This window comes from Streptomyces sp. NPDC005866 (assembly GCF_040629895.1).
Classification (GTDB): Bacteria; Actinomycetota; Actinomycetes; order Streptomycetales; family Streptomycetaceae; genus Streptomyces.
Genome location: NZ_JBEXWP010000018.1, coordinates 56,561 through 111,986 on the forward strand (window position 1 = coordinate 56,561; position 55,426 = coordinate 111,986).

The window sequence follows — 55,426 nt, forward strand, 5'->3', positions numbered from 1 at the left end:
ACTCAGGTATCGACCACATCGTGGTCGTCATGATGGAGAACCGTTCCTTCGACCACTACCTGGGCTGGCTGCCGGGCGCCGACGGCAAGCAGGCCGGGCTGACGTACACCGACCGCGACGGGGTCGCCCACTCCACCCACCACCTGGACACTGCCCAGGGCTGCCAGTACAACGACCCGGACCACAGCTACGAAGGCGGCCGGATCGAGTACAACGACGGCCGCTGCGACGGCTGGCTGCGCGCCGGTACGAACGACGACTTCTCCGTCGGCTACTACCTGCCCGAGGACCTCGACTTCTACGGCAAGGCCGCCCCGGCCTGGACGGTCTGCGACCGCTACTTCTCGGCGATCATGGCCGAGACGTACCCCAACCGCTTCTACCAGCATGCCGCGCAGACCGACCGCATCCACAACTCCACGGACACCTCGGCGCTCACCACCATCTGGGACCGCCTCGCCGATGCGGGCACGCACGGCAAGTACTACTTCTACGACGTACCGTTCACCGCCCTGTGGGGCACCAAGCACCTCGACATCTCGCACCCGTACCCGGAGTTCCTCGCCGACTGCGCCGCCGGCACCCTGCCCCAGGTCTCCTTCGTCGACCCCAAGTTCCTGGACGAGGGCAGCGGCACCTCAGCCGACGACCACCCGCACGCCGACATCCGCGCCGGGCAGCACTTCCTCAACGAGGTCTACCACGCCGTCACCACCGGCCCCGCCTGGGAACGGACCCTCCTGGTCATCAACTACGACGAGTGGGGCGGCTTCTTCGACCACGTGGCGCCCACCACCGCCCCCGACGCCCGCCCCGAGTGGGGCCTGCGCGGCTTCCGGACGCCGTGCCTGGTGATCTCCCCGCGCGCGAAGCGGGGCCATGTCGCGCACGGCGTCTACGACCACACCTCGGTCCTCAAGGCGATCGAGTGGCGCTGGAACCTCCCTGCCCTCACTCCCCGGGACGCCGCGGCGAACAACATCGTCGAAGTGCTCGACTTCACCAACGCGCCCAGCCTCGACGCCCCGCAGTGGTCCGTACCCGCCGTCGCCGGCCTGCCCTGCCTGCCAGCCGTGCTGCCCGACTACGAGCAGTGGCACGCGCTGCGCGACCTCGCCCTGTCCCTCGGATGGAAGCTCCCGACAACATGAAGCACCGTCTCATCCGCGGCAGGCGCCGCCTGATGATTCTCGCCGCCGCGTTCACCGCCTTCGTGGCCGGCGGCGGCGGCACGCTGCTGGCGATGCAGGCCGAGGCCGCGCCCGCCGCAGGACCGGGCCACGTGTTCGTGGTCAATCTCGAGAACAAGGGGTACGACGAGACCTGGGGCCCGGGCTCCAAGGCGCCGTACCTCAGCCAGACGCTTCGGCAGAAGGGCGTGCTGCTGTCGCAGTACTACGGCATCGGCCACAACAGCCTGGACAACTACATCGCGCAAGTGTCCGGCCAAGCCCCGAACCTGGACACCCAGTCCGACTGCCAGGCCTTCGCGCCGTTCGTCCAGACCGGCACAGTCGAGCCGGGCCAGGCGGTCGGCCGGGGCTGCGTCTACCCCTCCGGCGTGAAGACGCTGGCCGACCAGATGGATGCCGCGGGGCACACCTGGAAGGGCTACATGGAGGACATGGGCACCCCGTGCCGCCACCCCGCCAGCGGCGCGGTGGACGACACTCAGCAGGCGAAGGCCGGTGACCAGTACGCCACCCGGCACAACCCGTTCATGTACTTCCACTCGATCATCGACCAGCAGGACAGCTGCGCCGAGCACGTCGTCGACCTCTCCGCGCTCACGTCGGACCTGTACAGCAGCACGACGACCCCTGAGCTGGGCTACATCACGCCCAACCTGTGCGACGACGGCCACGACGCCCCGTGCGTGGACGGCCGTCCGGGCGGGCTGGTCTCCGCCGATGCGTGGCTGAAGAAGTGGGTTCCGGTCATCACCTCGTCCCCGGCCTTCAAGAAGGACGGCATGCTGGTGATCACCTTCGACGAGTCGGACGGCCCGCAGGAGGACGCCAGCGCCTGCTGCGGCGAGGGCCCGGCCCCGAACGCCCCGCTGCCCGGCATCACCGGCCTCGGCGGCGGCCGTACGGGTGCGCTCGTGCTCTCCCCCTTCACCAAGGGCGGCACTTGGAGCACCACGCCGTACAACCACTACTCGCTGCTCGCCAGCATCGAGGACCGGTTCTCACTGCCCTACCTGGGCTACGCCGGGCAGACGGGCCTCAGGCGCTTCGGCACCGACGTGTTCAACGCCGGGACCTGACGGCATGGTCCGCACCGGCCGTGCAGTGCACGGCCGTGGGCGGGGAACTCGAGGATGAGCGGGGAGCCGGTGCCGTGAACCGGTTGCCTGTCCGTGCGCGCCGCAGGTCCTCAGCCGCCGCCGACGGTCCCTGCCCGGGGACGCCATCCGTCGGATCACCGGGCGCCGGGCGTCCCTCCCTCTACGTAAACAGCTTGCTCTCTGATGGGGCGGGGGAGGGGGTTGAGGGTGTGGAGACGACGTTGCTGGCCGACCGGTACAGCCTGGCCGAGCGGCTCGGCAGCGGGGGCATGGGGCAGGTGTGGGCGGGCTGGGACACCGCCCTGGGCCGACACGTGGTCATCACGCTGCTGACCGCGCCGACAAACGATCCGGCCGTCGGGCAGCCCTTCATGGACGAGGCACAAGCAGCGGCACGGACACGGGCCCGTGGCGCCGGTCGACCGGCTCATGCACCACGCTCACATCGTCGTCACCCAGGGTGACCACTACTCGCTCACCCAGGCCACCAGCGGACAGGGAGTGAAGCCCTTCAGCTGACCCACACCGACCCGAGGGCGGGGAATTATCCGGCCGCCGGCGGGGACGACTCGACGGCCGCCGGCGGGGCGAACTCCTGGCCGCCCAGGGGGAGAACTTGACGGCCGTTGACAGCCGACCGGCCGGGGTCGGCGACATTTAGCCCCTGGCCCTGACGCCTACGCTCCAGGCACCCGGGCGGGAGAGTGACGGCCCCGGCCTGGGTGCCTCCCGACGTCAGACCCATATACGTGATCACGGACAACCTCTGTGCCTGTACCGTCTGCAAGTTCTGTCGGCGTACGCGGGACCCCGCAACGTTGAAGGCCTGGGCGCCCTGCCACGTGTTGGGCGCCCAGGCCGGCCTTTCGACAGGGGCAGACCCGTCACGGGGGGAACTGAGCCTGCCCCTGCACGCCGGCGCCCGCGAGACTCCCCCCGGAGTGCAGGCGCCCTGACCCCGCACGGGGGTCACTCTCCTCAGCGGCCGGTGCGACTGGAGTGTCACGGGTGACGACAGATGCCTACAGGGGCAACACCTCTATGAAGTCGTCCACTTGTGTACGTCGCAACATGGCCACATCTCCTCCATGTCAGCCCCGCGTGGCGGCACAACGCGCCGGGTGCGTTTCTTTCTGAGTGACCAGCCCGACGGCCTCTACCAACGGCCGCTCAACGCTCGCAAGCCCGTACCGTGTGGAGGCAGGCGTCCCCATCACGGCTCGACCGGACGAAAGAGAGACCTGCCAGAGTCGCCACTCTGGATCCGAACCGGTCAACTCGGGTCAGTTGAGGGAAGTTGAGAGGTCGATACCTCTGACTGCCTCTGAGCGACCCGGTTCGAACCGGGTCGCTCAGAGCGATTTCCGGGGCGGCTGGCGCCGTTCGACGAGCTGACGCTCGACGACTTCCGCTGGGTGTTCGACATCAATGTCCACGGTGTCCTGCACGGCATGAAGGCGTTCCTCCCCGCGCTCAGTGAAGTTCGTCGTCCATGGGCACGTGACCTCCCGGACGCTCCGCCGGTCACGACGGCGACGCGCCCGCTGAAATCCCTGATCCCGGGCGTACGGCTAACTCCTTTGCGTGAGATGTCTCGTGGGGGCCGAGGGCCGAGGGGCGGCAACGTCCCGACCGCGCCGCCGGACGGCGGCGCAGGCCGGTAGCCAGAGCACAGGACCCGTCCGCCCACGGCGGGACACCCCGATCAGGCAGGCCGGAGCAGACGCTTGAGCTTGGCCGGTGGTGTGGGGTGGTTGACGGCCATGACCGTGTGGCGCACGTCGGAGCCGGGCCAGAAGGGCGAGACCGGTCCTCAGGTCACGAGGGCCTCCGTGCGGTGAGGATTCGACACCTCCACCACACACGGAGGCCCTCGCCATGATCAAGCCCAGCAAGCGTTAACAACGCTCGTGATCAATACAGCTAGGACCAGGCGAGACGTGCCTGGTCAGCCGGGCTTTGTCATCCCGCCCAAGGGAGTACGGCGTGGCGACACCTTGCGACGGCTGATCCGCCAGCCGTCAGCCGTGTGCACGACGGTGTCGTCGTAGGAGACGGAACCACAGGAGCCGTCCGCCTTGATGCCCAGCCCTTTGGATCGGACCTGTACCCCTCCGTCTGCCGACGCCGTTATGACGACGTTGGTGACGTGATGCGCGACGGGGTTGGCGGTCCCCAGCGCCCATGCCGCCTCTCGGATGGCCGCCACCCCGGAGAGCGGCTCCTGGCCGAAGTCGGTGAGGTCGTAGACAACATCGGAGGTGAACAACTCCTCCAACCGGTGCAGGCTTCCTTCGTCGACAAGATGACCATGCAACGAGACCAGTTCGGTGATGGCCAAGCGATCTTCAAGAGCGAGTGACACACGCGTCCTCTCCGGCCCGGCGAGGAAAGGCCAGGCCGAGCGTCGATCCATCGTCAGCACAACACCACACCGCTGAACACCGCAACCAGTTCAGGTGTGTTCGGCGAGACAAACGCCATGCTCTCTCGATCGTCCACTACCCCCGTTCAGCCTGCCACCGACTTGCACACATGCGTCCTGCCACCGGCAGCCGAAGCACGTCTTACGGGACAGCCCTCAGACGGTGTCCTATGTGGTGAGGCGGAGCAGTCGCTTGTAGCGGCAGATGGCTGCGGCGAGGCCGAGAAAGGCAAGGTAGATGATCGCTGCGAACAGCGTCTGATCAGGCGTGTCCTGCGTTCCGCCGCCCTGTGGCCGCACCTTCGACGGTGGAATCAGCGGCTCGGCGATCTCCCGCAAGCCGTCCGGAACAATCCAACTCCACGTACCCCGCCGCGTAGACAGCCCAACGAGCGACCACCACATAGGGCACCGTCTAAGCGTGACAGTGACTGAACTGATCTGTCCCGGAAATCTCTGCCGGGCACCGCCGCCCGCCGCCGAATCCGAAAGGCGGCGGAGCCTCGGTTCCGTCCCCGGTGCGGTATGGCACAGCTGACGCCTGTCGGCATCCTGGCGTGGTCCACAGGAGGTCTGCACGGCCGCGCAGTTGACCGTCGTTCGAGACGGGCCATCCGAGTGAAATCCTCCAGTCGAGGTGATAGTGTCCAAAATGTCTGCTAGGTCCCTTGATGACTCGACGCCGATTCAGGCGACCGGCGGCCATCGGTCACGTGTCGGGAATGCGGGTTTACGTTCGGAGGCGGTGACCGCGGCGCCGCGATGACAGGCGCCGCTCTCGGCAGCGGCCTTTGGTGAACGCAGCGACCAGCCCCTGCCGCAACCTCTCGCGCCACGCGGCACAGACCCCACAAGCCAAGCCCGGCGGCAGCTTTCGACGCGGGTAATCCGGGGCCGGCGATGTGACCACAAGGAAAGGAGTGGTCATGCCTACGAAGCCCAACTTGGCCCTGGCGACCGTGGCCGCGCTCGTGTGCGCGTCGATCGCTGGTGGGACGACGAGCAGAACGCAGGAACCTTCTCCCCCAGGACATGGCGGGCTGATCCAAGCCCCGGCGCTGCCCGGGGCGCAGTCGATCTCCGGGAACGACCGGGTGTACACCGCCGACCAGGTTTCCAACACGGTCAGTGTCATCAACCCGGCGACGAACACGGTGCTGGGCACGATTGCTTTTGGCCAGCCGCGGTTGAGCCCCAGCAAGGACGTGCTGGGGGCGATGTATAACGGGCAGATCGACGTGCACGGCCTGGGCTTTTCCCGGGACGGAAAGTGGCTCGACGTGATCGACGTGACCACCAACGCCGTCCATGTCATTGACACCGCAACCAACAAAGTAGTGAGCACCGTGTACCTCGGCCGGGCGCCGCACGAGGGATTCTTCTCGCCGGACGGCACCCGGCTGTGGGTGGCCGTGCGCGGCCAGGATTACGTATCGGTGATCGACTGGCGGGCCGGTAAAGAGGTCGACCGGATCCACACCGAGGACGGGCCTTCCAAGGTGTTCTTCAGCCCCGACGGCAAACTCGCCTACGTCAACCACCTGCGCGCCCAGGTGCTGGACGTGATCGATGTGGCCTCCCACCAGGTCATCAGGCGTGTGCCGATCCCCGCCGAGGCGGGTGGGTCCTCCGACGAGGCCGTCTCACCCGACGGCAGGGAGATCTGGCTCGGCATGCCCACCAACGGCCGGACTACCGCTGTGCTCAATGCACGCACCTACCGTGTGGAGGCGGTACTGCGCACGGGGCCGCGCACCAACCACCCCAACTTCGTCACGGTCGGCGGCGTCGACTACGCCTACCAGACCGTGGGCGGAACGAACGAGACCTTGGTGTACCGCCGGTCGCACGACGGTAAGCCGCCGGTCTTGGTCAAGACCATCCACAACCACGGCCACGGTTCCCACGGCATCTGGCCGAGCCCCGACAACACCAGGATCTACGTCGCCCTGCAGAACTCCGACGCGGTCGACGTCATCGACACGCGCACGATGTCGGTGATCAAGACCCTTCGCATCGGCCAGTCGCCGATGGCGCTGGTGTACGTCGCGCGCAGCACTTCGGCGGCCAGCACGCAGAACCTGGGCCGGCAAGGTCTGGGCATGCCCACGAAGAACCTTCCCCTGCGCGTCCTCGATAGCTCCGGCCAGGGCGCGGTCCTGGTCCGGGCACTCCCAGGCATCGACGAAGTCACCGTCGGAGCCACTGGGCTGCCACCCAACAAGCAATTCACCGCCTATGCCAGCGACGGCAAACGCACTACCGCACTGATGACCACGATGAGCAACCAGTTCGGCAACATCGACGAAGACCTGTCCTACTCGTACTTCTTCGCCAACCACTACACCTCCGTCATCCTCAAGCCTGGAACTCCGCCCGGCGAGCAGCCGCCGGCCCCGGCAACTCCCATGGCATGACCGACCAAGGGGCAGCGCCTCACCGGTGGGCCTCGGGGCTTGGACGACCCCACCCTGTGCCATGTCGACGCCTATGGCCACCCGGTCCTCGACCCCATCGAGCAGGTGCGCCGCTACTGCGAATACCTCGTTTCAACGGGGCGGTGGCCGAACGTGCGGCTGTGCTCAGTCGGCGACCCGCAGCAGCAGCTTGCCCGTGGAGGTACGGCCGCCCATCAGCCGGTGGGCCTCGGCCGCTTCGGACAGGGGGAACTCCGCGGTGACCGGAAGGCTCACGGTGCCGTCGGTGACCGTACGGAAGGCGCGCTCGACGAGTTCGCGCAGCGCCTCGGGCGCCGACCGGGCGAGCAGAAGAATCGCGAAGCCGGCGACGGAGCGGCCCTGCGCGTAGAGCTCGGGCTGTCCGACGTGCCACGGCTCCGCGCCGCTCGCGTTGCCGAAGGAGACGAGACGTCCGAAGGGTGCCAGCGTGTCGAGTCCGCGGCGGAGGGTGTCGCCGCCCACCGGATCGAGGATCAGGTCGACGCCCCTGCCGCCGGTGGCGTGGCGGACCCCGTCGGCGAAGGAGTCGGCGGTGAACACCTCGTCGTAGCCGTACTTGAGGGCGTGCTCGGACTTGGTGGGGGAGGAGACCACGCCGTACACAGTGCCCGCGCCCGCCGCACGGGCCAGCTGTCCGGTCACCGTGCCGACGCCGCCCGCGGCGCCGTGCACCAGCACGTTCTCTCCGGCGCGCAGGCGTCCCACCTCGTGCAGGAGGGCGTGTGCGGTCGGCAGCACGACGGGCAGGGCGGCGGCGGTCCGCAGGTCCAGGCCCTCGGGGAGCGGGAAGACCGTGACGGCTTCGGCGACGACCACCTCCGCGTAGGCGCCGTGGAGGACCATCGCGGCGACTTCCTGCCCTGGCTGCAGCCCTTCGACGCCCTCGCCGACGGCCCGGATCCGCCCGGAGACCTCCAGACCCGGGCGGAACGGCAGCGACGCCACCCGGTACCCCTCCGCACGCGACTTGAGGTCGGCGAAGTTCACGCCCGCGTAAGCGGCGTCGATGGTCACCTGGCCGGGCCCGGGTTCGGGGGTCTCGGCCTGTACGACCTTCAGCACCTCGGGGTCGCCGTACTCCTGAAACTCGACTGCACGCATCCGCGGACAGCCCCCTTCGATCGAGTGTTCAATGAAAAGCGAACAGTGGAACTGTAAGATGCTCATCGAACACTAGGCAAGTGGCCGAGGCGCTCCACAGCGGTTCCGGCGCGGATGTGCGGCTGGGAGAGGGGCATGGCGAAGCGGGGCGAGAGCGGCGGGCACCGGGCGGCGCCAGTGCACACGGATCCTGAGGACGTCTCCGTCCTGACCGCGCTGTCCGCGGTGGCCGACCCCGTACGCGTTCAGCTGATCCGTGAGCTGGCCGGTTCGGCCGAGTGGACGCGCAGCTGCGGCAGCTTCGACGTGCCTGTCGGCAAGGCCGCGCTCAGCCACCACTTCTCGGTGCTGCGCGGCGCAGGTCTGGTCGAGCAGCGCGACGTGGGGCCCAAGCGGGTCAACAGACTGCGGCGCGAGGAGTTCGACGCGCGCTTCCCCGGGCTGCTCGATCTGCTGCTGCGCGGTGACGGGGGCGACTGACCGGAAGGAACGGATGGGCGTGCTCCCGGTGGTCGGTTGTGAAGTGTGGTGCCTGTCGGTCGAGTGGTGCTTCGTTCAATTCCCGCCCCTTCCGGCCGTGGCCGAGCATCGTCCGGCCTCGGCCACTCACGGATGCCCCGGCCCGGGCCTGCGGACGACCCTGCCCGACCCCAGTCAGGACCGGCCGGTCTGCCCCGCCACCCACCGCTCGTACGCCGCCACCAGCTCAGCCGCCCCCAGCACCGCCCCCTCCGGGTCCTTCGCCGTGTCGTCCCAGCGGCGCAAGGCCACCGCGTCCTCGGCCATCGGGTGGGCGGCGAAGGCAGCGGCCTCCTCCTCGTTCATGGGGCCGCCCTGGACCTTCAGGGACGCGATGGACGCCGGGCTGAGCAGGGCGTGGTAGGCGGGGTCCGTGGCCACGAGGTAGCGCTTGGCCGGGACGTGCTGGGCGATGATCCAGGCCGCTCGCTCGCTCAGGTGCCGGCGGGCCCACTCCGCGCCCGCCAACTCGTGGGGCAGGCCCGGGTGTTCGGCTCGTACCGGCTTCGCCCTGCCGATGTCGTGCAGCGCGGCGGCGACCACCAGTTCGTCGTCGGCGCCGGCCGTCACCGCCAGGTGGGCGGTCTGGAGTGCGTGCGTGCGCTGGTCGACCGGTTCTCCGCCGTAGGGGAGGCCCGCGAGGCCGTCGATGAGTTCGGCCAGTCGGTCAGTCGTGAGCATGCCTGTCAGCCCTCTGTCTTTGAATGGTCACCGCGGATCGCCTCCGCCAGTTCCTCCGCCAGTCGGGGCGTCGCCGCCACCACCCCCGACCAGCGGCGGCTGAGGTCGGTGTCCAGTTCCAGGGGCCGCCCGTGTACGTCGATCACCGCGCCGCCCGCCGCCGGAACCGTCAGCATGGCCGCCGCCAGGTCCATGATCCGGTGGGTGTCGGAGCCGGCGTCGGCGAACGCGTCCGTGGAGCCCTCGGCGACCAGGACCGCCTCCAGGCAGCTGGTCGACAGGATCCGGATCCGGGCCGCCCGCTCGGCCACCCGCCACCAGGCGTCGGCGATGTGCCGCTGGGGTCGGAGCAGGCTGATGGCCGCGCCGTCGAGGTGCTCGCGTCCGTTCGTGCGGTACGCCGACGGCTGCCCGGCCACCGTGTGCCAGCAGCGGCCGGTCTCCAGCCAGCAGGTGAGTGCCTCGACGGGCGTGCCGTCGACGGCGATGACACCGGCGAACGCCGACAGCGGGACGCCCGCCGTCGCGTTCGCCGTTCCGTCCACCGGGTCCGTCACCAGCGTGACCGCCGAGCCGTTGTCGATGCTGCCCAGTTCCTCGCTGAGCAGGTTGATCCGGTGCGAGGACACGACCTCCGCTATGGCGGTGTCGACCAGGATGTCCAGCCGTGTCGTCGGCGTTCCGTCCGCGCCCATCTGGACCTTCTCGGCCAGCTGGGCGCGGTCGTAGCGCTCGCGGGCGGTGCGGAAGGCGGTGACGGCGGCCTCCGTCGCCTGCGCGAGGGCCGGGTGGACGCCCGGCGGCAACTGGGGTGCGGGGACCGGCCAGTTGATCTTCTCGCTCATACCGACTCCTCCGATACGACAATGGTGCGGTCCCGGAGTACCGCGGCGACGACCGGCCAGGGGCGGCCGGGCGTGGCGAGGACGAGGTCCGCGCGCTGCCCCGGAGCCAGCCTGCCCCGGTCCGGCAGCCCGGCCACCTCGGCCGCCCCGGCGGTCACCAGTGCGACCGCGGCGGGCAGGGTGGCCAGGCCTTCCGCGGCGAGCAGCATGGCCGCCGCCAGCAGGCCCGACGGCAGGTAGTCCGAGGCGAGGGCGGTGACCAGGCCGCGGGCTACCAGGTCCCGGCCGGACGCGTTGCCGTTGTGGGAGTTGCCGCGCAGGACGTTGGGGGCGCCCATCACGGTGGGCATGCCCAGGTCGCGGGCCGCCTCGGCGGCGGCGAGCGTGGTGGGGAACTCGGCCACCGCGCCGCCGCGTTCGCGCAGTGCCGCGATCTCCCGCGCCGAGCTGGGGTCGTGGCCGAGGAGGCGGACGCTGCCCGCCGTCGCCCGTTCGCCGAGGTAGGCGAGCGCCTCCTCCCGGATGTCCAGGCGGCCGTCCCGGTCCTCGATCAGCTGGTCCACGTGGTCGCGGGCCTCGTCCTCCGGCATGCCCCGCGTGCCCATCAGGTACCGCTCGTAGTAGCGGCGGTCGGCGTACTGGCCCTGTCCCGGCGTGTGGTCCTCGTGGGAGACGAGGGCGACGCCGTCGACCGAGTCGAGGCGGCTGCGCAGCGCGGCCAGACCCTCGGGGCAGCGCACGTCGAGGCGGTGCAGGATGCGGTGGTCCACCATGCCGTCCGTACGGCCCTCCACCACGCGGCAGATCTGCTGCGCGGTCTCGACGCTGCGGGACAGCCCACGGCCGTGGCTCTGCTCGTAGGCCGCGCCGTGGAACGCCGTGGTGACACCGGCCGCGCGCAGCTTGCCCTCGAAGGACAACAGGGCGAATTCCAGGGGGAGTTCGGCACCGGGGCGGGGCAGCCGTTCCTTTTCCAGGCCGTCGCTGTGGACGTCCACCAGGCCGGGGAGGCAGAGCAGGCCCTGGCCGTCGACGTCCGCCTCCACACCGGCCGGGTGTGGTTCCACGGCGGCGATACGGCCGTCCCTGACCGCGATCAGCGCGTTGTCCATGACGCGGTCCGCGAGGACGGCCCGGACGTGGCCCAGCACGTAGTCGGCGGGCGGGGCGCCCAACGTCCAGCCCTGAGCGAGGGGTTCGGCGAGGCCCGTACTCATGCTGCTTCCTCCAGTGTCTCGGCGGGGGTGCCCTGGCGGGTGATCCGGCCGTCCCGGACGAACACCACGCGGGAGGCGAGCCGCCGGATGGCGTCCATGTCGTGGAAGACGGCGAGGACGGCGACACCCTGTCCGGCCAGGGAGTCGACGAGTTCGAGGGCGGCCTCGCGGTTGGCCGGGTCCAGGGCCGAGACCGGTTCGTCCAGGAGCAGCAGCCGCGGCGGTTCCACGGTGCCGGCGGCCAGGTTCACCCGCTGGCGTTCGCCGCCGGACAGGACACCGCAGTCGACGTCCCACAGCGTCTCGTCCAGCTTCAGCCGCCGCAGTGCCGCCGCGGCCGCCTCGCGCGCCTCGCCCCGGTCGAGTCCGCGCCGCCGGGCCACGGCGGCGACCACCTCCAACGGCCCCGTACGCGGCGGCGCGGCCAGGAACTGCGAGACATAGCCGAACTCCCGGCCGCGCAGCCGCACCATCTCCCGGTCGGGCAGCTCGGTCAGTTCGACGGGACCCGCTTCGGTGCGCAGTCGTACCGAGCCGGAGTCCGGCAGATACGTGCGGTAGACGCAGCGCAGGAGCGACGACTTCCCCGCGCCGCTGGGGCCCGCCAGCGCCACGTGCTCACCTGCGCGGACGTCCAGGTCCACGCCGCGCAGTGAGGGGACCGTACGGCCGTCGATGCTGTGCAGCGTGAAGGACTTGCGCAGCGCGCGCACCGACAGGACGAGATCGTTCACCTGGCTCACCTCCGGGCCGCGGCGACCAGCCGCTGGGTGTAGGGGTGGTGCGGGTCGTGGAAGAGCTGGTCGGTCAGGCCCTGTTCGACCACCCGGCCTGTCTGCATGACGAGTGTGCGGTCGGTCAGCGCCTCGATGACGGAGAAGTCGTGGCTGACCACCACGGCCGCGACATCGCGCTCGGCGAGCAGACTCCGCAGCAGGTCGAGCACGCCCGCGGCGACCGACGCGTCGAGACCCGTGGTCGGCTCGTCGAGCAGCAGCACGGGCGGCTCGGTGGCCAGCGCCTTGGCGATCTGGACGCGCTGCCGCATACCGCCGGAGAAGGTGCGCACCGGGTCGTCCATCCGGCCCAGCGGCACCTCGACCCGGTCGAGGAGTTCGGCGGCCCGGCGCCGGATGGCGTGGTAGCCGCGCCAGCCCGCCGCCGTGAGACGCTCGGCGATGTTGCCGCCGGCCGAGACGCGCAGGTCGAGTCCGGCGGCCGGGTCCTGGTAGACGACGCCCATGGTGTCGATCCGCAGTTCCCGCCGTACGGCGGCGGGCAGTTCGAGCACGTCGGACGCGCCACCGGCGACGGAGGCCAGCTGGACCCGGCCCGCTGTCGCCGGCTCGTCGCCGACCACACAGCGCAGCACGGTCGACTTGCCGGAGCCGGACTCGCCGATCACGCCGAGTGCCTCGCCCGGGGCCACGTCGAAGGTGACGTCCCAGGCCGCGACCACCGCACCGGTGACCGGGCTGATCGCGGTGCCGTGCTCAGGGCCGGTGCCGGGGACCGCCGCCGCGCCGCCCGCGCCGTGCACCTTGCCGATGCCCTCGACGCGCAGCGCCCACTCGGGGCCGCCCGCCACCGGCATCCGGCGCGGCGCCGCTTCGGGGCTTTCCTCGGATGGTGGCGTGGCGTGGCGGGCCCGCGTTCGCGAGTCGGGCAGCAGGGCCAGGGGAGCCCGGCGCCGATGGGCCGCCGTGTCGGCGTCGCCGTCCTGCACCCGCGCGCACCACTCGGTGTCGCTGCACGCGAAGTCGCCCTCGGTGCCGGCGTCCACCAGGAAGACGTCGTCGCTGCCGCAGAACCTGCAGCGCGCGCCGGGCGTGTGCTCGACCTCGAAGGGGACGTCGTCGAAGGTGAGCGGCCGGACGTCGGTGTGCGGGGGCACGGCGTAGATCCGCTTCTCGCGGCCCGCGCCGAAGAGGTTGAGGTGCTCGGCCTGGTGCAGCCGGGGCACGTCCCAGCGGGGGATGGGGCTGGTGGCCATGACGTAGCGGCCGCCGACCAGGACCGGGTAGCCGGTGCTCGCGGTGATCATGCCGTTGCGGACGATGTCCTCGTACAGGCTGACCCACATCGCGGAGTAGTCGTGCTCGGCGTGCATCCGCGCGCATTCGGCGACCGACTTCTGCACCCCGCGCAGCGGTTCGGGCACCGGCACCTGGTAGACGAGTACGTGCCCGGCTCCGAGGGCGTCCTCGGGGACGCGGTGGCGGGTCTGTACGACGGTGGCCTCGCGGGTGTCGGCCGACTCGCCGGAGCCGGTGGTCTGCGCGATGAGCCGGCGCAGGTTGGTGGCGTTCACCCCGGCGTCGTCGCCCTGGTCGATCACCTTGACGGTGTCGTCGGCGCCGATCACCGCGAGGGTGACCTGGAGGCCGCCCGAGCCCCAGCCGCGGGCCACCGGCATCTCCCGGGAGCCGAACGGGACTTGATAGCCGGGCACGCAGACCGCGGTGAGGCAGGCGCGGCGGATCTCACGCTTGGCGTTCTCGTCGAGCAGCCCGGGAGGCGGGGTGTCCGCGTCGGCCTCGGCGACCAGGGCGCCGATCGCGGAGGTCGCGGAGGTCGCGGAGGTCGGGGCCGTCGTCATCGGCAGTCCTTTCCGGTGGGCCCGGCGATCCGCGCGGGCGGTTCGTCGCCCGCCTCGGCGGCGGTCCGCATGGCTTGCTTGCGCTCGACCATCGAGCGGAACGTGACGTAGTGGGGGAGCTTCAGATGCTCCAGGAAGCCGCCGGAGTCGAGGCCGTCGACCGTCATCAGCAGCAGCTGCTCCAGCGGGCCGCTGCGGCCGAACCGGCGGTTGGCGATGTCCAGGTTGGCCATGGCGATCGCCTTGCGCTCGTTGTGCCCGAAGCACAGCCCGTAGCCGACGTCGAAGCGGGTACGGTCCTCCTCGGCGCCGTCCAGGTCCTCGATGGCCTCGGCCTCGGTGACCCTGAACTCGCCGACGGCGACGGGGTTTCCGGTGTGCGGGTGTCGGACGCGCAGTGGCAGGCGGCCGTGGCGCAGCTCGCCCAGAGTGATCTCGTGGACGTCCCCGTCCGGGCCGAGGATCGAGCGGTACCAGAGCGCCACCAGGGCGCCGGTCTCGGAGCGGGCCATGGCCGCGAGCACGGCTGAGCGCGCGGCGGGCGGCCGGGCGGGCTTGCGGGTGATGTCGTGCGGCTCCGGGTCGTCGTGGGCCGGCTGCTCCTCGACCAGCTCCAGCTTGCGCAGCAGATCGAGGAAACGGCGCGGTCGGCGCTGCTCCTTGGTGCGCTCGACGGCCTCCCCGGAGGGCTCCGACGACGGCTCCCCCGAAGGGCCGTCCGGCTGCTCAAGCAACCGGCCCGTGTAGTCGGACGTACGGCCGAGCAGTTGCGGCCCGTCCGGGGTGCGGAACGCAGGCACGATCCGGCGCAGGATCGTCATCTCGTCCGGGTCGACCGGCTCGCTGACCGCCAGCCGGGGCAGCGTGGACCGCTTGGCCCGCAGCAGATGCGAGGCCTCCAGCGTGTCCCCCTCGGCTTGCCGGAAGGCGGCGGCCGCGGTCGGCTCGTCGTAGAGCCCGGCCTCGCCCATCACCCGGTCGACGGCCAGCCGGAACCGGGCGGTGATCTGCCCGGTCGACGCCCATGGCGCGGGCGCGTGGTCGCGCTTGCGGCGGACCAGGTCCTCGGCGGCGAGGATCGCCTCAAGGCCGCCGCGTGCTCCCGAGTACCCCATCAGTTGTCCTCCTCTACGACGGCCGTACTGCGTGGCAGGCCGAGCAGCCGCCCGTCCGGTGCGGCCATCAGCAGGTCGATGCCGGCCGGGAAACCCGCGACCGCTTCCGCCCGTGCCTCGACGAACCCGTCCGGCAGCCCGTCCGGCGCGACCACGAGGTCCCCCGGCACTCCGGGGCCCGACAGCCGCCACTTCCGGGGCCCGCCGTCCAGCGCGGACACCGGCACGCACAGCAGGGCACCGTCCTCGGGCGCCTCGGCACTGCCCCGGCGCAGCCGCCGTATCTCGTCCGCTGCGACCGGGCGGACGGCGGCGACCAGCCGGGCGTCCGGCAGCGGTACGGCGGGCGCGTTCGTCGCCACGGCCACCACCTCCGACCAGCGCCCCGAGCCGTCCTCCAGGACGCAGAACCCGGTACCGAGGTCGGCGAGCGCCAGCAGCGGCAGCAGGGCGGCGGGCACCGGGCCCGTCAGTTCGGCCGGCAGGCGGGTGGTCGAGCCGGGCCGGGCCAGTGCGTCGAGTACGGCGCGGAACACACGCTGGGCCTGGGCCGGTGCGGGCTTCGCGGCGGTCACCAGTTCCGCGGTCCGTACGGCCGGGGGCATCCGTTCTGCTTCTGCCACGGTCACGTCAGCTCCTCGAACTCGACGACGGTCGGGGCGAGTTCCGCCCACTCCTGGCCCTCGCGCTCCGCCCGGCGGTGGGCGACCCGCTCGCACAGCCGGTCGATCTCGGCGGCCCGGGGCCTGCCGGACTGCACCTCGGCGTCGAGCACGGCGGCGGCCAGTACGGCCGCGCGGTCGTCGCCGAGCCGCATGGCCCAGCCCCGGTGACCGGCGAGTTCCACCTCGGCGCGGCAGGCCAGCACATCGCCGAGCAGGAACCGCTCGGCGAGGACCGGCTCACGCACCTGGGCGGTCACACAGCCGACCTCGGGCGCCACCAGGACACGGACACCCGTGCCGTCCTCCAGACAGGCGTCGGCCAGGGCGATGAGCTCCTCCCGTTCCGCCTCCGCCAGCAGGGCGCACCGCTGCTCCCTACTCACCACGTCTGTCACCGTCGGTTTCTCCTTGTCGTCTCCGGTGTCGCCCCCACGAAGGGCTGTTCGTCGAGTTCGACCACGACGCGCACCGCGTCCGCGCGGGTCCAGGCGCGGCTGCACATCAGGACGGTGCCGGTGTCCTCGTCCCGGCTGACGCTCTCCACCAGCCACGCGGGCAGGCTGCTGTCCATCCGCAGGGCGCGCAGCACCTCGGCCGGCGGGACGTCGATGCTCACCCGGCACCAGGCCCGCACCGGCCGCACCCGCAACATCTGGCGGAGCACGGTGTCCACCGACTCGACGGCGTGCAGGGCCAGATCCAGGTCCGGCACCTCGTCGACCGGGATCCACTCGTGCACCCAGGAGGCGAGAAGGTCGTCGATGTAGAACTCCCTGACCACCTCGTGCACCGGCACCCCCGCGGGGCGTTCGAACCGGTCCACCAGATCGGCGGGAAGGGTCGTCCGGCACACCGACTTCACCAGGGCGCGGGGTGTGGCGCCGGCCGCGGCAATCGTCGTCGACCAGGACGGCGGGGCGCTGCGCGAGATGACGTAGTCGATCCGGCGGTTGACGAAGGTGCCCGAACCCTGGGTCCGGCGCACCACGAATCGGCGTTCCAGTTCCTGTACGGCGGCCCGGGCGGCCGCCCTCCCGACACCGAACCTGCGCGCTATGTCGGCCTCGCTGGCCACCCGCGTGCCGCGGGCGCAGCCGTCGAGTTCGGCCGCCAGCTTGTCCGCGATCTCCAGATACCTGGTCGCACTCACACCACGAAGGATGGTCCACCGACTCGTCCGGACAAGTTGCCGCCGGCCAACGGCCCCGACCCGGAAAGTGAACACTCCGGGCAGTTGTATCGCGCCTTTTGCGTCCCCTTGACCTTCGATGCGGCCGTCAGCGGACGACCCGGCGCAGCCACACCGCCAGCAGTTCCACGAGCAGCACCGTGCCGAAGACCAGCAGCAGCACCGTCGTGACGACCCCGAACTCCAGCACCCTGGAGGCGTTGAGCAGGTCGAATCCGATGCCACCGGCGCCGACGATGCCGAGCAGGGTCGCCGAGCGGATGTTGACGTCGAGCTGGTAGAGGACGTGCCCGACCAGGGCGGACGCGGCCTGCGGCAGGGTCGCCGACCAGAAGACCTGCCCGCGGGCGGCTCCCGTCGCGCGTACGGCGGCCTCCACGCCCGGGTCCACCTCCTCCAGTGAGTCGGCGACCAGCTTGCCGAGCAGGCCGACGGCACCGACCCCGAGGGCGAGTGCGCCCGCCACCGCGCCGAGGCCGGTGATGACGACGAAGACAATGGCGAGGACGAGCTCGGGGACACCGCGCACCAAGACCACGACCGTCCGGAACGCGGCGGCCGTCGCGGGGGAGGGCGACACATTGCGGGCGGCCAGCGCGCCGATGGGCAGCGCCAGCACCGCGCCGATCAGCGTCGCGGCGAGGGCGATCTTGACGGTCTCCAACAGGTCGGCCAGCAGAGTGGGGAGGATACCGCCGGTCCCGGGCGGCCAGAACAGGCCGAGCGTGTGGCCGAGGTTGCCCAGCGCCCCGAGGAACTGTGCCGGTGCGAGATCGGCGCCCCAGATAGAGACGGCCAGCGTCAGCAGGCTCGCCGCCGCGTAGGTGGTGCGCCGCACCCGCCGGGCGGTCCAGGGCGGGCTGATCCGGGCGGCAGCATCGGGGGCCGTCACCGGGGGTGCCGTGACCGTGCGCACCGGAGCCGCCGCGCCGGCGCGGACCGCGGGATGCCACCGGGACAGGCGCTGCTTCCTCCCCGAACCGGCATCCCGGAGCAACGCCCGCCGGATCGCCCCGGACAGCAGCTCGACGAGCGCGGTGCGCCGCGCCCGCCGGGCGGTCGACGGCGGGCTGATCCGGGCGGCAGGACCGGGGACCGTCACCGGGGGTGCCGTGACCGTGCGCACCGGAGCCGCCGCGCCGGCGCGGACCGCGGGATGCCACCGGGACAGGCGCTGCTTCCTCCCCGAACCGGCATCCCGGAGCAACGCCCGCCGGATCGCCCCGGACAGCAGCTCGACGAGCACACACAGCACCAGCACCACCAGCGCGAGGGCCATACCCCGCCGGTAGTCCAGCGACCCGAGCGCCCCCGCGATCGCGTACCCGAGCCCGTTGACGCCGACGAACCCGAGCACCACCGAGACCCGGAGGTTGATGTCGAGCCGGTGCAGGGCGTTCGCCACCAGGGCGGGCAGCACCTGCGGGAGGACACCCGAGACCAGCTGCTGTACGCGGCCGGCGCCGGTGGCGCGTACGGCGGTGCGCGGCCCCTCGTCGATCTGCTCGATGGCGTCGGCGTACATCTTGCCGACCATGCCCACCGAGTGCAGGCCCATGGCCAGGACGCCGGTGAGCCCGCCCAGGCCGAAGATCCGGAAGAACACGATCGCCAGCACCACGTCCGGCACGGCCCTGGCCAGCACGATGGCACCGCGCGCCGTGAACCGGGCGGCCGGGTGCGGGGTGGTGTTGCCGGCCGCGAGGACCGCCACCGGGAGGCTGAGCAGGACCGACAGCAGGGTCGCGGACACCACGACGGCCAGCGTCTGCGCGCACAGCGTCAGCAGTTCGCCGGGCGGCGGGAAGTCCAGCGGGACCATGCGCCGGCCGAAGTCGACCGCGTTCGAGGCGCTGTCCGTCAGGGTGGCCACATTGATGCGCAGGTCGCCGAAGGCCCAGCAGGCCAGGCCGAGCAGTGCGACCAGCACGAGCAGGGCGGCGGCCCCGCCGGCGCGGGGCCGCGCGAGGGTCCGCGCCACCGGACGCACCGGAGCGGGCCGGGGCGGCGACTTCGGTGCGTCCGTGGTCCGTACGGTCATGGCGTCATCCCGCCCCGCCCACGAGAACGGCCGGGGCCGCGGCGCCCAGCCGCTCGTACACGGACATGACCTCCTCGCGGGTCAGCCCGGCGGTCGGACTGTCCATCAGCACCCGCCCGCCCCGCAGCCCGATCACCCGGTGGCCCCAGGAGAGGGCGAGGTCCACCTGGTGCAGGCTGCACAGCACGGTGAGCTGCTCCTCCTCGCCGATCTCCTTGATGAGCCGCATGATCTGCGCGGAGGACTCGGGGTCGAGCGAGGCGACGGGTTCGTCGGCGAGCAGGATCTCCGGGCGCTGCATCAGCGCGCGGGCGACGGCGACGCGCTGCTGCTGGCCACCGGAGAGGGTGTCGGCCCGCTGGAACGCCTGGCCGAGCAGACCGACCCGCTCCAGATGCCGCAGGGCCTCCTGCCGTACCGACTTCGGGTAGCTGATCAGGCCGAGCCGGGGTCCGCGCAGCCGGCCGAGCGCCCCGGTGCAGACGTTCTCCAGCACGGTGAGGCTGCCGACGAGATGGAACTGCTGGAAGACGAAGCCGATACGGCGGCGCAGCCCGCGCAGTGCGGTGCCGCCGGCCCGGCCGACGTCGGTGCCCAGCACGGTGACCGTGCCGGCGGTGGCCCGCTGGAGCCCGTCGACGTGCCGCAGCAGCGTCGACTTGCCGGACCCGGACAGACCCAGGAGGACGACCAGTTCACCGGCCCGCACGCTCAGCGAGACGTCGTCGAGCGCGCGTATGTCGGGATCGAACCGCTTGCTGACCCCTTCGAACCGGACCACCGTGCCGGTCGGGGTCAGGACGCCACGCACTGCTTGTCCTTGGTGACGTCGCAGACCTTGCGGACGCCGTCGTAGAGCGAGTCGGTCACCGGGGCGAAGCCCCAGTCGCCGGCGTCGTCCACCTCGCACTTGCTGCCGGTGCAGTAGCCGTGGGCCTTGAGGTAGTCGGCGTTGGCCTTGTTCTGGAAGACGTCGGTGAGCTTCTTCTTCAGGTCCGCGTCGAGGCTGTCGCTGATCGCCACCGGGGAGCCCGGGATTACCTCGGACTTCCACACCGTGGTGATCTCGCCCTTCTTGATCTGGCCCTTCTCGATCAGCTGCTTGTCGACCATGGTGTCGTAGGCGAAACCGGCCTCGCACTGCCCGCTCTTGACCGCGAGCACCGAGGCGTCGTGGCCGCCCGCCATCACCGAGGTGATGTCCTTGTCCGGGTTGATCCCGGCGTCGAGCAGCCCGGCGCGCGGGTAGAGGTAGCCGGAGGTGGAGTTGGGGTCGACGAAGCAGACCTTCTTGCCCTTGAAGCCCTTGAGGTCCTTGATGGACGAGCCGGTTTTCACGATGCCGTAGGACTGGTAGCCGGGCTTGGCGCCCTTCGCCGCGACACCGGCCGCGATCGGGGTGGTCTTGACGCCGGAGCTGCGTGCCTGCACATAGGAGAACGGTCCGTACATGGCGATCTGGACCTTGCCGGAACGCTGTGCCTCGATGACGGCCGCGTAGTTGGTGGCGTTCTGGAACGCGATCTTCTTGCCGGTCTCCTTCTCCAGCAGCTTGATCACGGCCTGGTAGGACGCCTTGAGATCGGCCGAGTTCTCGGACGGTACGGCGGCCATGACCAGGGTGTCCCCGCCCCCGCCGTGCGCCGCCGTGGAGGAAGCCGAATCGGCGCTCTTGCCGCAGCCGGCCAGAGCGAGAACGGAGGCGGCGCCGACCGCGAGAGCACTGAGCATGCGCCGGTTCAGGTGGAACATCGGTGACTTCTCCTCAACGCCCGGGGGCGGTGTACGTCGTCGGACGACGCAAGGCTGTGGGCGGGTCGTGCCGGTGCGACGAAGCCACGGTTTCGTTCTGTCGAACGCGACGGGTCTCTTACCGCCACCCGACCGGACGACTGGCGGGTCGCACGAAGACACCGCGGCCGGTGGGCAGACGCCGCCCCGCACGGCGAGGGCGATCGGCGTTCCCGTCACGCACGGTACGCAGCCGGCTCAGCCAGGCACGCAGCCGGCTCGGCCAGGCACGCGCCGAACCCGCCGCCGCGCCCACCGGATGGTCGATGTCCCCTAGGACGCGGACGGCCCCAGCGAGCGTTCCGTCACGCGGGCGAGATGCCGCTCGAACACCCCCCGCGCGTCCGGGGTCAGCGTCCGCAACGCCACCAGCGCCGTGATCACCACATCACACAGCTCGCCCTGCACGTCGTCCCAGGTGTGGGTGACGCCCTTGCGGGGGTTCTGGCCGGTCGCGCCGATCACCGCCTGGGCGACCTCGCCGACCTCCTCGGTGAGCTTGAGCATGCGCAGTACGAGGCCGGTGTCGCCGTCGTGCGTGCGGTGGGCGTCCAGCCAGGTCCAGAGGTCGTCGATGGCGGCCCATACGTCGATGGGCGGGGTCCGCTGTTCCGTCATGAGCCCGTAGCCTGCCATGCCCGACCCGGCGGTCACTCCTCGAACAACGCCTCCTTCTCGCCCTCCCGCTGCCGCTGCAGCCGCCGGTTCCGTGCGCCGATCACCGCCGCCGTGACCGCCGCCGACACCCCCAGCGCCGCCGGGACCATCCAGCCCTGGTCGAAGACATGCCCGAACGCGTGGTCCAGGGAGAGCCGGCCCGGGCCCGCCACCGCCAGGCCCGCCGCGGCCAGGCCCAGGGTCGCCGCATGCTCGTAGCCGCCCTCCGCCGCGAAGAAGCCGTTCGGCATGTGCAGCGCGGTCGCGCCCGCCATCACGCCGGCCGCCGCGGCCCCCGCCGCCGGGGTCGCCAGGCCCAGGGCCAGCAGCGTTCCACCGCCCGCCTCCGCCAGCCCCGCCGCGATCGCGCTCTGTCTGCCGGGCGCGTACCCGACGGACTCGAAGTACTGGCCCGTGCCCTCGATCCCGCCGCCGCCGAACCAGCCGAACAGCTTCTGCGTACCGTGCGCCGCCAGCACCCCGCCGGTCCCCAGCCGAAGCAGGAGCAGGCCCACATCACGTCGTTCGTAGCAGGTCACGGTGGCTCCCATCGGCGGCAACGGATCACGGTCTCCACCGTCGCATCCGTCACACCCGAACGGCCTGTCGTCGCCGCCGTTCGGGTGGCGGCCCCGCGGCCACGGTGTGACGCTGACTCGCATGACGATCAAGACAGCCAAGCTCCGCGACCCGGCCGTCCGGGCCTTCGTCACCGCCGTCAACGCCAACGACCGCGAGCGCCTCCTGGACCTCCTCACCCCGGACGCGACCATGGCGGACGACGGCTCCGACCGGAACCTGGACGAGTGGATCGACCGGGAGATCTTCTCCTCCAACGGCCACCTCGACGTCGACAACGAGTCCAACGGCGGCCGTTCCCTGCTCGCGCACTACCGCAACGACGCCTGGGGCGAGATGCGGACCCGCTGGAACTTCACCGTGGAGGAGGACGGCCGTATCTCCCGCTTCGAGACCGGGCAGGCCTGACCACCCCCTTGCCCTCGCGTGCACTCCAACTCCTAGCGTCCTGGCCATGAACGCCATGAACGCCATGAACAGCGACAGCACCACCAGGACTCTGGGTCGTTCCGGCATCCGCGTCAGCGCGCTCGGCTTCGGCTGCTGGGCCATCGGCGGTGAGTGGCAGGACAGCTCCGGGCAGCCGCTCGGCTGGGGCAGGGTCGACGACGAGGAGTCCGTACGGGCGATCCACCGCGCCCTCGACCTCGGCGTCACCTTCTTCGACACCGCCGACACCTACGGCACCGGGCACAGCGAGCGCGTCCTCGGCCGCGCCCTCGGCAAGCGCCGGGGCGAGGTGGTCGTGGCCACCAAGTGGGGCAACGTCTTCGACGAGGAGACCCGCACCCTCACCGGCGCCGACGACTCCCCGGCCTACGTCCGCCGCGCCCTCACCGCCTCCCTGCGCCGCCTCGGCACCGACCACGTCGACCTCTACCAGCTCCACCTCTCGGACGCAGACCCGGTGCGCGCCGCCGAACTGCGCGATGTCTGCGAGGAGTTGGTCGGCGAGGGGCTCATCCGCGCCTACGGGTGGAGCACCGACGACCCGGACCGCGCCGCCGTCTTCGCCGAGGGACCGCACTGTACGGCCGTACAGAACACCCTCAACGTGCTCCAGGACGCGCCGCGACTCATCCGCGCCTGCGAGGAGGCGGACCTCGCCAGCGTCAACCGCAGCCCGCTCGCGATGGGGCTGCTCGGCGGACGGCGCGGCGGGACCTCGGCCGGGGACATCCGCAGCAGGCCGCCGGCCTGGCTGCCCGGGTTCGGGGACGGGTCCGGCGCCGATCCCGAGTGGGTCGCGCGGATCGACGCGCTGCGAGCCGTCCTCACCAGCGACGGGCGGACCCTCGCGCAGGGCGCCCTCGCCTGGATCTGGGCGCGCAGCCCGCGCACGGTCCCCATCCCCGGCTTCCGGTCCGTCGCCCAGGCCGAGGAGAACGCCGGCGCGATCGCGAAAGGGCCGCTCACCGCGGAGCAGCTGGCCGAGACCGACCGGCTGCTCGGGCGGTGAGCGGTCCGACGGCGATCAGCGTCAGTAGCCCTGGCCGCCTTCGTACCGCTGCTGCGCATACGGCTGCTGGCCGTACCCCTGGGGCTGCCGGTCGCGCTTGGTGACTCCGGTGAGTCTGTACATGGGTTCTCCACTGGGTGGTGAGTGGGGTCCCGGGGGAATCGGAAGCGGCGCCCCGGTCCAAGGGGGCCGGGTGGACTACGAGACGCTGCGCAGGGCGTCGGCCGGGCGCATCCGGGAGGTGCGCCAGCCGCCCATCCGCTGTTCGACGCGGTGTACCGTCCCGGGGTGCGCGATTCCTCCCCACTGACCAGGCGTGCCGTCCTCGGACTGACGGCCGCCGCTCTCCCCTTTTCCACGGCGACCCCTGCCTCCGCCGCCACCGTCGTGGGCGGCGAGCGCCTGGCCCGCGGTGGCATCCAGGTGCGCGGTGCCACCGGCCTCCCCAGGAAGATCACCGCCCGCGCCTGGCTGCTCGCCGACTGCGAGAGCGGGGAGGTACTGGCCTCCTTCGACGCGCACCGGCGCCTGGCGCCCGCCTCCACCCTGAAGATGCTGTTCGCGGACACCGTGCTGAAGAAGTTCGACCGGACCGAGCGCTACCGGGTCAAGGACACCGACATCTCCGACGTCCCGGCCGGCTCCAGCCTGGTCGGCGTCAAGCCCGGCATCACCTACACGGTCGAGCAGTTGTGGCAGGGCGTCTTCCTGCGCTCCGGCAACGACGCCGTGCACGTCCTCGCCCACATGAACGGCGGAATCGCGAAGACCGTCGCCGAGATGCAGGCCAAGGCGGCCGGCCTGCAGGCACTCGACACCCATGTGGTCAGCCCGGACGGCTTCGACCACAAGGGGCAGCTGTCGTCGGCGTACGACCTGACCCTCTTCGCCCGGCACGGGCTCAAGGACGACGAATTCCGGGGCTACTGCGGGACCAGGACCGCGGACTTCCCGGCGGGCGGCAAGAACACCTTCCAGATCCAGAACACCGACCGACTGCTCACCGGCTCCTGGGGACTCGGCACCTACAAGGGCCTGTTCGGCGTCAAGAACGGCTACACCAGCAACGCCGGCAACACCTTCACCGGCGCCGCCACCCGGGGCGGCCGCACCCTGCTGGTCACCGTGATGCACCCGGACAGCGGCGGCAACGGCGTGTACGAGGAGACCGCCGCGCTGCTCGACTGGGGCTTCGGCAGGGGGAGTTCGGCCCAGGCGGTGGGCACGCTGGTCGATCCGCTGAGCGAGGGTGCGGTGAGCGAGAGCCCGTCGCCGGCGACGGCCAAGGGCGCCGCGGGAGCGGCCGGGACGGGTGCGGCGGCCGGTTCGGGCGCGTCCGGACCGTCGCCGTGGCGGATCGCGGGGGGCGGGGCGGGGACGCTCGCGCTGCTGGGCGCGGGGGCGTGGACGCTGCGCCGGCGCCGGGCGGCCGCCGCCGACCCGGGTGACACACCGGCGAGTTGACGTCACGCGGCAGCCGTTCCACCCACCGGTTCGTACCCGTGGTCCCGCACCGGTCCGCCCCCACCCGGTCCGGTGGAACGGCTGCCGCCTCCCCCTCGTTGTGGTCGGCGGAACACCAGAGCCCCAACTGTGAAGTTCTGGTGGAGGAAAGTCGAGCATAGGCGCGTTACCGGCCGGAGTACCGCGGACGTTTGAATTCCGCTTGTGCAAGTTGCGAAGGTCCGGGCTGAACGGCGGTTCAGCCCCGCCCGACGTACGGCATCGCCGTCGCCAGCACCGTCACGAACTGCACGTTCGCCTCCAGCGGCAGCTCGGCCATGTGCCGCACGGTACGCGCCACATCGGCCACGTCCATCACGGGTTCCGGGGCGATCTCCCCGTTCGCCTGCAGGGCGCCGGTCTGCATCCGGGCCGTCATGTCCGTGGCCGCGTTGCCGATGTCGATCTGCCCGACCGCGATGCCGTACGGCCGCCCGTCCAGGGACAGCGACTTGGTGAGGCCGGTCAGCGCGTGCTTGGTCGCGGTGTAGGGGGCGGAGTGCGGGCGGGGCGTGTGCGCCGAGATGGACCCGTTGTTGATGATCCGCCCGCCCCGCGGCTCCTGCTCCTTCATCTGCCGGAACGCCGCCTGCGCGCACAGGAACGCCCCGTTGAGGTTGGTGTCCACGACGTGCCGCCACGCCTCGTAGGCGAGATCCTCCACGGGCACCCCGCCGGGCCCGAACGTCCCCGCGTTGTTGAACAGCAGGTCCACCCGCTCGAACCGCGCGACGGCCGCCGCGAACAGCCCGGCCACGTCCTCCGGCAGCGCCACGTCCGTGCGTACGGCGACGGAGGCGCCCTCGGGCACCAGCGCCGCCGTCTCCTCCAGCGTCTGAGGGCGCCGCCCGGCCAGCGCCACCGACCAGCCGGCCCGCAGCAGCTCCACGGCCACGGCCCGCCCGACCCCGGAGCCGGCGCCGGTGACCACCGCGATCTTCGATTGCTTGGCATTCATGGGGTCGCAGCCTAGACAGCGCGGCCCCTCAGATCACGCCCGGCAGGCGCGCCCCTGAGGTCACGCCGCGCACCCCGCAGGAGCGCCCCGGCCGGGTCACGCCTCCCCGGGGTAGCGGACGCCGATCAGCTCGCGGAGGGAGTCCAGGGTGCGCATGACCGCGAGGGTGCCGTCGAGCGGGACGAGCAGGGACTCCTTCTCGCCGGCCCGCAGGGCGCGCATGGCCTCCCTGGCCTCGTGGCGGAAGCTGCCTCGCGGGCCGTCGGCCGGGTCCGGGGCGAACTCCACCGGGTCGCGGCCGTCGCGGTGCAGCACAAAACGCTCGGGGTTGAAGAAGCCGTCCGGGATGTCGATCCGGCCGAGCGACCCGGTGACCGAGGCGGTGGTGCCGGTGCCGCCGACTATGGAGCAGTGCACCGTCGCGAGAGCACCGCTCTCCCAGGAGAGCAGGGCACCCGTCTGGAGATCAACGCCCTCCTCCGAGAGCACCGCTCGCGCCGACAGCCCGTCCGGCTCACCGAGCAGCAACTGCGCGAACGACACCGGGTACACCCCCAGGTCCAGCAGCGCGCCCCCGCCCAGCGCCGGGTCCCGCAGCCGGTGCGCCGCCGGGAACGGCCCAGCCAGCCCGAAGTCCGCCTGTATGGTCCGCACCTCGCCGATCGCCCCGTCCCCGACCAGCGTCTTCAGCCGCCGCACCAGCGGGTTGCAGTACATCCACATCGCCTCCATCAGGAAGCGGTCGTGCTCCTTCGCCAGCGCGACCAGTTCCTCGGCCTCGCGGACGTTGACCGTGAACGCCTTCTCGCACAGCACGTTCCGCCCCGCCTCCAGGCACAGCCCGGCGGCCGCCCGGTGCGCCGAGTGCGGAGTGGCGACGTAGACGATGTCGATGTCCTCGTCCCGGGTCAGCGACTCCCAGTCGCCGTACGCCCGCCCGATCCCGAACCGTTCCGCGAACGCCTCCGCCGACTCCGGGGACCGCGAGGCCACCGCCGCGATCTCCGCGTCGGGCAGATCGACCAGGTCAGCCGCGAACGCGGCCGCGATCCCGCCCGTCGCCAGGATCCCCCACCGCACACTCTGCTGCTCAGCCATCCCGGCCGCCCCACCCTCGCTCATGTGTTTCCAGGCAGTCTGTACGAGCTGAGAGCATAGGCGCCGGACATCGGCGTTCAGCAAGACGTTCGGTAAGACGTCCAGCAAGTCGCTCACCAAGGCAGGGACCAGCGAGCCCGCGACTTCACGAGAGAGCGAGGGGGGACATGCCCGAGCAGCCGGCACCGCCGACATCGGACACCCAGGACACCGCCGTTCCCACAGCCCGGGGGCCCGCCACCCCCACCCCCACCGCCCGCCGCGCCGGGCTGCTGCTGGTCCTGCTCCTCGGCGGCCTCACCGCGACGCCCCCGCTGGCGATGGACATGTACCTCCCGTCCCTGCCGGAGGTCACCCGCTCCCTGCACGCCCCCGCCGCGACCGTCCAGCTCACCCTCACCGCGTGCCTCGCCGGCATGGCCCTCGGCCAGCTGGTCGTCGGCCCGATGAGCGACCGCTGGGGCCGCCGCCGCCCGCTGCTGACCGGCCTCGCCTTCTACGTCGCCGCCACCGCCCTGTGCGCCGTCGCGCCCAACGTCGAGACCCTGGTCGCCCTCCGTCTCGTCCAGGGCCTCGCGGGCGCGGCCGGCATAGTCATCGCCCGAGCCGTCGTACGCGACCTCCACGACGGTGTCGCGATGGCCCGTTTCTTCTCCACCCTGATGCTGGTCTCCGGGGTGGCCCCGATCATCGCCCCGCTGATCGGCGGGCAGATCCTGCGGGTGACGGACTGGCGGGGCGTGTTCGCCGTCCTGACCGTCGTCGGCGCCGTCCTCACCGCGGTGGTGTGGGCGAAGCTCCCGGAGACCTTGCCGGCCGCCGACCGGCACGCCGGGGGAGCGGCCGCCGCCGTACGCGCCATGCGCACCCTGCTCGCCGACCTCCCCTTCACCGGCTACATGCTCGCGGGCGGCTTCGCCTTCGCCGCGCTCTTCGCCTACATTTCGGCCTCGCCCTTCGTCATCCAGGAGATCTACGGCGCATCCCCGCAGACCTTCAGCCTGCTCTTCGGGCTCAACTCGGTCGGGCTGGTGATCGCCGGGCAGATCAACGGCAGGGTGCTGGTCGGCCGTGTCGGCCTGGACAAGGTGCTGGGCGCGGGTCTGGTCGTGACCGTCCTCGCCGCGACCGCCCTGCTCCTCATGTCCACCGGCGTCTTCGGCCCGGTCGGCCTCGCTCCCGTCGCCACCGCCCTCTTCGTGCTGATGTCCGCGATGGGCTTCACCCTCCCCAACGCCCAGTCCCTCGCCCTGCTGCGCACCCGGCACACCGCAGGCTCCGCGTCCGCGCTGCTCGGGACCTCCTCGTTCCTGGTGGGCGCGGTCGCCTCGCCGCTGGTCGGCATCGCCGGGGAGAGAACCGCGGTCCCCATGGCGATCGTCCAACTGGCGGGGACACTGGTGGCGCTGGCCTGCTTCGTGGGAATGTGCCGTCCCCGGACGGCGCGCGGGAACACACGTGCGGGGACGGAGGATGGGGGTGCCCTCATTCGAGCGAAGTCGAGAAAGGGAGAAGAGAGCTGAGCGTACCGAGACTGCGCGTCGAGACACCGGAACGGGCCGGGCTCGACCCCGCGGAACTCAGCCACCTCGTGCGCGAAGTGCACGACCTCACCGCCGGTGAGCGGCCCTGGGCGGCCGGGACCGTGGTGGTCGCCGGGCGTGGGCCCGTGATCGCCGTGCAGCAGGCGGCCGGCTGGGCGGTGCGCTGGTCCGGGTACGACCCCGAGGCCGACGCCGGTGTCGAACTGCCGCCCGCCGCCCGGGTCCCGATGACCGTCGGCACCCGCTTCGACCTGGCCTCCCTCACCAAGCTCTTCACCGCGGTCGCCGCCGTGCAGCAACTCGAACGCGGCACCCTCGGCATCGACGCCCGCGTCGGCGCCTACCTCCCCGACTTCCGGGCGGCCGCCGTCCACGGCATCACCGTCCGCCAGCTCCTCACCCACACCTCGGGCCTGCGCCCCGAACTCCCCCTCTACGACTGCCCCGACGACGCGGCCCGCCTCGACCTGCTCCGCGCCGAGGCGCCGAGCAGCGCACCCGGCACGTACCGCTACTCGGACCTCAACATGCTCCTCCTCCAGTACGTCCTGGAGCGGATCACCGGCCGCACCCTCGACGTCCTCGTCCACGAGGGCATCACCCGCCCGCTCGGGATGACCGCCACCGACTTCGGCCCCTGCCCGGGCGCGGCGGCCACCGAGGACCAGCGACGGCCGTGGGCCAAGGCGGACCGGGGCATGCTGCGCGGTGTCGTGCACGACGAGACCGCCTGGGCGCTGGGCGGGGTCGCCGGGCACGCGGGCCTGTTCTCCACGGCCCGGGACCTGGCCGTCTTCTGCCGGGCGCTGCTGACGGGCGGCGCGTACGGCCCGGCGCGCATCCTCGGCCCCGACTTCGTGGACCTGCTGCTGAGCCCGCCCGGCCTGGGGTTCCTGCTGGACCAGCCGTGGTTCATGGGCGAACTGGCGGGCCGGGGCGCGGCCGGGCACACCGGGTTCACGGGGACGAGCCTGGTGCTGGACCGGGCGACGGACACCTTCCTCGTACTGCTGGCCAACACCGTGCATCCGCGGCGGCGGCCGGGTGACAGTGCACCCCGGGCGGCCGCGGCGACACGGCTGGCCAGGGCTGTCCATACAATCGCCGGGTGAACCACCCCCAATCCCCGGCCGACCAGCTCCGAGCCACCCTCTCCGCACTCCTCGACGGCCTTCCCCCGAAGCAGGCCGCCGGAGCCGTCGAGCGGCTGATCGCCAGCTACCGGGGGGCCACCCCGACCGACGCGCCGATCCTGCGGGACCGGGCGGACGTGGTGGCCTACGCGGCGTACCGGATGCCGGCGACCTTCGAGGCGGTACGGGCGGCGCTGGCGGCGTTCGCCGCCGCGGTGCCGGAGGGCTGGGTGCCGGGGAGCCATGTGGACGTCGGCGGCGGGACGGGCGCGGCGACCTGGGCGGTGACCGACACCTGGGCCGGGGTGCGGCCGGTGACGGTGCTGGACTGGGCCGAGCCGGCGCTGGCCCTCGGCCGGGAGATGGCCGCGGCGAACCCGGCACTGCGGGAGGCATCATGGCGGCGCTCTCGGATCGGAGCGTCGCTCACCATTGAGAGCACTGATCTCGTCACGGTGTCGTACGTTCTCAACGAACTCGACCAGGCAGACCGTGCCGCCCTCGTTGACGCCGCCGCAGCCGCCGCGCAGGCCGTCGTCATCGTCGAGGCCGGCACCCCTGCGGGCTACGCCCGGGTCATCGAGGCCCGCGACCGCCTGATCGCCGGCGGCTTCCGGGTCGCCGCGCCCTGCCCGCACAGCGCCGCCTGCCCGATCGTCCCCGGCACGGACTGGTGCCACTTCTCGGCCCGGGTCAGCCGCTCCTCCCTGCACCGCCAGGTCAAGGGCGGATCACTGGCCTACGAGGACGAGAAGTTCAGCTATGTGGCAGCCACCCGCTTCCCGGCCGCCCCGGCGCCGGCCCGGGTGGTCCGGCGACCGCAGATCCGCAAGGGCCAGGTCCTCCTCGACCTGTGCGAGGCCGAGGAGCAACTGCGACGGACCACGGTCACGAAACGGCACGGCGACCTGTACAGGGCGGCGCGGGACGCGGACTGGGGCGACGGATGGCCGCCGCCGGGCGCGGAGGCGTAAGGACGCAAGCGCCCTCACCCCTGCCTCGCGTACCCCCCTTCACGCCCAGATGGGACCATAAGGCATGCTGTCCGCACCACAGCGAGGCGAGGCGATACATGAGCGCGACGTTCGGCGGCCGGAGTGGCCGGCACGGCAAACTCTCCCAGTGGCTGCTCGGACGGCGGCCGAAGGAAGCCGCCGGCACCGACGACGACAGCCGTGCGGCCCTGCTGCTCGCCGCCGCCGAGGCGGGCCTCCCGCTGGCCCCCGCCGCGTATCCCGCCCCCGGCTACCGCTGCTCCTGCGACCGCGTCGGCTGCCCCACCCCGGCCCGCCACCCGGTGTCGTTCGCGTGGCAGACGCAGTCCACCACCGACCGCGCCCAGATCGAGCGCTGGGCCCGGCACCAGCCCCAGGCCAACTTCATCACCGCGACCGGGATGACGCATGACGTCCTGGACGTCCCCCTGGAGGCCGGCCGGCAGGCGCTGGAACGGCTGCTCGCGAAGGGCGTCGAGGTCGGTCCGGTCGCCGAGAGCGACGACGGCCGCATGCTGTTCTTCACCCTCACCCGCGGCACCCCCGAGGACGAGGACGAGTGGTGGCCGTGCGAGCTGGACTGCCACCCCGAGACCATGGACGAGCACCCGGGCCTGCGCTGGCACTGCCGGGGGTCGTACGTCCTCGTACCGCCCGCCCGGCTGCCCGGTGACGACGACCGGGGGGTGCACTGGGTGCGCGGCCCCGAGCACGCGCTGCCCGACCCGCTGACCCTCCTGGAGATCCTCACCGACGTCGGCGCCCGGCATGCCGGTGCCGAGTCCGACCAGGTGGGCGCGGCCTGGCCGCCGCGGCGGTAGCTCAGGAGCCCTCCGCGGAGGTCAGCCCCTGGATACGTCCCAGGACCGAGACCTTTCCGGTGCCGGCGGGGTCCAGGGCGGCCTGGTTGGAGACGAACTCCATGGTCAGCGACTGCTTGATCTCACCCTTGGTGAGGGCCTTGACGTCCTGGTTCGGCGTCGGCACGGAAGTGCCCGCGGCCGCGGTCTGCTTGGCGTAGTAGCGGGTGGCGAAGAACACCATCGCGCCGCCGTCGGTGGTGCGCAGGGCGAGCGGCGCGTAGTCGCCGTTGGTCAGCGGCTCGTCGATGTACTGGGTCGCGAGGCCCGGCTTGGTCGACTTCTTGCGGTCCGTGCGCCAGCCGCTGGTGTGTGGGCCGGCCGCGAAGACGGTGCCGCCGCTCTTCAGGTACGTGGTGTAGTCCTGGCCCAAGGCGGCCGGGGGGGCGGCCAGTTGGGTGCTGTTCGCGGCCACGGCCTCGGCCCAGCCGTCCTTGTCGGTCTTGAACTTCGGTACGTTGTCCGGCGCGACCAGCGTCAGATACGCCACCTGGAACGGCTCGGAGAGGCTGTCGCGGGTGAAGACGAGCAGCCAGCGGTCGTCGCCGCCCTTGTTGCCGTGTGCGTCGGCGAGGAACCAGCGCGGCCAGCCGGCCTTCTTGGGGATGGTGTACGTGACGTCGTCGAACTCCAGCGCCGAGTGGCCGGAGTTGCCGCTCGGGCTGTTCACGTGCCCGGCCTTCAGGCGCGCGGAGTCGATGTCGGCGAGGGCGCCGGTCGTGTAGTCGGCATCCAGGGAGGCGTCGTAGGCCTGGTCGGCCTTGTTGTACGCGTCCGTGAACCGCTTCAGCGCCTTGGCGGCCTCGGCGCGGGTGGTGGCGGGGAGCACCTCGCGCTCCCCGTGCACCACCACGCATCCGCTCGCCGACAGCGACATGGCGGTCAGCGAGACCGCTATGAGCGCGTTCCGGTCACGCCTGCGGAGCCGTCGAGGACCGCGATCCCTGGTCGTCAGGTGCGTCATCAGGTGCCTTCACCTTCCCCTTCCCGGAGGCGAACCCTACCGGGGCGAGGAAGAGTACGAGCGTCGGGACCAGGTACAGCAGCCACACCGTGACCTGGAACACCGTCGGGTCGGGCTGGAAGTTGAAGACGCCCTTGAGGAGGGTGCCGTACCAGCTGTCCGGCGGGATGGTGCCGCTGATGTCGAAGGCCAGGTCGGTCAGGCCCGGGACCCAGCCGGCCTCCTGGAGGTCGTGGAAGCCGTACGCCAGCACGCCCGCCGCGACCACCACCAGCATGCCGCCGGTCCAGGTGAAGAACCTGGCGAGGTTGATCCGCAGGGCGCCGCGGTAGAAGAGCCAGCCCAGGAGGACCGCGGTGGCGAGGCCCAGGGCGACGCCGATCAGGGGGCGCGGGGTGCCGTCGCTGGCCGCGTGCACGGACGCCCACACGAACAGGGCGGTCTCGAGGCCCTCGCGGCCCACGGCGAGGAACGCGGTGGCGACCAGCGCGCCGGTGCCCATCGCGAGGGCCGCGTCCAGCCTGCCGTGCAGCTCCGACCTGAGGTGCCGGGCGGTGCGCCGCATCCAGAACACCATCCAGGTCACCAGGACCACCGCCACGATGGACAGGGACCCGCCGAGCGCCTCCTGCGCCTGGAACGTCAGCTCCTGGGAGCCGAATTCGAGCGCGCAGCCGAAGCCCATGGCGATCAGCACCGCCACCGCGATGCCGATCCAGATCGGCCTCAGGGCGTCCCTGCGCCCGGTCTTGACCAGATAGGCGATGAGGATGCAGACGACGAGCGAGGCCTCAAGGCCCTCGCGCAGCCCGATCAGATAGTTGGAGAACACGGATCACGCCTCCTCGGAGAACAGCGTCCGGCCCCACCAGTCGTCCGTGTCCCGGACGCCGGGCGGGACCGCGAAGACCGCCGAACCCACGTGCTGGATGTACTCGTTGAGTGAGTCGGACGCCGCCAGCCTGCGTTGCAGCGGGATGAACCCCCCCGCGCACGTCACGCTGGTAGGCCAGGAAGAACAGTCCGGCGTCGAGCCGCCCGAGCCCGTCCGTCCCGTCGGTGAAGGAGTAGCCCCGGCGCAGGATGGTGACCCCGCCGTTGGAGTCGGGGTGCGCGAGCCGCACATGGGCGTCCGGCTTCATCGCCTTCAGGAACGGCTCGTCGTGCTCCTTGGCCTTGCCGACGGGGGCGCCCTCGCCCTTGTCCCGCCCGAAGACGTCCTCCTGCTCCTGGAGCGAAGTCCGGTCCCAGGTCTCGATGTTCATCCGGATGCGCCGGGCGACGAGATACGACCCACCGCTCATCCACGCGGGACCGTCGGAGGATCCGACCCAGACGAACTTCTTCAGCCGGTCGGTCTCGGTCCCCGCGATGTTGCGGGTGCCGTCCTTGAACCCCATGAGGTTGCGGGGCGTCTGGGCGTCCGGGGTCGTGGACGAGGTCTTCCCGAAGCCGAGCTGGGACCAGCGGATGGCGACCTTGCCGAAGCCGATCCGGGCGAGGTTGCGGATGGCGTGCACGGCGACCTGCGGATCGTCGGCGCAGGCCTGGATGCACAGATCACCGCCGGTACGGGAGGTGTCGAGATTGTCCCCGGGGAACTTGGGCAGCTCGACGAGCGCGGCGGGGCGTCGGTCCGTCAGCCCGAACTTCCCGAAGAAGGACGGCCCGAAGCCGATCGTCAGCGTCAGCCGGGACGGCCTGAGCCCGAGGGCCTCGCCGGTGTCGTCCGGGGGCGCCTCGGCGAGCCCGCCGTACGCGCCCTCGCCGACCGCCTTCCCCGCGGTCATCCGCCGGGCCGCGGCCGTCCAGTCCTTCAGCAGCTGGACGAACCCGGCCCGGTCGTCGGTCTTCACGTCGAACGCGGCGAAGTGCAGCCGGTCCTGAACAGGGGTGGCGATGCCGGCCTGGTGGGCGCCGTGGAACTCCACCGCCCCACCGGCGTCGGCGGCGGCCGGGTCCATGTCGTCGCCGGCCTCGGTCATCGCCACCGCGCCGCCCGCCACGGCGGCGCCGAGCGCGAGCCCGGCCCCTCCCCAGCCGATGAGCGCGCGACGTGACGGACTGGTCTTCTCGGCCATGTCCCGCCCCTTACTTGACGACGGCCGCGGCGAGCTTGGACAGCGGCTCCGCGAGGGCGTTGACCGCGTCGGACAGCTCCTTGCGCTGGTCGTCGGCGACCTTGTCGTAGGACATGAAGTCGTACGACGCCTTGTCCGGGCGGTACTTGTCGAGCAGCGTGTTCAGCGCGGCGAACTGCTTGTCGAGTTCGGTGGTCAGGGCCTGGTCGTTCTTCCGGGCGACCGGCTTGAGCAGTTCGTACGCCTTCTGGGCGCCCTCGACGTTGGCCTTGAAGTCGACCAGGTCGGTGTGGGAGTAGAGCTCCTCCTCACCGGTGACCTTGCCGGTGGCGACCTCGTCGAGGAGTTCCTTGGCGCCGTTGGCCATGGAGGTCGGGGTGATCTCGGCCTTGCCGACCCGCTTCTGCCAGTCCGTCAGGTCGGTGACGAGCTGATCGGCGAGCGTCTTCTCGGACGCGCCGATCTTCTTGTCCGCCCAGAGGGACTTCTCCAGCCGGTGCCAGCCGGTCCACTTCTGGCCCGCCTCCAGGCCGTCGGCGCGGGTGTCGGTCTTGGGGTCGATGTCGCCGAACGACTCGGCGATCGGCTCGGTGCGCTCCCAGCCGAGCCGGGAGGGCGCGTACGCCTTCCTGGCGGCCTCCAGGTCACCGGCCTTGACGGCGTCGGCGAAGGTCTGGGCGAGCGGGACGGTGGCGTCGGCCTGCTCCTGGGCGTACTCGCGGTAGTCGGCGACGGCCTTGTCGAGCCGGGGGTTGCGTTTGGCGGTGGCGCCGGAGCCGGTGACGGTCAGCTTCTGCCGGACGCCGTGCCCCTTCATGCCGGGCCGGCAGGCTATCTCGTACGATCCCGCCTTCACCTCGGCGGTGAGCGTGTACTTGGTGCCCGGCCCGATGTTCTCCTTCTCCGAGACGATCCGGTCGTCCGGGAAGAGGATCTCCACCTCGGTGGCCTTGGAGCCCTTGTTCTCGATGGCGAGCGTGACGTGCCCGGCCGGCACGGACTCGATCGACGTCCCGCACGTGGCGTCGGCGGCGGTGACCTGGATCGCGTCACCGTCCTTGGCGTCGCTCTTCGCCGTGCAGGCCGAGAGGGCGGTCAGGGCGGCCGCGGTGGCGGCGGCGGTGACGGTGAGTCGGACGGCACGCATGCAGGCTCCAAGCGAAGGAGGTGTGGTGAGGCATACCTAACTTACCTGAGACTTACCTCACTCTTACCCGCGCGGGGTGTGATTCACCAGACACAGAAAGATCACAGAGACCGTCACCGGGACCGCCACCGGCCTTCGGTGGCCGCGCGGTCTTCGGCGGCGGCGCGGCCGCCACGAGTGCTTCAATGCCGGAGTGACTGATTACGACGTGCTGCGTGTCTTCTGCGCGGCGAACGGCGGATACGGCAACGGACTCGGGGTCGTCCGGGACGGTTCGGTGCTGCCCCGGCGGGAGGACCGGCAGGCGCTGGCGGCGAAACTCGGCTTCAGCGAGACCGTGTTCGTGGACGACCCCGAGCGCGGGGCCATCGACATCTACACCCCCACCCTGCGGCTGCCCTTCGCCGGCCACCCCTGCGTCGGCACGGCCTGGCTGCTGGACGTCCCCGAACTGGTCACACCGGCGGGCGTGGTCGGCGCCCGCCTGGACGGGGAGTTCAGCTGGATCGAGGCGCTCCCGGAGTGGGCCCCGCCGCGCACCCTGCGTCAGTACGCCACGGCCACCGAGGTCGACGCCCTGCCGGTGCCGCCGCCGGGGGAGTGGCTGTATGCCTGGGCATGGGAGGACGAGCCGGCCGGGCGGGTGCGTGCCCGTGGCTTTCCCGGCCGCGACGACGGGATCGACGAGGACGAGGCGACCGGGGCGGCCGCCCTCCTGCTCACCGCGCAGCTGGGCCGGGCCCTGAACATCACCCAGGGCAGGGGCTCGCAGATCCTCACGGCACCACAGCCGTACGGCTGGGTGGAGATCGGCGGGCGGGTCCTGCTGGAGGGGGCGGAGAGGCAGCCGGGTCTCAGCTAGCGGCCGGCCTGTCGTCGCGGCCGCGCTTCGCGTAGTACCAGGTCATGTTCGACGACAGACCCGTCAGCAGCACCCAGACGACGCCCATCAGCCAACTGCCCTGGACGAAGGAGATGACGGCGGCGGCGACGGCGAGGACGCAGACGACCAGCGCGTAGAGGGCGAGACGGGGCATGAGAGGAAGTCGCTTTCCGTGCTGCGGGTAGGGGGACACGATGGCAGCCACCAGTGTCCCCCATCCGCTCAGACGTCCGTGACGCGGAGCCCGGCGTGTGCCTTGTAGCGGCGGTTGACCGAGATCAGGTTGGCGACCAGGGACTCCACCTGGTGGGCGTTGCGCAGCCGCCCCGCGTAGATGCCCCGCATCCCCGGGATGCGCCCGGCCAGCGCCTGCACCATCTCCACGTCCGCCCGCACCTCGCCCAGCACCATCACGTCGGTGTCGATCTCCTCGACCTGCGGGTCCGCGAGCAGCACCGCGGAAAGGTGGTGGAACGCGGCCGTGACCCGCGAGTCCGGCAGCAGCGCCGCGGCCTGCTCCGCCGCGCTGCCCTCCTCCGGCTTGAGCGCGTAGGCGCCCTGCTTGTCGAAACCGAGCGGGTTGACGCAGTCCACGACCAGCTTGCCGGCCAGTTCCCCGCGCAGCGCCTCCAGCGTCTTGCCGTGCCCCTCCCAGGGTACGGCGACGATCACGAGGTCACTGCGGCGCGCGCACTCGGCGTTCTCGGCGCCCTCGACACCATGACCGAGCTCGTCGGCGGCGGCCTGCGCGCGCTCGGCGGCCCGCGAACCGATGATCACCTTCTGGCCGGCCCGGGCCAGCCGGTAGGCGAGGCCCTTGCCCTGCGGGCCGGTGCCGCCGAGTACACCCACGACCAGGCCGGAGACGTCGGGCAGGTCCCAGGGATCCTTGGCAGGGGCCTTCTCGGCCGCCGGCTGCTGTGCACTGTCGGAAGTGTCGGAAGAGGTCATGGGCCGACTCTACGTCCGTGACGGCGGCCGCACCCGGTCAGGTGAGCCTGTCCACGGGCACCCGGCGGAAGGTGATCGTCTCGTACGCGCTGAAGTCCCCGGTCTCGTACAGCAGTCCGACGGTGGCCGCGTCGATCCTGGCCAGGTCGGAGTACGCGGCGGGTAGACCGTCGACCGGGTGGACGGGGCGCCAGGTGGTGCCGCCGTCGGCCGACGCGCGGATCGTCATCAGCGCGCGGGTGGCGGGGTCCGCCGGGCCCGAGTAGAGCAGCAGATCGGGATCCCGCAGCTGCAGCACGGAGGCCTCGCAGACGGGCGCGGTAAGCCCGGCCTGCGGCCGGAAGGGCTTCACCAGCGTCTTCCCGCCGTCCTCCGAGTGCGCGTCGGCCCTGTTGCCCGGTGACGGCGAGTCGTTGCGGGTGTTGAAGTAGACCCGACCGTCGGGGAGTTCGGCGGCGGTGGTCTCGTTCACGTTGACGTACCCGTCGGTGTTCTCGTCGACGTAACCGAGGTACCAGGTCTCGCCCCGGTCGTCGCTGAGCAGGCAGTGGCCGCTGTTGTACTTCCCCTCGGTGCCGTTGTCGGCCCCGGTGGGCGCGACGGTGTGGTTCGCGGGTACGACGACCCGTCCGGAGCGCAACTGGACGGCGTGCCCGGGCGTCGTGGCGTACCACCGCCACCCGGCCTTCTTCACCGTCTTGGTGATCTCCCGCGGAGCGGACCACGTCACCCCGTCGTCGTCGCTGTGCTGCACCCACACCCGCCGCCCGTCCGCGTCCGGCACCTGCCCGCGCAGGATGCCGTCCTCGGTGGCGGAGGCGGCGCTGCGGACGTGGACGAGCAGGATCCGGCCGGAGTCGAGGACGACGGGGGCCGGATTGCCGGCGAGGTCCGTGCCGTTGCCGGCGGCGACCTGGAGCGGCCCCCAGGTACGCCCCCCGTCCCCGGACCGCTTCAGCACGACGTCGATGTGCCCGTGGTCGGCCGCGGAGTTGACCCTCCCCTCGCAGAAGGCGAGCACCGTGCCCGCCCGGGAGACCACCACCGCCGGGATCCGGAAACTGGCGTAGCCCTCGGTGCCCGCGCGAAAGGGAATGCTTGCTTCTACGTCGCTCATGGGCCGCCTTCTCCCCGGGTTGGGCGAATTCGGGGTGAACTCCGCGTCACAGGTGGCCGGTTGCGGCAGTATGCGGGGGCATGGACGCCGTACGGGTCGCATTGTTGCGCGAAGTGCTCGCCGGGACCGAGTGGTTGGGGGCGACACGGAGATTCGCGGGCGCTCTGCGGGGCTCGGTGGTCACCCACGGCGGCGGACTGCTCCTGCTCGGCACCCCGGACTACGAGCCGTGGCATCTCGCCGCGCACCTGGTGGACGAGGCGGCGTGGTCCGGTACGCCGGAACTGGCGCCGACTCTCGTACGACACGACGCGCGTCCCACCGACCCGGCGCACCTCGCGGTCGGCCCCGGCCGTATCGAGGCGGCCCGCCGGGGCGAGACGCTGCTCGTCGTCGCGCCGGGCGAGTCGGCACCGCTCCTGGACCACGTCCACACGGCCCGCCGGGCCGGGGTGACGGTACTGGCGCTGTCCGCCACGGCCGACGACGCGCTCACGGCGATGGCCCACGAGACCCTCACGGTTCCCGAGGGCGCGGAACTGGACCTGGACACGGTCCAGCACCTGGTCAGCGCGGCGACAGGCGAGAACGGCCCCTCCCCGAGGACGCGCCGCCGCTTCCGCGACCGCCTGTCAAGGCTGGCGGAGACGATAACGGCACCGCCCCCCACCTCCTGGTGATCGCCCACCCACCCGACTGGGCCAACTCTCTGCCAACCGAGTCGGGTCGGTGGGTGCGCGGGAAAAGCGGTTGATGTGGCGCACCGCGCCGTTCAGCATGGCCCAGCGTGACCCTCCTCCCCGACCTCGCCCCCTGGAAGGCTTCCGTCGACTTCCGGCGGCTGTGGACCTCCGGCCTGATCAGCAACTTCGGGACTTTCCTGACGTTCGTCGCGGTCCCGGTGCAGATCAAGGACCTCACCGGTTCCGCGGCCGCCGTAGGGGCCATCGGTGCGGTCGAGCTGCTCCCGCTCATCCTCTTCGGCCTCTACGGCGGCGCCCTCGCCGACGCCCTCGACAAGCGTCTGCTCATCCTGTGGACCGAGGCCGGTCAGGGCCTGCTCAGCGCGGCGCTGCTGGTGAACGCCCTGCTGCCGCATCCGGCCGTCTGGCCGCTGTACGCCGTCGCCGCACTCTCCTCCGCCCTGGGGGCGGTCCAGCGCCCCGCTCTCGACTCGCTCTGGCCCAGGATCGTCGCCCACGACGACCTCCCGGCCGCGGCGGCCCTCAACTCGTTCCGCTGGACGGTCGGCGGGGTCGCGGGCCCCGCCGCCGCCGGCCTGGTCGTGGCGTACGCGGGCCTCGGCTGGGCGTACGGTGCCGACCTCGTCACCTTCGCCGTCTCGGTCGTCCTGATCCTCCCGGTCGCCGCGTCCCCCGCCTCCCACGAGGCCGTGAAGCCGTCCCTCCGCTCCATCGCGGAGGGCGCCCGTTACGCCTGGGGCCGCAAGGAACTCCTCGGCACCTACGCCGTCGACCTCGCGGCGATGTTCCTGGCCATGCCGCTGGCCGTCCTCCCGTTCCTGGCCGACCAGTTGGACGCGAAATGGTCCCTGGGCCTGATGTACGCGAGCATCCCGGCCGGGTCGCTCCTCGTGAGCCTGGTCAGCGGGTGGACCGGGCGGGTGCGCCGGCACGGGCGGATGGTGGTGCTGTCGGCCGCGCTGTGGGGCCTGGCGATCGCCGCCGCCGGCGCCATGACCGACGTATGGCTGGTCCTGCTGTTCCTGGCCGTCGCCGGCGGCTGCGACATGGTCAGCGGGATCTTCCGTGGCGCCATGTGGAACCAGACGATCCCCGACGAGCTGCGCGGCCGGCTCGCCGGGATCGAGCTGCTGTCCTACTCCGTGGGCCCGACCCTCGGCCAGGTCAGGGCCGGCGGCATGGCCGGATGGCTGGGCCTACGGGCGTCCGTCGGCGTGGGCGGCCTGCTGTGCGCGGGCACGGTCGGCCTGCTGGCCCTGTGCCTCCCCGCCCTGATGTCGTACGACGCCCGGACCAACGAGCACGCAGTGCGGCTGCGCGCTCAGCGCACGGCCGCACCCACCCCGCTCTGATCAGCTCTCTTCCGGGGACTCCGGCGCGTCGTGCCAGCGCGGATCGTTCTCCCACTGGAGGTTGCGCTCCCGCGCGATCTCCATCGCGTGCTCGGCCTCCTCACGTGTGGCGTAAGGGCCGAACCGGTCCTTGCCGGGGCACTCGGGGCCCTCCTCGACCTTCTTGTCCTCCAGGCAGTAGTACCACTCGCCCGGCTTGCCGACGGTCCGCTTCTTGAACAGGGCCATGACCGGCTCCTTTCCCCATCCACATGTTCCCGCATGCCCGCTGGTTAGACTCGCTGGCATGTCTGGCCAGTCGCTGCTCGCACCAGGGGAGCTCTCTCCCACCCGTTCGGTACCCGGAAACATCCGCCGCCCCGAGTACGTCGGCAAACCCGCGCCGACCCCGTACACCGGGCCCGAGGTGCAGACCCCGGAGACCATCGAGGCGATGCGGACCGCCGGCCGCATCGCCGCCCAGGCGATGGAGGAGGCCGCGAAGATCATCGCGCCGGGCGTGACCACGGACGAACTCGACAAGGTCGCCCACGCGTACATGTGCGACCACGGGGCGTATCCGTCCACGCTCGGCTACCGCGGCTTCCCCAAGTCCCTGTGCACCAGCGTCAACGAGGTCATCTGCCACGGCATTCCGGACTCGACGGTCCTCCAGGACGGCGACATCGTCAACCTGGACGTGACGGCGTACATCGGCGGGGTGCACGGCGACAACAACGCGACCTACCTGGTCGGGGACGTCGACGAGGAGAGCCGGCTGCTGGTCGAGCGGACCCGGGAGTCCCTCGACCGGGCGATCAAGGCGGTCAAGCCCGGCCGGCAGATCAACATCATCGGCCGGGTCATCGAGTCGTACGCCAAGCGCTTCGGATACGGCGTGGTCCGGGACTTCACCGGTCACGGCATCAACTCGTCGTTCCACTCCGGGCTGATCATCCCGCACTACGACAGCTCGCACGCGACGACCGTGATGCAGCCCGGGATGACCTTCACGATCGAGCCGATGCTGACGCTCGGGACGTACGAGTACGACATGTGGGACGACGGCTGGACGGTCGTCACCAAGGACCGCAGGCGGACCGCGCAGTTCGAGCACACGCTGGTGGTGACCGACACCGGCGCGGAGATCCTCACACTGCCGTGATCCACGGGTGACCAGGCCCGCTCTCCCCTCGGAGGGCGGGCCTTTTTCGCCGACACGGTGGCGGTGACTCAGAAAGCGCGCGTCGCCCTCGACACGGCGCTGTTCCAGGCGCTGGGCGAGGAGTTCCCGCTCTCGGCTGAGGGCTCCGTGAGGGCTTACTGGGCGATGGAGCAGTACTCGTTCGTCCCCTGCCAGAAGCGGTACAGCTCCTGACCGCAGTAACGGTTCACGTCGTCCACGCCAAGGCCGCGCAGCAGCCCGTCGATCACGTCGAAGAACGCGCTGTTGATCGACGGCACCCACAGCAGCGCGAACACGAACAGCAGGCCGAACGGCGCGAACGGCTCCACCTGGCGCTTGATGTCGTACGACAGCCAGGGCTCGATCACGCCGTAGCCGTCCAGGCCCGGCACCGGCAGGAAGTTCAGGATCGCGGCCGTGACCTGGAGCAGGGCGAGGAAGGCGAGGGCGTAACGGAAGTCGCGCGGGACGCCGTCCAGGGAGTGCAGCCAGAACGGCGCGGTGCAGACGGCGGCGAAGAGCACGTTCGTCAGCGGGCCGGCGGCCGAGATGAGGCTGTGCCGCCACCGGCCGCGGATCCGGTTGCGCTCGATGAAGACCGCGCCGCCCGGCAGACCGATCCCGCCCATGATCACGAACAGCACCGGGAGCACGATGCTCAGCAGGGCGTGGGTGTACTTCAGCGGGTTCAGGGTCAGATAGCCCTTGGCGCCCACGGTGATGTCACCGCTGTGCAGGGCGGTGCGCGCGTGCGCGTACTCGTGCAGGCACAGGGAGACGATCCAGGCCGCCGTCACGAACAGGAACACCGCGACCCCGGGCTGCTGGGCGAACCCGGACCAGGTGGCCCACCCGGTAACCGCGGTGACGGCCAGGATCCCGACGAAGACGGGACTGATCCGCCGGTCGCTGTGGCGGGTGGTGGTGGCGGTCATGGGGCAGGACTCCTGTGTCGCTTCGGTGGCGGCGGCGTGCGGGGTCGACCGTACAGGTGACGTGAGAAGAACGTCATGCGGAGGCCTGTTGGTTCCGGTAGTCGTTACGCTCATATCGAGTCGGACCAGGAGGTGTCCATGACGACCGCCGAGGGCTGGGTCGAACTGGTTCAGGACCAGATCCACTCCCGCGCAGCGCGCGCCTCCGGCTGACGGAGAACGGCCTGGCACTGGTACCGGTCACTCACGCGTACACTGCGACGGCACGGCGCATCGCCAACCAGATCGAGGCCGGGCTGCCCGGCTGGGCGGCGGTCGGGGACTACAACACCAAGCCGGGCCACTGCACCCTGCGCGGTATCCCGGTCTGTCTCATCGTCGACGTGCTCTCCGCCCGCTGGACCCCGCTGACCCGCCCCGACGGCGGCGGGTATCAGCACGAGGAGTCCGGCGTCTTCGGCGACCGGATCGAGATCCCCGTCCCCCGCCAGACCCTCACCCTCGGCTCCTCCCAGTTCATGCGCATCTGAAACCCTGAGGCGGCACCCGGGCGTCTCAAGGGACAATGGACCCCGTGCGCTACCGGATCCTCGGCACCACCCAGGCACTCCGCCCCGACGGCACGGCCGTTCCCGTGGGCGGGGCGCGTTTGCGTGCCCTGCTGACCGTGCTGGCGCTGCGGGCCGGACGCGGGGTGCCGGCCGGGCTGCTCGTCGAGGAGGTGTGGGGCGCCGACCCGCCCGCCGACGCCGGCGGCGCGCTGCAGGCGCTGGTCGGCCGGCTGCGGCGGGCGCTCGGCGCGGACGCGATCGAGTCCACCGACGGCGGCTACCGCCTCGCGGCCGCCCCCGACGACGTCGACCTGCACCGCTTCGAGCGGCTCACCGGCGAAGCCCTGCGCGCGCTCGCCGACGGCGACCCCGCCAAGGCGGCGACCGTCCTCGACGACGCCCTCGCCCTGTGGCACGGCCCGGCCCTGGCCGACCTGCCCGACCGCAGCGCCGAGGCGGCCCGCGTCGACGTCCGCCGCCTGGACGCGCTGCGCGCCCGCCACACCGCCGCCCTCGCCCTCGGCCACGCCGAACAGGCCCTGCCCGAGCTGACCGCCCTGTGCCACGCCCACCCCCTGGACGAGCCCCTCCAGACGCTGCGCCTGCGCGCCCTGCACAGCTGTGGCCGCACCGCCGAGGCGCTGGCCGCCCACGACGCCGTACGACACCTGCTCGCCGACCGCCTCGGCTCCGACCTTGGACCTGAACTGCGCGCCCTGCACGCGGAGTTGCTCGAACCGGCACCGGCGCTCCAAGAGCCGTCCAGGCCCGGCAACCTGCGCGCCCGGCTCACCTCCTTCGTCGGGCGCGAGGCCGACCTGGACGCCATTCGCGGCGACCTTGCCGCCGCCCGGCTGGTCACGCTGCTCGGGCCCGGCGGGGCCGGCAAGACACGGCTGTCCCAGGAGGCCGCCGAGACCGTGCGGTACGCCGCCCGGGACGGGGTGTGGCTGGCCGAACTGGCCCCCGTCGACGACCCGGCCGACGTCCCCGAGGCCGTGCTCAGCGCGCTCGGCGCCCGTGAGACCGTGCTCTACGGCGCCGGCGCCGAGGGCATGCGGGCCGCCGCCGACCGGCACGACGATCCGGTCGAGCGGCTCGTCGACCACTGCGCCCGGCGCCGGATGCTGATCGTCCTCGACAACTGCGAGCACGTCGTCGACGCGGCGGCCGACCTGTCGGCCCGGCTCCTGGAGCGCTGCCCGGACCTGACGATCCTCGCCACCAGCCGCGAACCCCTCGGCGTCCCGGGGGAGTTGCTGCGGCCGGTGGAGCCGCTGCCCGAGCCGGTGGCGCTGCGGCTGCTCGCCGACCGGGGCGGCGCGGCCCGGCCCGGCTTCACGGTCGACGCCGACGAGGAGACCGCGGCGGCCTGCGCCGAGATCTGCCGCCGCCTGGACGGGCTGCCCCTCGCCATCGAGCTCGCCGCCGCCCGGCTGCGGATGCTCACGCCCCGTCAGATCGCGGACCGCCTCGACGACCGCTTCCGCCTGCTCACCTCCGGCAGCCGTACCGTGCTGCCCCGCCAGCAGACCCTGCGCGCGGTCGTCGACTGGTCCTGGGACCTGCTCGACGCCGGCGAACGGGACGTCCTCGGCCGGCTCTCCGTCTTCGCGGGCGGCTGCGACCTGGCCGCCGCCGAGGCCGTCTGCGGCCCCGCCGCCCTCGACGCGCTCGCCTCCCTGGTCGACAAGTCCCTTGTCGTCGCCGCCCCTTCGGACGGGCACGGGATGCGCTACCGGCTCCTGGAGACCGTCGCCGAGTACGCCCGCGAACGCCTCGACGAGAGCGGCGAGCGCGCCACCGCCGAGCGCGCCCATCTGACGTACTACCGCGAACTCGCCCGCACCACCGACCCGTTGCTGCGCGGCTCCGGCCAGCACGCCGCCGTGGCACGGCTGGAGCTGGAGTACGAGAACCTGCGCACCGCCGTGCGCCACGCCATCGCGACCAAGGACGAGCAGGAGGCGCTGTGCCTGGCCCACTCCCTGGTCTGGTACTGGCAGCTGCGTGACAAGCGCGTCGAGACCCGCACCTGGTGCGCCGACATCATGGCCCTCGGCCCCGACCCCTTCGCCGAGCCGGTCCGCCGCGCCGAACCGGTGTGGCAGCGCCTGACCGAGGCTCCGCCGCCGTACACCGGAGAAGCCCTCATCGAGGCCCGGCGTGGCGTCCATCTGGCCCATCTGGCCTGTATGGACACCGAGTTGGAGGCCTGGCAGGCACCGGCCGCGCAGGCCAAGATGCGCGCCGTCACCCAGGTCTACGAGCCCGGCCTGCCGCAGACCTGCCGGGCCCCCGGCCTGTTCTGGTTCTTCGCCGTGATGCTGACCGGCGGCCTAGAGCAGCTGCGCGCCCTCGTCGACGCAGGCGTCGACACCTGCCGTCGTACGCCCGGCTACGAGTGGGAGCTCGCCGGTGCCCTTCAGCTGCGCGCCAACGTGCTCGCCAACTTCGCCGCCTCGGCCGGTGCCGCCATCCGCGACGCCGACGAGGCCCTGGAGCTCTTCCGGCGCATCGGGGACGACTGGGGCACCGCCGAGGCCTTCTCCGCGCGCGCCGAGTCCCAGGAACGCAAGGGGGAGTACCCGGCGGCCGCCGCCGACTACGAGGCCGCCATCGAATGCGCCGAACGGCTCGGCGCCCACTCCCAGGTCGCCGTGCTCAACGCCCGCCTCGGCATGGCGCTGCTCGAACTGGGCGAGAGCGAGCGCGGTGAACGGCTGCTGCGCGGAGTCATCGCCGACCACGACGGCAGCCACAACGAGGCGATGCCCGCCGCCCGGCTCTTCCTCACCATGTGGCTGCTGCTGACCGACCGGATCGCCGAGGCCCGCGAGCAACTACGCCTGTTGCGCATCCAGTTCCAGATCGCGCACTTCATCGTCTTCGACGCCCTGATCCTCACCCAGGAGGCCTGGGTGGACGCCCTGGACGGCCTCCACACGGAAGCCCTCGCCAAGCTGCGCGAGGCGATACGGCACTCCACCGACCCGCTGACCCAGGCCATGACCCCGCACAGCGTCTCCTCGGTCCTGACCGTCGCCGCGCACGCGCTGCCCGGCGTGGACGGCGGCGCCCGCGCCCGGGACGCCGCCCGCTGTCTGGGCGCCGCCGAGGCCCTGCTGCCTCCCGGCCACATCCGCTCCGGCATGGAACGCACGATGCTCGCCCGCACCGAGGCCCAGGTCCGCGCCGTACTCGGCGACGACGCCGCCTACGAGTCCGCGTACGCCGAGGGCGGTGGCCTCTCCCTCGCGGAGGCCACCGCCCTGATCTGAGTCAGCTCTTGGTGCGGAACTTGTGGATCGCGTACGGCGCCGCCACCGCCGTGATCCCCACCGACCAGCCCAGCGTGATCCACAGGTCGTGCGCGACCGGGCCGCCGATCATCAGTCCGCGGGCCGCGTCGGCGAGCGTGGACAGCGGGTTGTAGTCGGTGAAGGCCTTCAGCCAGCCCGGCATCGAGTTCGTCGGCGCGAAGATCGACGAACCGAACTGCAGCGGGAACAGCACCAGGAACCCCATCGCCTGCACGGACTGCGCGCTCTTCAGGATCACGCCCAGGGTGAGGAACACCCACATGATCGACGAGGCGAACACCGCGGACAGGCCCACGGCGGCGAACACCCCGCCCCAGTGGGTGACGTGGAAGCCGACCAGCACGGCGACGATCATCAGCACGGCGGTCGCGAACAGCATCCGCACCAGCTCGACGGAGATCTTCGCGAACAGCACCGAGCCGCGCCCGATCGGCAGCGACCGGAACCGGTCCATCACACCGGAGTTGAAGTCCTGGCTGAACCCGGTGCCGACGCCCTGAGAGAGGGTCATGCTCATCATCGCGATCATGCCCGGGATGACGTACTGGACGTAGCCGTCCTGGCCGCCGCCGAGCGCCTGCCCGATCGAGCCGCCGAAGACGTACACGAACAGCAGTGTGAAGACGACCGGCATCAGCACCGCGTCGAACATCGACTCCGGGTCCTGCCGGATCCACAGCAGATTGCGGCGGATCAGGGCCCCGGTGTGCCGCAGATGCCCGCGCAGCGGGATCCGGACGTCGGCGGCCGGGGTGGTGGTGACGGCGCTCATACGGCGACCTCCTCGCGATCGTCGGCGGGCGTGGCGTCCTGCGGGGCACTGGCGCGATGGCCGGTGAGGGACAGGAACACCTCGTCCAGGCTGGGCAGTTCGGTGATGATGGAGCTGATGGTGATACCACGCGCGGTGACGGCGCCGACCACGGCGGTCAGCTGCTCGTCGCTGAGGATCGGCACCAGCAGGGTGCCGCTCTCGGCGTCCACGGTCGTGGTCGCGAGCCCGGTGATGCCCAGTTCGTCGATCATGGCGGCGAGCGGCCGGACCTGCAGCGGATCGACCGGCTTCACGCGCAGCGTCCGGCCTCCGACCTTGGCCTTCAGTTCCTCCACCCTGCCGCCGGCGATGACCTTCCCGCGGTCCACGACGGTCAGCTCGGAGGCGAGCTGCTCGGCCTCCTCCATGTACTGGGTGGTCAGCAGCACGGTCACTCCCTCGCCGACCATCGCCTTGACCTCGTCCCACACCTCGTTGCGGGTGCGCGGGTCGAGACCGGTGGTGGGCTCGTCCAGGTACAGCACCTGGGGATGCCCGATCAGCGAGGCGGCGAGATCCAGCCGGCGGCGCATACCGCCGGAGTAGGTGCCGGCGGCCCGCTTGGCGGCGTCGGTCAGCGAGAAGCGCTCCAGCAACTGGTCGGCCCGGGCCCGGGCGTCCTTGCGGGACAGGTCGAGCAGCCGCCCGATCATGTAGAGGTTCTCCCAGCCCGGCAGCTTCTCGTCGACCGAGGCGTACTGCCCGGTCAGCCCGATCACCCGGCGCAGCTGGCGGGGCTGCCGCAGGACGTCGTAGCCGGCGACGGTCGCCTGCCCGGCGTCGGGCCTCAGCAGCGTGGACAGAATCCGTACGAGGGTCGTCTTGCCGGCCCCGTTCGGCCCGAGCACACCCATCACGGTGCCCTCGCGGACGTCCAGGTCGACTCCGTCGAGCGCCTTGGTGTCGCCGTAGTGCTTCACCAGCCCCCGAACGGTCACGGCGTTGTTGTCGATTCGCGTCATGGGGAGAACCGTGCCAGGCCCCACCGACAAACCACCGACAGCCCGCCTACACCGGCGCACCCCCTGCCGACAGTCCGCCGACAGCCCGCGCCGACACGAGGCGGCGTGCTGTGCACGGCATGACCGTCCTCGCCGCTCAGACCTTCGGCACCGGGCGGCTGGAGCTGCTGCCGCTGCGCGTCGGGCACGCCGAGGAGATGGCCGCGGTGCTGTCCGACCCGGCCCTGCACACCTTCACCGGCGGCACCCCGGACACGCCCGAGGCCCTGCGCTCGGCTACCGGCGCCTCACCGCGGGCTGTTTGGACCCGGCCGTCTCCTGGCTGAACTGGGTGATCCGGCTCCGTGCCGAGTCGTGTCTGACGGGCACGGTGCAGGCGACGGTCGCCGGACCGGTCGCCGAGATCGCGTGGGTGGGCGGGGACCCCCTGGCAGGGGCGCGGCATCGCCACTGAGGCGGCCCGCGCCCTCGTCGACTGGCTCGCCCGGCAGCCGGTGCACACGGTCATCGCCCATATCCACCCCGACCACGGCGCCTCGGCGGCCGTAGCCAGGGCCGCCGGCCTCACCCCCACCGACGAACGACACGACGGCGAAATCCGCCGGCACCTCCGGAGTTGAGCCTCCGGCCACCACCGCAACCATCAATTGAGCAACCCCCACGGCGAGCAACCACCTCCGCGAGAGCGGCGCCGGTTTAGGCGCAAAGGGGGGACAGCCCGCCGACGGGGGAAGATCGGCGGGCTGTCCCTGGGTGTTGCCACAGTGGCTCTAGTGGACGGAGTGCTCCTCCAGCGGGAACGTTCCGTCGACGACGTCCTCGGCGTAGGCCCGGGCCGCGTTGCCCATGACCTCGCGCAGGTCCGCGTACTTCTTCACGAACTTCGGCACCCGGCCCGAGGTCAGGCCCAGCATGTCCGTCCAGACCAGGACCTGTGCGTCGGTCTCGGGACCGGCGCCGATGCCGACCGTGGGGATGTGCAGCACCCGGGTCACCTCGGCCGCCAGCTCCGCCGGGACCAGTTCGAGTACGACCGCGAACGCGCCCGCGTCCTGGACCGACTTGGCGTCGCGCAGCAGCTGCTGGGCCGCCTCCTCGCCGCGGCCCTGCACGCGGTAGCCCATCGCGTTGACGGACTGCGGGGTCAGCCCGATGTGCGCCATCACCGGGATGCCGGACTCGACGAGCAGCCGGATCTGCTCGTGCGAGCGCTCGCCGCCCTCCAGCTTGACCGCGCCGACACCCGCCTCCTTCACCAGCCGGGTCGCCGAGCGCAGCGCCTGCACCGGGCCCTCCTGGTAGGAGCCGAAGGGGAGGTCGCCGACGATGAGGGCACGCTGGGTGCCACGCACCACGGCCGCCGACAGCATCGTCATCTCGTCCAGGGTGACGGGGACGGTCGTCTCGTACCCGAGGTGGCAGTTGCCCGCCGAGTCGCCGACCAGGAGCACCGGGATCCCGGACTCGTCGAAGACGGAGGCGGTCATCGCGTCGTACGCGGTGAGCATGGGCCACTTCTCGCCGCGTTCCTTGGCGAGGGCGATGTCGCGGACCGTGATGCGGCGGGTGCCCTTCCCCCCGTACAGCGTCCTGCTGCCGTCGGAGGGGCTGTTCTGCGCAGGCTGGGCAGCCGAGAGCTGCGTCATGGCAACGGCTCCTTCAATTCATCTCGAGGCACCCTGACGGTGTCCCCGGATCGGTTCCATGGTGGCACTTCGTGCCGTCCTCGGCCAGGGGACCGCCGTGTGATCCATCGGGCATCGGCCACGGCCCCCTCCCGGGGTCACAGGCCACCGCGGCGACGGCGGATCCCGCCATGACGCGTTGTGTAAGGTCTGGGTAAAGGAATTCAGATACGAGACGGTACCGTATTGAAATGGGCCTAGGGTCGTCGCCATGACAACTCCTGCCGACCACGCTCCATCCGGCCCGCGCATACCCGAGGAGGTGCACCGGCGCCGCTGGGCGATCCTCGGCGTGCTCATGCTGAGCCTGCTGATCGTGGTGCTCGACAACTCGATCCTGAACGTCGCCGTCAAGACCATCTCCACCCCGGCCCCGACCGGCCTCGGCGCCACCCAGAGCCAGCTGGAGTGGGCGATCAACGCCTACACCCTGGTCTTCGCGGGCCTGCTGTTCACCGCCGGCCTCGTCGGCGACCGGCTCGGCCGCAAGAAGGTGCTGATCGGCGGCATCGTCGTGTTCGGCATCGGCTCGGCCCTGGCCGCCGAGTCCGGCTCCCCGAGCGAGCTGATCACCTACCGCGCCCTGATGGCCCTCGGCGCCGCCTTCGTGATGCCCGCCACCCTCGCCGTCCTGATGAACGTCTTCGAGCGGCAGGAACAGCCCAAGGCCATCGGCCTCTGGGCCGGCGGCGTCGGCCTCGCCATCGCGATCGGCCCGATCACCGGCGGTGTGCTGCTCGACCACTTCTGGTGGGGCTCGGTCTTCCTCATCAACGTACCGATCGTGATCGTCGCGCTCGCGCTGATGGTGTGGCTGGTGCCCGACTCGCGCGACCCGCGCCCCGGCCGTCTCGACCCCGTCGGCGTGGTGCTCTCCGTCGTCGGCCTGGTCCTGCTGGTCTACGGCATCATCAAGGGCGGCGAACTCGCCGACTTCACCGACGCCAAGGTGCTCGCGACCATCATCGCCGGTGTCGTGGTGCTCGCCGGCTTCGTGATCTTCGAGATGCGCAGCGACCACCCGTCCCTGGACGTCAGCTACTTCAAGAACAAGGTCTTCTCGGCCGCCATGGCCGCCATCGCGCTGGTCTTCTTCGCGCTCATGGGCGTGACCTTCTTCTCCGTCTTCTACACCCAGAGCGTGCGCGGCTACTCGCCGCTGCAGTCCGGTCTGCTGCTGCTCCCGCTGGCCGTCGCGCAGATGATCTTCGCCCCGCGGGCCCGGCTGGTCGTGGACCGGATCGGCAACAAGGCCACCACCGCGGGCGGCCTGGTGCTGATCGCGGCGATGCTGGGCATGTTCGCCACCTTCGAGGCCGACACCCCGATCTGGCTCCTCGAGGTCGTCTTCTTCCTGATGGGCACCGGCATGGCGCACATCATGACGCCGACCTCGGTCGTCATCATGCAGGCCCTGCCCCGGGAGAAGGCCGGTTCCGCCTCCGCGCTCAGCAACACCTTCCGCCAGGTCGGCGGCGCCCTGGGCATCGCCGTCCTCGGCTCGGTGCTGTCGACGTCGTACCGCAACGGCATCGAGGGCAAACTCGGCGCGCTGCCGCCCGGGCTGCGTGAGACCGCCGGCGAGTCCATCGAGGCCACGCTGGGTGTCGCCCAGAAGCTCGGGGCGCAGGGCAAGGCCCTGGTCACGCCCGCCAACGACGCCTTCCTGCACGCCATGCACACGACCGCCCTGTGCGGTGTGGGCGTCGCGCTGCTCGGCGCCGTGGTCACGGGCCTCTTCCTGCCGGGCAGGCCCCCGGCCGATCAGCAGGGCGAGCGGGAACAGGAGTTGGTAGCCGCCGCGGAGTGAGCGGACGCACGGTAAAGCGCGGATCCACCGGGGGAGGCTTGGGCTGCGGGAGAATTCCCGCAGCCAGTGAGAGGACGGTATGACGTGAGCCTTGCCGACAGTCGGCCGCGGTCCGTGGGTCCCGCCCGGGGCCGTCCCCGCAGCGAGGCGGTGGAGAGTGCCATCCTGGAAGGGGTGATGAAACTCCTGGAGGACGGTGTTCCGCTCGCCGAGCTGTCCATCGAGCGGATCGCCCGGACCGCCGGCGTCGGCAAGGCCACCATCTACCGCCGTTGGAACGGCAAGGATGAGCTGTTCGTCGACGTCATGCGCGCCGCGGAGCCCCCCGACCCCGAACTCCCCGGCACGTCCATGCGCGACGACCTTGTCGTCCTGCTCGAATCGCTGCGCCGGCGCGGGCTGATGAACCGTTCGTCGGCGATCCTGCACAACGTGTACGCCCAGATGAAGAGCAGCCCCCGCATCTGGAACGCCTATCACGCCGGTGTCGTCAATCCCCGGCGTGAACTGGGCAAGGAAGTGCTGCGCCGCGGCCAGCGGAACGGCGAACTCCGCGCCGATATCGACGTCGATCTGGCCAACGACATGTTCACCGGCCCGATGCTGCTCAGGGCCATCCTGCGCCCGGACGCGGAACTCCCCGAGGGCCTGGCCGAACAGATTGTCGACTCGGTGCTGGCCGGCCTACAGCCCGTCAGTTCACCGGAACCGCAGCCGTAGGGGTTCTTGTCGCCGTCGGCCGAGTGTTCGCGTTTCGTCACAGTCCACGCCAACCGGGCGGTAACCGGAACCTCTCCGGCCGCATCGTTCGTCCTCGTCTTCCGTACGGCCGTCATGTGACGGCGGGAACAGCGCCGATCATCCCCTAGGGTCGTATCCGGGGGACGACGGTGTGCACGGCAGGTTGTGAGGCAGACGGTATGGCGCAGCAGGCGTACATGACGGAGACGGACAACGGCGGCTCGGGGCCCGAGCGTCGGGGAGACCGGTTCCGGCGCCTGGTGAACCGGCTGCTGTCGGGCTGGCGCGACGATCCACGTATCTGGCGCCGGGGCATCGTCCTCGCCGTCCTCGCGCTGCTGCTGGCCGGCGTGATGCTGATGCACTCCCGTATCCCCAACGCCATCGGCAACCTCGGCAGTCTCATCGAGACGTTCCTGCCCTGGCTGGGCCTGCTGATCCCGCTGCTGGTGCTGCTCGGCGTACTGCGCAGGTCGGCGACCGCGCTGATCGCCGTACTGCTCCCGGCGATCGTCTGGCTGAACATGTTCGGCGGTCTGCTCACCGACAAGCAGGGCACCGGCGGTGACTTCACGGTGGCCACGCACAACGTCAACGCCGAGAACCCCGACCCGGCCGGCACCGCCACCCAACTCGCCGCGTCCGGCGCCGATGTGGTGGCCCTGGAGGAGCTGAAGGCGTCGGCCGTACCGGCGTACGAGAAGGCGCTGGGGGCGACGTACAGGTACCACGCGGTCGAGGGCACCGTGGGGCTGTGGAGCAAGTACCGGCTGACCGGGGTGAAGGCCGTCGACATCAAGCTCGGCTGGACGCGCGCGATGCGGGCCACGGTCGCCACACCGGAGGGGTCCCTCGCCGTCTACGTCGCCCACCTCCCCTCGGTGCGGGTGAAGGTGAACGCCGGGTTCACCGCCCGGCAGCGGGACACGAGCGCGGACGCGCTGGGCGAGGCCATCGCCGACGAGAGCCTGCCGCGGGTGATCCTCCTCGGCGACCTCAACGGCACGATGAACGACCGTTCCCTCAACGGCGTCACCTCGCAGATGCGTTCCACGCAGGGGGCGGCGGGCAGCGGCTTCGGGTTCAGCTGGCCGGCCTCGTTCCCGATGGCCCGTATCGACCAGATCATGGTGAAGGGCGTGGAGCCGGACAGCTCCTGGACCCTGCCGAAGACCGGCAGCGATCATCTCCCGGTGGCGGCGCGTGTGAACCTGACCACATCGGGTTCGTAAAAGTCCCTGGTCAGGGCGGTCTGTGGCTTTGTAAGGACAACTGGACGCCGCGCTGTAACCTGCCGGAATACTGGACCGGGCATGCTTTGTTCCGTAGCTGAACTTAAAGCTGAACTTGCAGACATCCGCACGGAACCCCGCTCCCCGAAAGGCAGAGCCCTTCATGCCCCTGGCCCTGCTCGCACTGGCCGTCGGCGCTTTTGGTCTCGGCACCACCGAGTTCGTGATGATGGGCCTGCTGCCCGACGTCGCCGACGACCTGCACATCTCGATCCCCACCGCCGGGCACCTGGTCTCGGCTTACGCGCTGGGCGTCGTCATCGGCGCCCCGCTCCTGGCCGCCCTCACCGCGCGCATGCCCCGCCGCACGGTCCTCATCTCCCTGATGGCCCTGTTCGTGGCAGGCAACGCGCTCTCAGCCCTCGCCCCCGGCTACGACTGGTTGCTGGCCGCCCGCTTCCTGAGCGGTCTGCCGCACGGCGCCTTCTTCGGCGTCGGCGCGGTCGTCGCGACGAACCTGGTGGCACCGGAGCGCAAGGCCCGCTCGGTCTCCCTGATGTTCATGGGCCTGACGGTCGCCAACATCGCGGGCGTCCCGGTCGCCACCCTCATGGGCCAGCACCTGGGCTGGCGGGCGACCTTCCTGGGCGTGAGCCTGATCGGCGTGGCGGCGATGGCGGCGGTCGCTCTGCTGATCCGCGGGTCTGATGCCCCAGCCCCGGTCTCCGGCCTGCGCGGCGAGTTGACCGCCCTCCGCTCCCTCCCGGTCTGGCTGGCCCTCGCCACGACCGTCGTCGGCTTCGGCGCCCTCTTCTCCGCGTACAGCTACATCACGCCGATGCTGACGGACTCCGCCGGATACGCCGATTCCGACGTGACCCTGCTCCTGGCGCTCTTCGGCGTCGGTGCCACTGCCGGCAACCTGATCGGCGGCCGTCTCGCCGACCACGCGATGCGCCGCACGCTCTTCGGCGGCCTGGTCTCCATGGTGGCGGTGCTCTTCCTCTTCCCCGTCCTGATGCGGGCGGAGTGGAGCGCGGCCCTGGCGGTGGTTCTGCTTGGCGTGGCGGCCTTCATCACAGGCTCCCCCCTCCAGTTGATGGTCATGGAAAGGGCGGCCGCGGGCCCGTCCCTCGCCTCGTCCGCCAACCAGGCGGCCTTCAACCTCGCGAACGCGGGCGGCGCCTGGATCGGCGGCGTGGCGCTGGCCGCGGGCTTCGGGGCGACGTCCCCGGCGGTGGCGGGCGCGGCACTGGCGGTGCTCGGCCTGGGCGTCGCGGGCGTGG

Annotated in this window: 52 protein-coding genes and 3 pseudogenes (2 of these 55 cut by a window edge); 24 read left to right on the forward strand and 31 right to left on the reverse strand. The window is 71.5% G+C overall.

Annotated features, from left to right (window positions below):
- From ABZ396_RS25245 to ABZ396_RS25255, 3 genes and pseudogenes are all read left to right on the forward strand, one after another.
- A protein-coding gene (locus tag ABZ396_RS25245) for an alkaline phosphatase family protein (RefSeq protein ID WP_358916262.1) crosses the window boundary here: on the forward strand, positions 1-1,151 show its 3' portion. The gene continues 139 nt to the left of window position 1, outside the view; only the last 1,151 of its 1,290 coding nucleotides appear in the window; its start codon lies off the left edge, out of view; the stop codon is at positions 1,149-1,151.
- On the forward strand, positions 1,148-2,269 hold the full coding sequence (locus ABZ396_RS25250) for an alkaline phosphatase family protein (RefSeq protein WP_358916260.1): 1,122 nt from the start codon (positions 1,148-1,150) through the stop codon (positions 2,267-2,269). The genes ABZ396_RS25245 and ABZ396_RS25250 overlap by 4 nt, the downstream gene beginning before the upstream one ends.
- A gap of 432 nt (positions 2,270-2,701) precedes the next feature.
- Positions 2,702-2,809, forward strand: a pseudogene (locus ABZ396_RS25255) (ATP-binding protein); the annotation flags it as partial.
- 1,429 nt (positions 2,810-4,238) lie between these two features.
- On the opposite strand, the gene ABZ396_RS25260 reads toward ABZ396_RS25255, so the two are convergent.
- Both ABZ396_RS25260 and ABZ396_RS25265 read right to left on the reverse strand, forming a co-directional pair.
- Positions 4,239-4,655 (reverse strand): nuclear transport factor 2 family protein, encoded by a 417-nt coding sequence (locus tag ABZ396_RS25260; RefSeq protein WP_358916258.1) that lies wholly within the window; start codon positions 4,653-4,655, stop codon positions 4,239-4,241.
- A 228-nt stretch (positions 4,656-4,883) separates the two neighbouring features.
- Entirely contained in the window at positions 4,884-5,054 is a 171-nt protein-coding gene (locus tag ABZ396_RS25265; RefSeq protein ID WP_358916489.1) for a hypothetical protein, read from the reverse strand.
- 605 nt (positions 5,055-5,659) lie between these two features.
- On the opposite strand from ABZ396_RS25265, the gene ABZ396_RS25270 reads away from it, so the two are divergent.
- Entirely contained in the window at positions 5,660-7,132 is a 1,473-nt protein-coding gene (locus ABZ396_RS25270; RefSeq protein ID WP_358916256.1) for a hypothetical protein, read from the forward strand.
- A gap of 165 nt (positions 7,133-7,297) precedes the next feature.
- On the opposite strand, the gene ABZ396_RS25275 is transcribed toward ABZ396_RS25270, so the two are convergent.
- Positions 7,298-8,275, reverse strand: coding sequence for a zinc-binding dehydrogenase (locus tag ABZ396_RS25275; RefSeq protein ID WP_358916254.1), 978 nt, complete (start codon positions 8,273-8,275; stop codon positions 7,298-7,300).
- 135 nt (positions 8,276-8,410) lie between these two features.
- Between ABZ396_RS25275 and ABZ396_RS25280 the strand changes: the two genes are divergently transcribed.
- Positions 8,411-8,755: a helix-turn-helix transcriptional regulator gene (locus ABZ396_RS25280; RefSeq protein WP_358916252.1), complete on the forward strand. Its 345-nt coding sequence runs from the start codon at positions 8,411-8,413 to the stop codon at positions 8,753-8,755.
- Positions 8,756-8,929: 174 nt separating this feature from the next.
- Here ABZ396_RS25280 and ABZ396_RS25285 read toward each other — a convergent pair whose 3' ends face one another.
- From ABZ396_RS25285 to ABZ396_RS25350, 14 genes are all read right to left on the reverse strand, one after another.
- Positions 8,930-9,475, reverse strand: coding sequence for an HD domain-containing protein (locus ABZ396_RS25285; RefSeq protein WP_358916251.1), 546 nt, complete (start codon positions 9,473-9,475; stop codon positions 8,930-8,932).
- A 5-nt stretch (positions 9,476-9,480) separates the two neighbouring features.
- A complete protein-coding gene (locus ABZ396_RS25290) occupies positions 9,481-10,320 on the reverse strand; it encodes an inositol monophosphatase family protein (RefSeq protein ID WP_358916249.1) in 840 nt (279 codons plus the stop codon).
- Positions 10,317-11,537, reverse strand: coding sequence for an alpha-D-ribose 1-methylphosphonate 5-triphosphate diphosphatase (locus tag ABZ396_RS25295; protein ID WP_358916248.1), 1,221 nt, complete (start codon positions 11,535-11,537; stop codon positions 10,317-10,319). The genes ABZ396_RS25290 and ABZ396_RS25295 overlap by 4 nt, the downstream gene beginning before the upstream one ends.
- Positions 11,534-12,271 carry an ATP-binding cassette domain-containing protein gene (locus tag ABZ396_RS25300; protein WP_358916246.1) on the reverse strand — a complete coding sequence of 246 codons (738 nt, stop codon included), beginning with the start codon at positions 12,269-12,271 and terminating at the stop codon, positions 11,534-11,536. The genes ABZ396_RS25295 and ABZ396_RS25300 overlap by 4 nt, the downstream gene beginning before the upstream one ends.
- A gap of 5 nt (positions 12,272-12,276) precedes the next feature.
- Positions 12,277-14,136 (reverse strand): alpha-D-ribose 1-methylphosphonate 5-phosphate C-P-lyase PhnJ, encoded by a 1,860-nt coding sequence (locus ABZ396_RS25305; protein ID WP_358916244.1) that lies wholly within the window; start codon positions 14,134-14,136, stop codon positions 12,277-12,279.
- Entirely contained in the window at positions 14,133-15,251 is a 1,119-nt protein-coding gene (locus ABZ396_RS25310) for a carbon-phosphorus lyase complex subunit PhnI (protein ID WP_358916242.1), read from the reverse strand. The genes ABZ396_RS25305 and ABZ396_RS25310 overlap by 4 nt, the downstream gene beginning before the upstream one ends.
- Positions 15,251-15,874, reverse strand: coding sequence for a phosphonate C-P lyase system protein PhnH (phnH, locus tag ABZ396_RS25315; RefSeq protein ID WP_358916240.1), 624 nt, complete (start codon positions 15,872-15,874; stop codon positions 15,251-15,253). The genes ABZ396_RS25310 and phnH overlap by 1 nt, the downstream gene beginning before the upstream one ends.
- A gap of 2 nt (positions 15,875-15,876) precedes the next feature.
- Positions 15,877-16,311 (reverse strand): phosphonate C-P lyase system protein PhnG, encoded by a 435-nt coding sequence (phnG, locus tag ABZ396_RS25320; RefSeq protein WP_358916238.1) that lies wholly within the window; start codon positions 16,309-16,311, stop codon positions 15,877-15,879.
- On the reverse strand, positions 16,308-17,066 hold the full coding sequence (locus tag ABZ396_RS25325) for a GntR family transcriptional regulator (RefSeq protein ID WP_358916236.1): 759 nt from the start codon (positions 17,064-17,066) through the stop codon (positions 16,308-16,310). Before ABZ396_RS25325 ends, phnG begins: the two co-directional genes overlap by 4 nt.
- Positions 17,067-17,193: 127 nt before the next feature.
- Positions 17,194-19,146: a phosphonate ABC transporter, permease protein PhnE gene (gene phnE / locus ABZ396_RS25330; protein WP_359185958.1), complete on the reverse strand. Its 1,953-nt coding sequence runs from the start codon at positions 19,144-19,146 to the stop codon at positions 17,194-17,196.
- Between the two features lie 4 nt (positions 19,147-19,150).
- A complete protein-coding gene (gene phnC, locus ABZ396_RS25335) occupies positions 19,151-19,957 on the reverse strand; it encodes a phosphonate ABC transporter ATP-binding protein (RefSeq protein WP_358916232.1) in 807 nt (268 codons plus the stop codon).
- A complete protein-coding gene (locus tag ABZ396_RS25340; RefSeq protein WP_358916231.1) occupies positions 19,942-20,898 on the reverse strand; it encodes a phosphate/phosphite/phosphonate ABC transporter substrate-binding protein in 957 nt (318 codons plus the stop codon). Before ABZ396_RS25340 ends, phnC begins: the two co-directional genes overlap by 16 nt.
- 312 nt (positions 20,899-21,210) lie before the next feature.
- Positions 21,211-21,555, reverse strand: coding sequence for a MazG-like family protein (locus tag ABZ396_RS25345; protein WP_358916229.1), 345 nt, complete (start codon positions 21,553-21,555; stop codon positions 21,211-21,213).
- Between the two features lie 32 nt (positions 21,556-21,587).
- Positions 21,588-22,133: a DoxX family membrane protein gene (locus tag ABZ396_RS25350; protein ID WP_358916476.1), complete on the reverse strand. Its 546-nt coding sequence runs from the start codon at positions 22,131-22,133 to the stop codon at positions 21,588-21,590.
- Positions 22,134-22,254: 121 nt separating this feature from the next.
- Between ABZ396_RS25350 and ABZ396_RS25355 the strand changes: the two genes are divergently transcribed.
- The 3 genes from ABZ396_RS25355 (at position 22,255) to ABZ396_RS25365 (ending at position 25,096) form a co-directional block, all read left to right on the forward strand.
- Positions 22,255-22,581: a nuclear transport factor 2 family protein gene (locus tag ABZ396_RS25355; RefSeq protein WP_358916227.1), complete on the forward strand. Its 327-nt coding sequence runs from the start codon at positions 22,255-22,257 to the stop codon at positions 22,579-22,581.
- A 55-nt stretch (positions 22,582-22,636) separates the two neighbouring features.
- Positions 22,637-23,632 carry an aldo/keto reductase gene (locus tag ABZ396_RS25360; protein ID WP_358916474.1) on the forward strand — a complete coding sequence of 332 codons (996 nt, stop codon included), beginning with the start codon at positions 22,637-22,639 and terminating at the stop codon, positions 23,630-23,632.
- Positions 23,633-23,920: 288 nt separating this feature from the next.
- On the forward strand, positions 23,921-25,096 hold the full coding sequence (locus tag ABZ396_RS25365; protein WP_359185965.1) for a D-alanyl-D-alanine carboxypeptidase: 1,176 nt from the start codon (positions 23,921-23,923) through the stop codon (positions 25,094-25,096).
- A 238-nt stretch (positions 25,097-25,334) separates the two neighbouring features.
- Here ABZ396_RS25365 and ABZ396_RS25370 read toward each other — a convergent pair whose 3' ends face one another.
- Positions 25,335-26,093, reverse strand: a complete 759-nt coding sequence (locus tag ABZ396_RS25370) for an SDR family oxidoreductase (protein ID WP_358921765.1) — start codon at positions 26,091-26,093, stop codon at positions 25,335-25,337.
- Between the two features lie 96 nt (positions 26,094-26,189).
- Positions 26,190-27,191: a Gfo/Idh/MocA family oxidoreductase gene (locus ABZ396_RS25375; RefSeq protein ID WP_358921766.1), complete on the reverse strand. Its 1,002-nt coding sequence runs from the start codon at positions 27,189-27,191 to the stop codon at positions 26,190-26,192.
- A 167-nt stretch (positions 27,192-27,358) separates the two neighbouring features.
- Between ABZ396_RS25375 and ABZ396_RS25380 the strand changes: the two genes are divergently transcribed.
- From ABZ396_RS25380 to ABZ396_RS25395, 4 genes are all read left to right on the forward strand, one after another.
- On the forward strand, positions 27,359-28,714 hold the full coding sequence (locus tag ABZ396_RS25380) for a multidrug effflux MFS transporter (RefSeq protein ID WP_358921768.1): 1,356 nt from the start codon (positions 27,359-27,361) through the stop codon (positions 28,712-28,714).
- A complete protein-coding gene (locus ABZ396_RS25385) occupies positions 28,711-29,847 on the forward strand; it encodes a serine hydrolase domain-containing protein (RefSeq protein ID WP_358921879.1) in 1,137 nt (378 codons plus the stop codon). Before ABZ396_RS25380 ends, ABZ396_RS25385 begins: the two co-directional genes overlap by 4 nt.
- The gene (locus tag ABZ396_RS25390) at positions 29,844-30,842 is read left to right on the forward strand and encodes a small ribosomal subunit Rsm22 family protein (RefSeq protein ID WP_358921770.1); all 999 of its coding nucleotides are present in this window, start codon (positions 29,844-29,846) and stop codon (positions 30,840-30,842) included. The genes ABZ396_RS25385 and ABZ396_RS25390 overlap by 4 nt, the downstream gene beginning before the upstream one ends.
- A 98-nt stretch (positions 30,843-30,940) precedes the next feature.
- Positions 30,941-31,684, forward strand: coding sequence for a bifunctional DNA primase/polymerase (locus ABZ396_RS25395; RefSeq protein ID WP_358921772.1), 744 nt, complete (start codon positions 30,941-30,943; stop codon positions 31,682-31,684).
- 1 nt (position 31,685) lies between these two features.
- On the opposite strand, the gene ABZ396_RS25400 is transcribed toward ABZ396_RS25395, so the two are convergent.
- The 4 genes and pseudogenes from ABZ396_RS25400 to efeO all read right to left on the reverse strand — a co-directional run bounded on the left by ABZ396_RS25400 (position 31,686) and on the right by efeO (position 35,915).
- Entirely contained in the window at positions 31,686-32,687 is a 1,002-nt protein-coding gene (locus ABZ396_RS25400) for a hypothetical protein (RefSeq protein ID WP_358921774.1), read from the reverse strand.
- Entirely contained in the window at positions 32,635-33,519 is an 885-nt protein-coding gene (gene efeU / locus ABZ396_RS25405) for an iron uptake transporter permease EfeU (protein ID WP_358921776.1), read from the reverse strand. The genes ABZ396_RS25400 and efeU overlap by 53 nt, the downstream gene beginning before the upstream one ends.
- 3 nt (positions 33,520-33,522) lie before the next feature.
- Positions 33,523-34,768, reverse strand: a pseudogene (efeB, locus tag ABZ396_RS25410) (iron uptake transporter deferrochelatase/peroxidase subunit).
- A 10-nt stretch (positions 34,769-34,778) separates the two neighbouring features.
- Entirely contained in the window at positions 34,779-35,915 is a 1,137-nt protein-coding gene (efeO, locus tag ABZ396_RS25415) for an iron uptake system protein EfeO (protein WP_358921778.1), read from the reverse strand.
- Between the two features lie 193 nt (positions 35,916-36,108).
- On the opposite strand from efeO, the gene ABZ396_RS25420 reads away from it, so the two are divergent.
- Positions 36,109-36,777: a PhzF family phenazine biosynthesis protein gene (locus ABZ396_RS25420; protein ID WP_358921780.1), complete on the forward strand. Its 669-nt coding sequence runs from the start codon at positions 36,109-36,111 to the stop codon at positions 36,775-36,777.
- On the opposite strand, the gene ABZ396_RS25425 is transcribed toward ABZ396_RS25420, so the two are convergent.
- The 3 genes from ABZ396_RS25425 to ABZ396_RS25435 all read right to left on the reverse strand — a co-directional run bounded on the left by ABZ396_RS25425 (position 36,770) and on the right by ABZ396_RS25435 (position 38,866).
- Positions 36,770-36,952, reverse strand: coding sequence for a hypothetical protein (locus tag ABZ396_RS25425; RefSeq protein ID WP_358921881.1), 183 nt, complete (start codon positions 36,950-36,952; stop codon positions 36,770-36,772). The two genes, ABZ396_RS25420 and ABZ396_RS25425, sit on opposite strands and share 8 nt — an antisense overlap.
- A 68-nt stretch (positions 36,953-37,020) precedes the next feature.
- Positions 37,021-37,749: an NADPH-dependent F420 reductase gene (gene npdG, locus ABZ396_RS25430; RefSeq protein ID WP_358921782.1), complete on the reverse strand. Its 729-nt coding sequence runs from the start codon at positions 37,747-37,749 to the stop codon at positions 37,021-37,023.
- 37 nt (positions 37,750-37,786) lie between these two features.
- Positions 37,787-38,866, reverse strand: coding sequence for a sialidase family protein (locus tag ABZ396_RS25435; protein ID WP_358921784.1), 1,080 nt, complete (start codon positions 38,864-38,866; stop codon positions 37,787-37,789).
- 80 nt (positions 38,867-38,946) lie between these two features.
- On the opposite strand from ABZ396_RS25435, the gene ABZ396_RS25440 reads away from it, so the two are divergent.
- Both ABZ396_RS25440 and ABZ396_RS25445 read left to right on the forward strand, forming a co-directional pair.
- Entirely contained in the window at positions 38,947-39,546 is a 600-nt protein-coding gene (locus tag ABZ396_RS25440) for a hypothetical protein (protein WP_358921786.1), read from the forward strand.
- A 107-nt stretch (positions 39,547-39,653) separates the two neighbouring features.
- Positions 39,654-40,922 carry an MFS transporter gene (locus tag ABZ396_RS25445; protein ID WP_358921788.1) on the forward strand — a complete coding sequence of 423 codons (1,269 nt, stop codon included), beginning with the start codon at positions 39,654-39,656 and terminating at the stop codon, positions 40,920-40,922.
- Here the strand turns inward: ABZ396_RS25445 and ABZ396_RS25450 are convergent, their stop codons facing one another.
- On the reverse strand, positions 40,923-41,150 hold the full coding sequence (locus ABZ396_RS25450; protein ID WP_358921790.1) for a hypothetical protein: 228 nt from the start codon (positions 41,148-41,150) through the stop codon (positions 40,923-40,925). It lies immediately after the preceding gene.
- A 58-nt stretch (positions 41,151-41,208) separates the two neighbouring features.
- Between ABZ396_RS25450 and map the strand changes: the two genes are divergently transcribed.
- Positions 41,209-42,066, forward strand: a complete 858-nt coding sequence (gene map / locus ABZ396_RS25455; protein WP_358921792.1) for a type I methionyl aminopeptidase — start codon at positions 41,209-41,211, stop codon at positions 42,064-42,066.
- 155 nt (positions 42,067-42,221) lie between these two features.
- Here the strand turns inward: map and ABZ396_RS25460 are convergent, their stop codons facing one another.
- Positions 42,222-43,022, reverse strand: a complete 801-nt coding sequence (locus ABZ396_RS25460) for a site-2 protease family protein (RefSeq protein WP_358921793.1) — start codon at positions 43,020-43,022, stop codon at positions 42,222-42,224.
- Positions 43,023-43,405: 383 nt separating this feature from the next.
- Here ABZ396_RS25460 and ABZ396_RS25465 point away from each other — a divergent pair, with 383 nt between their 5' ends.
- Complete coding sequence (locus tag ABZ396_RS25465; protein ID WP_358921795.1) at positions 43,406-43,552, forward strand: hypothetical protein; 147 nt, start codon at positions 43,406-43,408, stop codon at positions 43,550-43,552.
- Positions 43,553-43,587: 35 nt separating this feature from the next.
- Positions 43,588-46,854, forward strand: coding sequence for a BTAD domain-containing putative transcriptional regulator (locus tag ABZ396_RS25470; protein ID WP_358921796.1), 3,267 nt, complete (start codon positions 43,588-43,590; stop codon positions 46,852-46,854).
- A 1-nt stretch (position 46,855) separates the two neighbouring features.
- Here the strand turns inward: ABZ396_RS25470 and ABZ396_RS25475 are convergent, their stop codons facing one another.
- Positions 46,856-47,668 carry an ABC transporter permease gene (locus ABZ396_RS25475; RefSeq protein ID WP_358921798.1) on the reverse strand — a complete coding sequence of 271 codons (813 nt, stop codon included), beginning with the start codon at positions 47,666-47,668 and terminating at the stop codon, positions 46,856-46,858.
- Entirely contained in the window at positions 47,665-48,672 is a 1,008-nt protein-coding gene (locus ABZ396_RS25480; RefSeq protein ID WP_358921800.1) for an ATP-binding cassette domain-containing protein, read from the reverse strand. Before ABZ396_RS25480 ends, ABZ396_RS25475 begins: the two co-directional genes overlap by 4 nt.
- Before the next feature lie 119 nt (positions 48,673-48,791).
- Here ABZ396_RS25480 and ABZ396_RS25485 point away from each other — a divergent pair, with 119 nt between their 5' ends.
- Positions 48,792-48,998, forward strand: a complete 207-nt coding sequence (locus ABZ396_RS25485; RefSeq protein WP_358921802.1) for a hypothetical protein — start codon at positions 48,792-48,794, stop codon at positions 48,996-48,998.
- Positions 48,999-49,082: 84 nt separating this feature from the next.
- Positions 49,083-49,292 (forward strand): annotated as a pseudogene (locus tag ABZ396_RS25490) (GNAT family N-acetyltransferase); the annotation flags it as partial.
- A 150-nt stretch (positions 49,293-49,442) separates the two neighbouring features.
- Here the strand turns inward: ABZ396_RS25490 and panB are convergent.
- A complete protein-coding gene (gene panB / locus ABZ396_RS25495; protein WP_358921804.1) occupies positions 49,443-50,318 on the reverse strand; it encodes a 3-methyl-2-oxobutanoate hydroxymethyltransferase in 876 nt (291 codons plus the stop codon).
- A 250-nt stretch (positions 50,319-50,568) separates the two neighbouring features.
- On the opposite strand from panB, the gene ABZ396_RS25500 reads away from it, so the two are divergent.
- The 4 genes from ABZ396_RS25500 to ABZ396_RS25515 form a co-directional block, all read left to right on the forward strand.
- Positions 50,569-52,167 (forward strand): MFS transporter, encoded by a 1,599-nt coding sequence (locus ABZ396_RS25500; protein ID WP_358921806.1) that lies wholly within the window; start codon positions 50,569-50,571, stop codon positions 52,165-52,167.
- A gap of 84 nt (positions 52,168-52,251) precedes the next feature.
- Entirely contained in the window at positions 52,252-52,887 is a 636-nt protein-coding gene (locus ABZ396_RS25505) for a TetR/AcrR family transcriptional regulator (RefSeq protein ID WP_358921807.1), read from the forward strand.
- A 200-nt stretch (positions 52,888-53,087) separates the two neighbouring features.
- Entirely contained in the window at positions 53,088-54,140 is a 1,053-nt protein-coding gene (locus ABZ396_RS25510; protein WP_358921809.1) for an endonuclease/exonuclease/phosphatase family protein, read from the forward strand.
- Between the two features lie 163 nt (positions 54,141-54,303).
- Positions 54,304-55,426, forward strand: partial view of an MFS transporter gene (locus tag ABZ396_RS25515; RefSeq protein WP_358921810.1) — the 5' portion only. 98 nt of this gene lie beyond the right edge of the window; only the first 1,123 of its 1,221 coding nucleotides appear in the window; it begins with the start codon at positions 54,304-54,306; its stop codon lies beyond the right edge, outside the window.

Excerpts from the sequence above, each read along its gene's own strand:
- ABZ396_RS25250 (WP_358916260.1), top strand. The coding sequence starts at position 1,148 with ATGAAGCACCGTCTCATCCGCGGCAGGCGCCGCCTGATGATTCTCGCC.
- ABZ396_RS25275 (WP_358916254.1), bottom strand. The coding sequence starts at position 8,275 with ATGCGTGCAGTCGAGTTTCAGGAGTACGGCGACCCCGAGGTGCTGAAG.
- ABZ396_RS25280 (WP_358916252.1), top strand. The coding sequence starts at position 8,411 with ATGGCGAAGCGGGGCGAGAGCGGCGGGCACCGGGCGGCGCCAGTGCAC.
- ABZ396_RS25285 (WP_358916251.1), bottom strand. The coding sequence starts at position 9,475 with ATGCTCACGACTGACCGACTGGCCGAACTCATCGACGGCCTCGCGGGC.
- ABZ396_RS25290 (WP_358916249.1), bottom strand. The coding sequence starts at position 10,320 with ATGAGCGAGAAGATCAACTGGCCGGTCCCCGCACCCCAGTTGCCGCCG.
- ABZ396_RS25295 (WP_358916248.1), bottom strand. The coding sequence starts at position 11,537 with ATGAGTACGGGCCTCGCCGAACCCCTCGCTCAGGGCTGGACGTTGGGC.
- ABZ396_RS25305 (WP_358916244.1), bottom strand. The coding sequence starts at position 14,136 with ATGACGACGGCCCCGACCTCCGCGACCTCCGCGACCTCCGCGATCGGC.
- ABZ396_RS25310 (WP_358916242.1), bottom strand. The coding sequence starts at position 15,251 with ATGGGGTACTCGGGAGCACGCGGCGGCCTTGAGGCGATCCTCGCCGCC.
- phnE (WP_359185958.1), bottom strand. The coding sequence starts at position 19,146 with ATGACCGTACGGACCACGGACGCACCGAAGTCGCCGCCCCGGCCCGCT.
- ABZ396_RS25340 (WP_358916231.1), bottom strand. The coding sequence starts at position 20,898 with ATGTTCCACCTGAACCGGCGCATGCTCAGTGCTCTCGCGGTCGGCGCC.
- ABZ396_RS25345 (WP_358916229.1), bottom strand. The coding sequence starts at position 21,555 with ATGACGGAACAGCGGACCCCGCCCATCGACGTATGGGCCGCCATCGAC.
- ABZ396_RS25355 (WP_358916227.1), top strand. The coding sequence starts at position 22,255 with ATGACGATCAAGACAGCCAAGCTCCGCGACCCGGCCGTCCGGGCCTTC.
- ABZ396_RS25360 (WP_358916474.1), top strand. The coding sequence starts at position 22,637 with ATGAACGCCATGAACAGCGACAGCACCACCAGGACTCTGGGTCGTTCC.
- ABZ396_RS25370 (WP_358921765.1), bottom strand. The coding sequence starts at position 26,093 with ATGAATGCCAAGCAATCGAAGATCGCGGTGGTCACCGGCGCCGGCTCC.
- ABZ396_RS25375 (WP_358921766.1), bottom strand. The coding sequence starts at position 27,191 with ATGGCTGAGCAGCAGAGTGTGCGGTGGGGGATCCTGGCGACGGGCGGG.
- ABZ396_RS25380 (WP_358921768.1), top strand. The coding sequence starts at position 27,359 with ATGCCCGAGCAGCCGGCACCGCCGACATCGGACACCCAGGACACCGCC.
- ABZ396_RS25395 (WP_358921772.1), top strand. The coding sequence starts at position 30,941 with ATGAGCGCGACGTTCGGCGGCCGGAGTGGCCGGCACGGCAAACTCTCC.
- ABZ396_RS25400 (WP_358921774.1), bottom strand. The coding sequence starts at position 32,687 with ATGACGCACCTGACGACCAGGGATCGCGGTCCTCGACGGCTCCGCAGG.
- efeO (WP_358921778.1), bottom strand. The coding sequence starts at position 35,915 with ATGCGTGCCGTCCGACTCACCGTCACCGCCGCCGCCACCGCGGCCGCC.
- ABZ396_RS25425 (WP_358921881.1), bottom strand. The coding sequence starts at position 36,952 with ATGCCCCGTCTCGCCCTCTACGCGCTGGTCGTCTGCGTCCTCGCCGTC.
- npdG (WP_358921782.1), bottom strand. The coding sequence starts at position 37,749 with ATGACCTCTTCCGACACTTCCGACAGTGCACAGCAGCCGGCGGCCGAG.
- ABZ396_RS25435 (WP_358921784.1), bottom strand. The coding sequence starts at position 38,866 with ATGAGCGACGTAGAAGCAAGCATTCCCTTTCGCGCGGGCACCGAGGGC.
- ABZ396_RS25440 (WP_358921786.1), top strand. The coding sequence starts at position 38,947 with ATGGACGCCGTACGGGTCGCATTGTTGCGCGAAGTGCTCGCCGGGACC.
- ABZ396_RS25450 (WP_358921790.1), bottom strand. The coding sequence starts at position 41,150 with ATGGCCCTGTTCAAGAAGCGGACCGTCGGCAAGCCGGGCGAGTGGTAC.
- map (WP_358921792.1), top strand. The coding sequence starts at position 41,209 with ATGTCTGGCCAGTCGCTGCTCGCACCAGGGGAGCTCTCTCCCACCCGT.
- ABZ396_RS25460 (WP_358921793.1), bottom strand. The coding sequence starts at position 43,022 with ATGACCGCCACCACCACCCGCCACAGCGACCGGCGGATCAGTCCCGTC.
- ABZ396_RS25470 (WP_358921796.1), top strand. The coding sequence starts at position 43,588 with ATGGACCCCGTGCGCTACCGGATCCTCGGCACCACCCAGGCACTCCGC.
- ABZ396_RS25475 (WP_358921798.1), bottom strand. The coding sequence starts at position 47,668 with ATGAGCGCCGTCACCACCACCCCGGCCGCCGACGTCCGGATCCCGCTG.
- ABZ396_RS25480 (WP_358921800.1), bottom strand. The coding sequence starts at position 48,672 with ATGACGCGAATCGACAACAACGCCGTGACCGTTCGGGGGCTGGTGAAG.
- ABZ396_RS25485 (WP_358921802.1), top strand. The coding sequence starts at position 48,792 with ATGACCGTCCTCGCCGCTCAGACCTTCGGCACCGGGCGGCTGGAGCTG.
- panB (WP_358921804.1), bottom strand. The coding sequence starts at position 50,318 with ATGACGCAGCTCTCGGCTGCCCAGCCTGCGCAGAACAGCCCCTCCGAC.
- ABZ396_RS25500 (WP_358921806.1), top strand. The coding sequence starts at position 50,569 with ATGACAACTCCTGCCGACCACGCTCCATCCGGCCCGCGCATACCCGAG.
- ABZ396_RS25510 (WP_358921809.1), top strand. The coding sequence starts at position 53,088 with ATGGCGCAGCAGGCGTACATGACGGAGACGGACAACGGCGGCTCGGGG.